Genomic DNA, 57671 nt, shown 5'->3' on the forward strand with positions numbered 1-57671 from the left:
GGGGCTCCCGGTCGCGGGAGCCCCCTTCGTGTGATACGATCGATGCGGGTCAGTTCTGGACCTGGGCCAGCAGCCAGTCGGTGGTCACGCTCTTGGGGCGCTCGAGGGCAAAACCAAGAGCGCGGCTCCAGACCAGGTTGCTGAGCACGCCGATGGCGCGGCTGACACCGAAGAGCACGGTGTAGTAGTCGTGTTCGGTCATGCCGTAGTGCACCAGCAGGCAGCCCGAATGGGCATCGACGTTGGGCCAGGGGTTCTTGGTCTTGCCGTGCTCGGTCAGCACGCGCGGGGCGATCTCGTAGATCATGCTGACCAGGCGGAAGAGCGGATCATCGGGCAGATTGTGCAGGGCGAATTCCCGCTGGGCCATGTAGCGCGGGTCGGTCTGCCGCAGTACCGCGTGGCCGAAGCCCGGAATGACCTGACCCGAATTCAGCGTATCCCAGAGGGCCTTTTCCAGCTGGGCTTCGGTGGGCACGTCGACGCCCATCCGGGCCTGCAGGTCGGTGACCCAGCGCAGCACTTCCTGGTTGGCAAGGCCGTGCAGCGGTCCGGCCAGTCCGGCGATTCCCGCCGCCAGAGAGAGGAAGGGATCGGTCAGGGCACTGCCCACCAGATGGGTGGTGTGCGCACTCACGTTGCCCGCTTCGTGATCGCTGTGGATGACCTGATAGAGACGCATCAGCATCTTGAAGTCCGGGTTGTCCAGCCCGATCATGTGGGCGAAGTTGCCGGCCCAGTCCAGGCTCGTGTCGGCCGTGATGTACTCGGAGTTCTTGTACTTGCGGCGGTAGATCCGCGCGGCCAGCTCGGGCAGCTGGGCGATGATGGTCATGGCGTCTTCGAAAGCCGGATCCCAGTACTCTTCCTTGCGCATGCCATCGTGGTAGCGCACGGCGAACTGGCTCTGGGTCTGCATGGCCGTGATGCCCGCGATGAACATCGTCATCGGATGGGTGTTCATGGGCAGGGCGTCAAGGACGGCCAGCACGTGGGCGGGCAGACCGGAACGGCGATGCAGCTCGGCGGTGACTTCGGCGGTTTCGGCCTGGGTGGGCAGCTTGCCCGTCATCAGCAGCCAGAGCAGCCCTTCGGGCAGGGGTTCGCGTCCGCCGGCCACCTTGGGCAGCTTCTCGCGGATCTCGGGGATGGAGTAGCCGCGGAACTTGATGCCTTCCATCGGGTCCAGCGCCGAAATGTCGGAGACCATGCACTTCACGGAGCGCATGCCACCGATGGCCTGGGAGATGGTGCATTCGCTGATCACTTTGTCCCCATGAACCGTGCGCAGCAGGTTCACGCGTTCACGCATCGGACCGATTTCTTCGGCCAGTCGGGCTTTAAGACTGAACATGACGTCTCCTCGTGTTGGCTTGCCAGCGTGTCACCGAATGTCAATCACCGGGGCCCTGTGTGAACGGGCGAAGGCAGTGAAGCGATGGCGCGTCAAATGTAGATATGAGGCCTTGGGCAAACAAGGCGCGCCCCTTGCGAACGGCGATGAAGAATGGTCCGGAGGGATTTTTTCCTTGCGGATCCGCCGCTGGTGAATCATTGCGCCCGACTTTTTGCTTGCAGTTGCCGGGAGCCAGTCCTACCATCATCGCGCCACAGTCCAATCGGCACCCTTTGCAATCGTCGCAGCCCGCTGACCGGCGCACCAGACACTCCATCTGCGGGGGTGGTGTCTGGAAGACTGTGTTGATCGGCCGCATCTCCGACCGCTTGAAGACGCGGCCCGGGCTGCCGATGACCGAACATCCCGACTGGACGCGCGCGATTGCCGGAACGCCGCATGGATACACCAACTGGAGCCCCAAGCATGAGAATCTCCCTGTGGATTGCCTTGACCTGTACCGGGTTCGCCTGCCAGAATGCACTGGCTCGCGAAGCCGAGACCGCAGCCTTCGTGCCCGGTGTGGTGCTGGTGCGTTTCGAGCACCCGGTGACACCCGATCAGGCGTCGCTGCTGCTGGATGCTGGCCTCTTCACGGTGGACCAACGGATCTACGACCGCCTGAGCATCTACCGGGTGAAGCTGTCGGAAGGGCTTGAGGTTCCGGAAGCTCTGGAACTGCTGGACCGGAACAAGAACCTGCGCTGGGCCCAGGCCGATCACCTCACCCACGAGCGCGACACCGTTCCCGACGATCCAATGTTCCCGTCCCAGTGGAACATGTCCATCATTTCGGCACCCCAGGCCTGGGATCTGGGCACCGGGGGCGTCGACGTCCTGGGGCGCCAGATCGTGACGGCGATCTGCGACGGGGGCATGGAAATGACCCACCCTGAGCTGAGCGGAAATCTCTGGGTCAACACGGGCGAAACGCCCGGCAATGGCGTGGACGATGACGGCAATGGCTACATCGACGACGTCAACGGCTGGGATGGCTACAACAACGACGGCAGCATTCCCACCAACGGGCACGGGACTCACGTCTCCGGCATTGCAGGGGCCAGCGGAAACAACGGGACCCAGGTCTGCGGCATCAACTGGAACAGCACGCTGATGCCCGTGGCCTGCAGCAGCAATTCCACCTCGATCGTCTCCACCGGTTACAATTATGTGGCCAACATGAAGGCCCTCTGGTTCAGCAGCCAGGGGGCGCAGGGTGCCAACATCGTGAGCACCAATTCCAGTTTCGGGGTGAATCAGGCCGACTGTCAATCCGGCAGCTACCCGATCTGGAACGATCTCTACGACGACATGGGTGCACTGGGCATTCTGTCGGCGGGCGCCACGGCCAATGCCAACTTCAATGTGGATGTGGTGGGAGATGTGCCCACCAGTTGCAGCAGCGACTGGCTGATCACGGTGACCAACACCACCTCGGTCGATGTCAAGTACAGCCAGGCGGGTTATGGTCTCACCACGATCGATCTTGGCGCTCCCGGCACCTCCGTGCTCTCCACGTATACAGGCGGATCCACGAGCACGCTCACCGGCACCTCGATGGCCACTCCCCATGTGACCGGCGCGATTTCCTATCTGCACAGCGTGGCCAGTGCCGACTTCGCCAATTATTACATGCTCTTTCCCGCGGAGGCCGCGCTGCTGATCAAGCAGTGGATCATGGACGGCACGGATCAGCTTGCCGCCCTCGACGGGATCACCGTCAGCGGCGGTCGCCTCAATCTGGCTGCATCCGCGGCTCTGGCGGCCGCTTTCAACAACGGCCCCTCACCGCTGATGGATCTGACGGCTCCGTCGCTTTCCTTCAGCCTGCCCGCCAATGCCTCCGAGACGGCCCAGCTGTCTCTCGCCAACGTTGGCGAGGAAGGCAGCTCACTGAACTGGAGCGTCACCATACGGGAGCCCGTGCAGGCCCTGCGCGACATGACCGGCTCGCTGCTCGAGGTGCCCCAGACCAGTTACTCCAGCACGGACACCCTGGTACTGGACCTCTCGGCCCTCAACGGCAGTGCGGACCAGGAGTGGATGGCCGCCGTGACACTGGAACTGCCGACCGGAGTCACCGTGATCTCCGCCTCCAACCTGGTCTCGGACGTGGAGGAGACCCGTTTCCTGTCCTGGGATGGCATCAACGGCGCCAGCGTGGTGCACTGGACAGACCAGGATGGCGGCTGGGGCAACATCTTTCCCAGCGAACACGCGCTGGGCCGGATTTTCCTGGATGCCAGCGGAGCCAGCGGCAGCATCGAGTTCACCTGGACCATCGAGGGCGATGTCTTCGGGGGCGAGCCGCACACGGTCACAGGCGGGTTCGGTCTGGACCCCAGCGGCCCCGGCATCTCGGTGGGCCAGCCACTTGACGGTGCCAACTGGCCCATCGGCAGTCAGCACAACATCACCTGGAACACGCACCTCGTGGATGGCCCGATCACGATCCGTCTCAGCCGCAACGCGGGCCTCGACTGGGAAACCCTGGCAAGTGACGAAAGCAACGACGGCAGTTATCCCTGGCTGGTCAGCGGTCCGCCGACCAGCGAGGCTCTGGTGGAGGTGAGTCTGCCCTCCGAGGCTCTGGCCGACGTGAGCGGAATGTTCCGGATCTCGCAGCCCCTGACCTGGCTCAGCATCAACCCCCAGTCGGGTGAACTGGCCGACGGCCTCAGCCAGGTGCTGGGACTGGACCTGGACACGGCCGATCTGTTTCCGGGCAGCTACTCCGCGGAGCTCTTCTTCCAGTCGAACTCGGGCAACCAGATACTTCCCGTGCAGCTGCTGGTGACGGCCGGAGGAGATCTGGAAGCCCCCCTGGTCCAGATTCTTTCCGGGGGCGGAATCATCCAGCTGAGCTGGCCCAGCGTACCCGGTGCCCTGAGCTACCGGGTGGAAGGCCGTCAGACGTCCGCGGACGCCTGGCACCCCGTGGAGACGGTTGACGGCACCAGCTGGCAGCAGCCATTGTCGTTGGGCATGAGCCAGTTCCGGGTGATCGCGCTTCAGTAAGCACGCGTTTCCCACTCGGGTTGCGCTTTGCCCGGAGTGAACGATTTGCCTGATTGCACGGCCGGACGATGGCGTCCGGCCGTTTTCATCCGGGCGTGCCCGGACAGTCACAGGACGCACCATGCATGCACCATCCCTGAGCCGCGGAATGTGGGTCCCGGCCAAGCTGGCGTCAGTTCTGCTGTCGCTGACCCTGAGTTCCAGTCCGGCACTGGCGAGCGACGGTCCGGACTGGACCCCGGGTGTGTTGCTGGTGGCCTTCAACGCACCGGTGGCGGACCTGGAAGACGCGAAACGCCTGCTGGCCGGCGCGCCCAATCCTGGCTCGGCCAGCCTCGATGCCCTGCTCTGCCCCTCGCTGGGCATCGCCCGTCTGCGCCTGGATACCACGGCCGAGGAGCCCCGGGCCCGGGATCAGTGGAGTGCCCACTCCGCCCTGCGCTGGGTCCAGCTCGATCATCGGGTGGACGCACGTGAGACATGGCCCGACGACGCGTCCTTTTCCTCGCAGTGGAATCTGTTCAATCCCACGGGGGCCGGTGACATCAGCGCTCCCCGTGCCTGGGATCTGGGCAGCGGTGGCAGCGATGCGCTGGGCAATCCGGTGGTGGTGGCGATCATCGATTCCGGGTTCGAACTGGATCACCCCGAGCTGCAGCCCAACCTCTGGACCAATCCCGGCGAGATTCCGGGCAATGGAGTGGACGACGATGGCAACGGACACATCGACGACATCCATGGCTGGAATGTCTACAATGACTCGCCCGACATTCCCGCCCACTATCACGGAACCCACGTGGCGGGCATCGTGGCGGCGCGGGGCAACAATGGCCAGCAGGTCTGCGGCATCAACTGGCAGAGTCAGCTGATGCTGGTGGCCGGCAGTTCCACCACGACGGCCACCGTGATCCTGGCCTACGACTATGTGATGCAGCAGAAACAGCTCTGGCAGGAGACCGGGGGAGCGCTGGGCGCCAACGTGGTGGTCACCAATTCCAGCTTCGGGGTCAATTTCGGAGACTGCTCCAGCGGGGAGTATCCGGCCTGGAATGAGCTGTACGACGCAATGGGCGCGCTGGGCATACTTTCCGCGGCGGCCACCATGAATGCCGGGGTCAATGTGGACGCCGTGGGTGACGTGCCCAGCACCTGCAGCAGCCCCTGGCTGGTGGCGGTGACCAATACCACGGCCATGGATCTGCGCAATTCGGGAGCGGCCTGGGGCGCCAGCAGCATCGATCTGGGCGCACCGGGCACCAACATTCTCAGCGCTGATCTGAACGGGGACATCCAGACACGCACGGGCACCTCGATGGCCACACCCCATGTGGCGGGAGCCATCGCCTGGCTGCACAGCGTGGCTCCGGCCGCCTGGGTCCAGCAGTATCAGGCTCAGCCGGCGGAGATGGCCCTGGCCCTCAAGCAGGTTCTGCTGGACTCGGTGGATCCGCTGCCCAGCCTCCTGGAGCAGACCGTGAGTGGAGGGCGACTCAACCTGGACCGGGCCGGACGCCAGCTCAACGGCATTCTGGAAACCCCGCAACTGCGGATCACGACGCTTCCGGGCAACCGGATCGGACTGGACTGGCCCGCAGTCAACGGTGCGCTGGCCTACCGGGTGGAAAGCTCCCCAGGGCTGGCAGGGGCCTGGCAACCGCTGCTGGAAACCGGGGAAACCGGCTGTGAGTTGCCGCTGGTACAGGGTCAACGGCGCTACCGGGTGGTGGCGCTGGATCACGAATGAGCAAGGACATCATGAAAACCCATCTGTTCAAGCTGGACCTGCTGGTCCGGGACGGCGCCCGCATGGCCACATTCTACGAGGCGCTGTTCGGGGTGCCCTTTCTGGCTCACGAAATGGCCGGGCATGTCTTCCGGGTGGGTCAGGTGCCCGGACTCTGCACCCTGCAGCTGGTGCCGGCGGCCCTGATGGATGTGCCGATCTCCGGTTTGAATCGCTTTCAGCTCAACCTGGAGCTGGATTCCGGCGCGGCCCTGCCCGAGGGACTGCTGGCCGCCGGAGGAGAGGTGGACGAGCCACCCCAGCGAGACGGCGATCGCCTGCTCTGGTCCGTGCGGGATCCCGAAGGCAACAGCCTGGTGATCCAGTGCCCCGATGCGGTGCCCGTGATCGAACTCTGACACACGGTCGACGAACCAACCTGAAACGATCAATGCCCGAGAGGGTGGAGTGTGCGCCATGCAACTGCCAATCCGTACCATGATCGACCAACTGACACCGACGCGTACCCTGCGCCTGCCGATCTGGATCTCGTGCGCGGGGGTCCCGATCCTCGTGCTGCACGCCATGCTGGGTGCCGACTGGCCCGGAGCCCTGCAGCGCCTGGCGCTGACTCTGATGCTGGCGGGGGCCACCCTGCTCTGCGGTGGGCTGGTGGGCTTCCTCTTCGGTTTTCCCCGCGCCCGGCCCAGCGAGTCACACGGCGAAGGGGCAGGCCCCCAGCGCTATCGGGCAAACACGAATCTGGAAGAAGTTTCGGACTGGTTGAGCAAGATCCTGCTGGGCGTGGGCCTCGTGCAGATCAACAAACTGGGCGGCCTGGCACACGCGATCGCCGCCCAGTCGGTCCAGGGCTTCGCTGGCGGGCCCGGTGACATCGTCTTCGTGGTGGCCCTGCTGGCCTACTACCTGATCTGCGGTTTCCTGCTGGGATTTCTGGCCACCCGGCTGGTACTGGCCACGGTCTTCGAAGCCGTGGATGACAGCCAGGAGCTGAGTGAGAAGATTGCTCTGTACGACAGAATCGAAGACCAGCTGCGTCCGGAAGAGCGCGCCGAGGTGATGAACCGGCGTCGCCATGCCGAGAGTCGGCTGGCAAGCATGCTCAGTTCCAAGGACAGTCCGCGGGGCGAGCTGGACCGTTCGGCGCGCGAGTACGAATCCCTGCGCCGCCTGTTGCCCACGGGCAGCGAACGCACCATGAAGATGTCGGAGGTGGTGGCCCGTGTGCGCTCGCTGGCGGGCTCGATGAATCCCAGCGTGGAATCGGTGAAGCGCATTTTCGGCAAGGGCGGCGACGGCGACCGGGTGGTGGCGCTGGCCCTGCTGGAAAGTCTGGGGTCGGGCGAGGCGGCCGACATCGTGGAACAGGCACTGGAACAGAGTCGCAGCTCCTTCGAGCAGTATCTGGCTCTGCGTGTGGCCCGCCAACTGGTGGACAGTCTGGATACCTTGCAGCGCCAGCGTTTGCTGGATCTGCTGCAGCGCCTGCGCGAAGGCAGAACCCAGGGTGTGGCGATCACCCCCGATTCGGATCGTTGGGAGCCCAGCGAGCGCCTGCTGGAACGCCTGGCGCGTGGCAACTGAGGGACCCGCGGACGCTCAGGGGTGGGGAATGCCGCCCAGCCCAAGGCCCAACTGGCGCTGGCTGAGAATCTCGTCCACCTGGATCACCACGCTCTCGAAACAGTCCGGGTCGCTCACCAGGTCGTTGCGATCGGCATTGATCACCAGCACGGGACAGAGAGTCCAGTGTGTCACCCAGTGCTCGTAGGCCAGGTTCAGGCGCAGCAGGTACTGGGGGTCGATGCGCTCCTCGAAGTGGCGCGCTCGGCGGCGGATGCGGGTGAGCAGTGTGTCCAGCGAAGCCTGCAGGTAAATCAGCAGGGTCGGCCGCGGCAAGCTGTGTTCCATGCCCGCGAACAGGCTCTGGTAGGTTGCCCAGTCCCGTTCATTGATGTGACCCAGCTCGTGCAGGTTGCGCGCGAAGATGTTCGCGTCTTCCCAGATGGTGCGGTCCTGGATCGCACTGCGTGACCCGGACTGCAGTTTCTGCAGGCTGCGGAAGCGATGCTGGAGGAAGTAGACCTGCAGGTGAAAGCCCCAGCGGTCCTTGTCGGCGTAAAAGTCTTCCAGGTAGGGGTTGTCCACCACGCTTTCGTAGTGGGCGTCCCAGTCGAAGCGCTCGGCCAGCAGGCCCGTCAGCGTGGTCTTGCCTGCGCCGATGTTGCCCGCGATGCCGATGAACTGCTGCATGGACCGGGTGCTCCGCTGGGTACCGTCGTGGGGGGTGACACGAAACCCGGCGGGCGCCGGGCAAGAACGGTCCAAGATAGGATGACCGGGGGACACGGTTGGCCCACGGGCGGCGATTCCCTAGATTGGGCCTCGCCCGGGCCGCAAGGCCTGATTGCCACCCTAGCTCAACTGGTAGAGCAACGGTTTTGTAAACCGTAGGTTGTGGGTTCAAGTCCCATGGGTGGCCCTTTCTCGCGACCGAACCACCCATGGCACTCCGCTCAGCGCTTCTCGCCCTTCTTGTTGCCCGTCGTGGCCTGCTTGACACTCTTCGAGCTTTTCTTGCGCTTCTGTGACTCATCCGGCTGGACCTGGGGTTTTGCCGGCTGCACCTGCTTGTCCGCGTCGGGCGCACTGGGTTTCGGGGCCGGTGCCACCTGGGGCTTGACTTGAGGCGTGACCTGGGGCGTGATCCGGGGAGTCACAGGCACTGGAGTCTTTCCGCCCTTGCCGGAGCTGTTGTCCCTGCCCGGCAGAAAGACGCCGCCGCTCGAGGAGCTTCCGCTCTTGCCGGAACTCTCGGGGCGAGTGGTCCAGACCCGGGGTTTGATCGCCGGCGGCGGATCGCTGGCACGCACTTCCTTCAGCACCTTGCGCAGATCCTGCTGCTGGAACACCGCATCCGCCGCGGGAGGCCATTGCTCGCGTGGCTGCTGGCCCCGGTCCACTTCCTGGACCAGACGCTGGCGCCAGTCCTGGCTCCAATGGCGCTGGCGGCGCCAGACTTCCTGATCGCGCCAGGGGGAGGTATCGTAATCCCAGCGGCTGCCACCCTGGATGTAGATGTACACAACCGGGGAATCCCACCACCAGTGTCTCGGGCCCCACCAGCCACAATGATGATGATGGTAGTGGCCGTAGTAGTAGGAGTTCACGCGCCAGTCGCACCAGCAGTGGTCCAGTGTGCAGGTGGGGTGCCAGCAGTTGCAGTAGTCGCACCAGTAGTCATAGTGAACCTCGTGCACCATGATCCCGGGGCGCGGGCCGTCTTCGTCCACATCCGTCGCGCTGTACGCCGCCGGACCGTCAATGGTCAGCTCGGCCACGGCCCAATTGTCCAGTTCCCGGGAATCGCGGGTCATCCGGAAATGGATGTCGGCCAGATCCAGCGGATCCGGGGCAAGAAATTCCTGACGGCTGGCCTTGATCCGGCGGTATTCGAGAGTATGCACGGCCACCAGTTGCTCACGGCCGGGCAGGGATCCCGCGATCACCGGCTCGATGCTGAAACTGTTGCCGGCCTGCACCTGGCCACGCCCGTCCTCGGGCTGGACAGGATAGAGCAGGCGCACCGTGCCGCGCGCATCCAGTGAATAGACATAGACGAAGCCGTCCCGCTCGGGAAGCAGGTGGATGCTGTAACGGCTGCCCGCATCCATGGCCATCTGGTCGGTCCAGATTTCCACGCGCGAATCGGGACCCCGACTGCTGGCGCGGGCATTCAGGACCAGGGCCAGCAGAAGGCCCGCGATCAACAGCAGAACCCAGGAGCGCTTCGAAGAGGACTCGTCATCGGGATCCGGCCTGCGCCGACGGCGTCCGTCCAGAGGGATTGGAACCAGCCGGGGCTGGGGACAAAGCTGCTTGAGCATGGGTCTTCCTTTCTGGCGGGGGAGTCTCCCGCCCGGCCCTGATACTCCGGGAACCGTTCGCCAGTTTCCTGAACCGGAACGGCAGTGCCAAGTCTTTCTTGCACTCCCTGCGTCATTCCGGCCTGTGCAAGCGACTCGCGACCCCGGATTCCCAATCGCACCGAGCGCGCAAGGCACTGGCGTTCGTTTCCTACCTTGGCCGGCGTCGTGATCCAGCAGGGGAGGCCTTCCGGCCGCAGCATGTTCCATATCGTCCTGTACCAGCCGGAAATTCCCCAGAACAGCGGGAACCTGATTCGCCTCTGTGCGGCCACCGGCTGCCAGTTGCACCTGATCCGTCCATTGGGTTTCCAGTTGGACGATGCCCGCATGAAACGCGCGGGTCTGGACTACTTCGAGCGCAGCTCCTTTCAGGTGCACGAGTCACTGGACCAGTTGCTGAATGCCCAGGACGAGAGTCGCTTCCGCTTCTTCACCACCCATTGCAGCACTCCATATACGCGCCACGACTACCGCGAAGGCGACTGGCTGGTCTTCGGACCAGAAAGCCGAGGCCTGCCTTCCCAGTTGCTGGAACTGTATCCGGAGCAATGCCTGACCATTCCCATGCCGGGCCGGACCCGCAGTCTGAACCTGGCCAACAGTGCGGCGATCGCCGTGTACGAGGGGCTGCGCCAGTGTGGCGCCTGGCCCGAATGAATCAAGAACGGACCCAGTCATGACCATTCTGGAACAGTTGCAGCGGATCCTCTGCGTGACGGCCGCCGGACTCTTCGACATGGACCCGGATCCGGCCGAGCTGGTCCTGGATCTGCCGCCCGACGCCAGTCTGGGGCATCTGGCCATGCCCTGTTTCGGGCTGGCCAAGCGCCTCAAGCAATCCCCCGTGCGCATCGCCGAAAGTCTGGCCGGGGCGCTGGCCGGGCAGCCGCTGCTGAAGGCCGCACGCGCCGCCGGTCCCTATCTCAATCTTGAACTGCAGACCGCGCCCTGGTTCCAGCAGGTGCTGCGCGACCAGCTGTCGGGCGATCCCGGGGTGTTCCTGCTGCCCGAAAACGAGCGGCGCCACGTGGTGGTGGAGTACAGTTGCCCCAACACCAACAAGCCCCAGCATCTTGGGCACGTGCGCAACAATGTGCTCGGTCTGTCGCTCAGCTTGCTGCTGGAAGCGGTGGGGCACCGTGTGACCCGCGTGAACCTGATCAACGACCGCGGTGTGCACATCTGCCAGTCGATGCTGGCCTGGCAGCGCTGGGGCAATGGCGAGACCCCGGAGTCGGCCGGTCTCAAGGGCGACCACCTGGTCGGACGTTACTACGTGCTCTTCGCGCGCAAGTTGGCCGAAGAACGTGCCGCCTGGTTCGCCGCCAACGGGCTGGACCCCGCCAACGAACAGGACCTGGCCCGTTTCGAGAAGGAAAGTCAGCTGATAGGCGAAACCCGCCAACTGCTGCGCGCCTGGGAAGCCGGAGATCCCGAGGTGCGCGAGCTCTGGCGCACCATGAATGCCTGGGTGCTCGCGGGCTTCGAACAGACCTACAACCGGATGGGCGTGCGCTTCGACCGCGTGTATTACGAGAGCAACACCTACCTGCTGGGCCGCGACCTGGTGCTGGCGGGCCTGGAGCGGGGCGTGTTCCAGCGAGCCGAGAACGGCGCCGTGATCTGCGAGCTGCCCGGAATCAGCAGCGAGCCCAAGGCCCTGCTGCGCGGCGATGGCACCAGCATCTACATCACCCAGGATCTGGGTACGGCCGTGGCACGCCAGGAGGAACTGGGCTTTGATGAAATGATCTACGTGGTGGCCAACGAGCAGGAACACCATTTCAAGGTGCTCTTCGGCATTCTGGGCAAGCTGGGCTACCCCTGGGCCGACCGCCTGGCGCACCTGGCCTACGGCATGGTCAACCTGCCCAGCGGCCGGATGAAGAGCCGGGAAGGCACCGTCGTGGATGCCGACGACCTGCTGGACGGTCTGGCCGAAGCCAGCCGTCGGATCATGGAGGAGAGCGAGCGCCGCTCCGACCTGGGCGAGGACGAGCGCCGCGCCGTGGCCGAAGCCCTGGCCGATGGCGCCCTCAAGTACTTCGTGCTGAAGGTGAATCCCAAGCTCAACATGGTCTACAATCCCGAAGAGAGCATCGACCTGGCCGGCAATACGGGCCCGTACCTGCAGTACGCCTGCGCGCGCATCAGCAGTCTGGTGCGCAAGAGCGGACTGGACCCGGCTGCCATCGACGACTTCCGGCCGTTGGGCGAACCGGAGGAGCTGGAGCTGCTCAAACAGCTGGCGCTCTGGCCCGCCCAGGTCAGACTGGCGGCCGCCCAGCGCAGCCCCGCGCGGCTGGCGGGGCGCGTCTACGAACTGGCGCGCGCCTTCTCCGGGTTCTTCAATGCCCATTCCGTGTTCGACCGGGTCGAGGATCCCGCACTGGCTGGCGCACGGGTGGCGCTGGTGGCCGCCACGGGCAGCGCCTTGCGTCAAGGACTGGCCCTGCTGGGCATGAGGACGCCCGAGCGGATCTGAGACAAAGGGAGGTGTGGTGAGACTGGTTTCCTGGAATGTGAACGGCCTGCGGTCCGTGCTGGGCAAAGGATTTCTGGACTGGCTGGCCGGCGAGCTGCCCGATGTGCTCTGCCTGCAGGAGACCCGCATCCACGTGCACCAGATTCCCGCCGAGGCCACGGCCCGGCTGGCGGAACTGGGCTACGCGGGAACCTGGTCCACCACCCAGCGCGCCGGATACAGTGGCACCGCCACTCTGGTTCGCGGGCTGGAATGGCAGGGTGCCGAAGGTCTGGGGCCGCTGGACTCCAGCCTGAGCCACTGGGACACGGAAGGCCGGGTGGTGGCCACCCAGGTGGGCGGTGTGCGCCTCTTCAATGTCTACTTTCCCAACGGCACCTCGGGGCCCGAGCGCCTGGCGTACAAGATGGCCTTCTATGCCGATTTCCAGCGTCTGGTCGAGTCCCTGCAGGCTCGCGGTGAATCGGTGGTGATCTGCGGTGACCTGAATACGTCGCACCGCGAGATCGATCTGGCCCGCCCCGCGGCCAATCGCGGCAACAGCGGTTTCCTGCCCGAAGAGTGTGCCTGGGTCGATGGATTCCTGGCCGGCAATGCGGGCGGTTTTCTCGACAGTTTTCGCGTGCTGCACCCGAAGCAGGAAGGCGCCTACAGCTGGTGGTCCTTCCGCGGCGGGGCCCGTTCACGCAACGTGGGCTGGCGCCTGGACTACTTCTTCATCAGTCAGGACCTGGCGCCCCGGTTGATCGACGCCACGATCCTGGACCATGTCACGGGCAGTGATCATTGTCCGGTTCTGCTGGAACTTGGGCCAGCGCGGGGCTGACATCCGCAACAGCCACGCCGGACCGTTCCCCTGCCTGATCATTGCTGCGGGAGAGCAAAAAAGCCCGGTCGCTGCAAGCGCCGGGCTGGAGCCATGTCCGGTGGGAAACTACTTGCGGATCTTTTCCGCCTGGATGCAGCAGGTGCAGACCTTGACCCGAACGCGTTCGCCGGTATCAAGACGGGCATGCACGGACTGCAGGTTGGGCAGGAAACGCCGACGGTTGTGGTTCTTGGCATGGGAAACGGTGTTTCCGCTCATCGGGCCTTTGCCACAGATCTCGCATACGCGGGCCATTGGGCACCCCTTTCCTATCCTCACGGCACGCTGGCCGATGCTGTACGGTTGTCAGAATCCGGGCTTGTCAGCCACGGCGCAGAAGCCGCACAACCTAACGAAGCCCCGACTGCATGTCAAGGAATCCAGTTCCGGAGCCGGGTGAAACCTGAACTCCGCGCTCAGGAAATCCGCTCAAGAGACGAACCCTGGCGACAACTGGCCAGGCCTGGCTGCGCCCCAGGTCCCGCGCGAGCAGACGACTGGCGCGCGCCGCAAGCCGTCTGGCCAGCGAATGGGGATCGGACCCGGCAGGCAGCTGCAGCCAGACACTGATCGTCGGACCCGTGTGCAGGCCCTCCAGCCGGGCACCGATGGCCTGCAGCTGGGGCCCCCAGATCGCCCGCAGTCTCCGCCCCAGACGCTGCTCCTCCCCGGACCGCGCCGTGCGAAACCCGCACTCTTCCCAATCGATCCTGCAACATGCCATGGTTGGTTCTCCCGCTGGACCCACCATGGGGAATCCGCCAGGATCGTGCCTGAAACTTTCAATGGAAATACTGGACTTGCAGCCATCGGGCGGGAGGAAATTCCGGGATACTGGAAGGATATGTGATATTGAGCGTTCCGTCGGCGGCTTCCGTCACACAGAGTCCCCCGTCACGGAAACAGTCGAGGTGTCTTCTTGGAACAGTTCTCGATCCAGGCCCGCAGCCATTCCTACCCCATCACCATTGCAGGCGGACAGCTCGAGCGTGTGCTTGACTGCCTGCGTGCCCTGCCCAGCCCGGCGATCGTCGTCTGTGATGACAACCTGCAACGCTGCCAGCCCCAGTGGATGAACGCCCTGCGCGAACAGGCGGGCCACAGCCACAGCATTTCGGCGGGCGAGGGCTCGAAGAATCTGGCCGGTCTCAACGCGATCCTTGACCGCATGCACCGGGCCGGGCTCGAGCGGGGCAGCCCGGTGGTGGCGTTCGGCGGAGGTGTGGTCGGCGATCTGGCCGGTCTTGCGGCGTCGCTCTGGAAACGGGGGGTGCCCGTGATCCAGATCCCCACCAGTCTGCTGGCGATGGTGGACAGCAGTGTGGGCGGCAAGACCGCGATCAATTTCAAGGGAGTGAAGAATCTGGTGGGCGCCTTCTGGCCGCCCCACGCGGTCTTCATCGACCCCGACCTGCTGCGGACCCTGCCCCGCGAAGAACGGATCTGTGGATTCGCCGAGATCTACAAGGCGGCCTGGCTCTCCAGCGACGACTGGGCCGCCGAACTGGAATCCCGCTGCGAAGCCCTGCTGGAGCTCGATCCCGAGGTGCTGCTGCCCGCGATCCGCAAGGCGGTGCATTTCAAGGCCCGCATCGTCGAAGAGGACGAGCACGACAAGGGAGGGCGGGCCCTGCTCAATCTGGGGCATACCTTCGGCCACGCGCTGGAGGCACTTTCGGGAGGCGAATTGCGCCACGGCCAGGCGGTCCTGCTGGGCCTGCGTGCCGCGGTGATCGCCTCGGGCGAGCTGAAAGTGTCCGACCGTGTGCTCAGCACACGCATGCTGCATCGGCTCGATCGCCTGCTTCGGCGCCTGGATCTGTCCATCCCCTCGAGCTGCCGCGATGCCGACGCGCTGGTGCGCCAGATGCGATCCGACAAGAAAGTCAAAGAGGGCGCACACACCCTGATCCTGCCGGTTCGCGTGGGTGAAGCCCGGCAGGTGAGTGTGCTCGATGAATCACAGCTGCATGTGGTCTGGAGCCGCATGCTGGAAGAAAGGGCCACCCGGTGAACGTGCACGTGATCAACGGCCCCAACCTGGACCGGTTGGGCAAGCGGGAACCAGAAGTCTACGGCCTGGAAAGCCTCGAACAGCTGCAGGCCTGGCTGGAGCGCCAGTGTCCTGCGGACCAGCTGACCTTCGTCCAGAGCTCGCACGAGGGAGCCCTGATCGATGCGCTCTTCGCGGCCGAGGACGAGAATGCCGACGGCGTGGTGCTGAATGCGGCCGGATACACCCACACCAGTGTCGCCCTGCGCGATGCGGTGAAGACGGTGAACACTCCGGTGATCGAAGTGCATCTGAGCAACATCCACGCCCGCGAGGAGTTCCGCCGTCGCACGCTGACCGGTGAAACGGCCAAGGGCGTGATCAGTGGCCTGGGCAAGTTCGGCTACCTGGCGGCCATCGAGTTTCTCAGGAGAGGCGAGTGACGCGCTTCGCCCGTCTCCCGGCCACCGGGCTGAGCCTGCTGCTGCTGGTGGCCACTCCGGCGCTCGCGGGTACCGACCTGTTGCAGCGCAGCCTGAGTGCGGCGGGCCTGGAAGCCACCGATCTGGGCTTCGGGCTGCTGCCCCAGCAGGAAGACAGCCTGGCTCTGGACATCGTAGGCCAGGTGCTGGCCGGCCGCCGCATCGATCACTGGGCCGATTCCCTGGGGCGCGCGCTGGAAGAACACCTGAGCCTCGAAGGCCTGGGCCGTGAGCTGGCGGCCACCGCGGCCCCCCTGTATCACCCTTTGACCAGTGACCAGAACGTGGCGCCCTTGCCCAGAAACGACACATCCGCGCGCGTGCAGCGTCGCCAGTGGAGCGAGTGGCTGGGCACGCTGGCGGCCAGGCGCTTCATCGACCCTGCGGATTGCGCCACGCTCGAAGAGGATCTGCTGTCACTGTCCGGCGAGGATGACGAACAGGCCGCCGAGGATGTGTTCACCCTGGACCAGCGTGAACGCGAAGCCCGTCTCGAACGCGACGCACTGGTGGCCCGCCTGTGTCGCGAAGTCCGTCAGCGGCGCCTGGAAGGCATGCAGGCCCTGCTGCCCTCGCTGGACAGCCTGGTGCTGGCGCTGCCGCGTCTCAAGGCGGCCTTCGAGAACGCCAAAGCCCGTTCCGGGGAGATTGACGGCACGGTGTGTTACCGGGATGAATGGCTGCTCGTGGGGGGCAGTGGTCCCAACATCTACCGGGGAGAGCTGCCGCCGATCGTGATCGATCTGGGGGGCGACGATCTCTATCTGTCCCCGGTGGCCGTGACCCATGGCGGAGTCTCGCTCTGCCTGGATCTGGGCGGCAACGATGTCTACAGGGCCGCCGAAGGCCCGGCCCTGGCGGTGGCCGGACTCTCCCTGCTGCTGGATCTGGACGGCGACGACCAGTATCTGGCCGGCGACAACAGTCTGGCCACGGGTCTGGGCGGACTCTCCATCCTGCTGGATCACGCGGGCAACGACCATTATCTGGGTGGCCAGGTGGGCCAGGGCGCGGGCATTCTGGGCTGGGGCATCCTGGTGGACAGCGCGGGCCGTGATCGCTACGAATGTACACTGTATGGCCAGGGCTACGGAGGCCCCGCGGGCATCGGCCTGCTGCTGGACGGAACCGGGGACGACAGCTACGAGGCGCGCCCCGCGGTCACCGACTTCATCCGCTACGAGGATCACAGTCTGAGCCTTTCCCAGGGCTTTGGCTACGGCATGCGTCCCGTGCTCTGTGGCGGCCTGGGGCTGCTGGTGGACGGCGGCGGACAGGACCATTACACCTGCGACATCTACGGACAGGGCGCTGCCTACTGGTACGCACTGGGTGCGCTGGTCGACCGCGGAGGCGGAGACACCTACACCTCCTGGCAGTACGCCCAGGGTGCGGGAATCCATCTTGCCGGGGGAGTGCTGCTGGACAATGGCGGCAGTGACTGCTACCGCAGCCATGGGGTGGCGCAGGGCTGCGGACACGACCTGGGCATCGGCTGGCTCGAGGATCACGCCGGAGAAGACTACTACCTCAGCGAAGGGCTCAGCCAGGGCGCCGGCAGCGCCAACGGGGCGGGAGTCCTGCTGGATCACACGGGCAATGACCTCTACGCCCTGCGCATCGGCAAGAACTCGCAGGGCTACGGCAACCCACGCCGCAACAGCGGCTCGCTGGGACTCTTCGCCGACGGCGGCGGGGATGACCATTATCTGGGCGCGGGAGCCCAGGACAGCCTCTGGCGCGGCAGCCTGCTGGGGTTCGGAGGCGATTTCAATCTTGACGCCACGCCCGGTGCGGCGTCCGCGGCTGCCACCCCAGCGGCTGAACCTGAGGCCCCGGTCCTGCTGGATCAGGAATTCGACTCGCTGGACACGGTGCAGCGTCTGCATGTGTGGGCCATCTGGTCCACGCGGGTCCGGCATCGCTGGCAGGCCGAGCGAGTCATCGTGCAGCGCCAGTTGCGCGAGCGGCGCGACGAGTATCTGCCCTGGCTGGCCGGTCAACTGGCGAGCGCGGAATCCTGGGAACGCCACGGCATCCGTGAGACACTGTTGACCTTCGGCGAGGACGCTTTGCCCTTCTACGCGGCCGTGCTGGACACGGCGGGCAGTTCCTCGCGCGGGCTGCTGCTCTGGGTGCTCTCCGACCTGCCCGACGTCGGGGATGGCGATCTGTTCCGGCCCCTGCTCCAACGCATTCTTCTGAACGAGGGCGGCAGCCGGGGGCTCTGCCTGATCAATCTGGCTCTGCGCGAGAAGGAACACGGCGGGCCCTCCTGCCGGGGGATTCTTGAGGCGGGTCTGGCCGAACCGGATCCTCGTGTGCGCGCGGCGGCAGCCTACGCACTGGGCAAGCTGCCGCCCGAGGACACCAGCCTGAACTCGCTGATCGCCGCGCTGGACGACCCCGTGCTGCACGTGCGCCAGGCCGCCCGACTCAGCCTGCTGGCCGACAGCACCCGGGTCCCCGAGCTGCTGGAGCAGAGCCTGGATGCACTGGACGCATCGGCTGAGTCCAATGCCCTGCTGGCACGCCGCCTGCTGGAACTGCTGTCACTCAAGGACCCTGACTCGGCCATGCGGCGAATCGAGGATGCCACACCGGCACCATGGCTTGAGGATGAACGGCGCCTCCAGCGCGGCGAACGGTCGCGCTGATGTCGCTGGCCCGCAACAGCATGCTGCTGGTCGTTGGACGCAGTGTGGCCAGCCTGGCCCGCCTGGTGGTGAACCTGCTGGTGGCGCGCCACTTCGGCGAAGCCCTGCAGCTCACGGCCGAGTACCAGAAGATCTGGCTCTACTTCAACACGCTGTTCCAGGTCTTTCTCTTCGGCATCCCCGCCAGCATGTACTACTTCCACCCGCGCCTCGAGGGCGAGGAACGGCGCAGCTTCGTCAACCAGAGTCACACGATCCTCTTTCTGCTGGGCGGAGTCTTCGCGCTCTGCCTCTTCGCGCTGGCGCCCGTGGCGGCCAGGTTCTATGGCGTGCCCAATCTGCCGCTGTACTACAGCTGGTTCGCGTTCTATGGCTGGACCATGGTCGCCAGCAGCCAACTGGAAGCCGCGCTCAACCTGGCGGGACGCTTCCAGCTGCTGGCCGCGCTGCTGATCGGCGAAGCCCTGCTGTTCTCAGTGGCCGTGCTCGCTCCGCTCAAGGCCGGGCTGGATCTGCATGGCACCGTGATCGCGATCACCGTGCTGGGCTGCCTGCGCTTCCTGGCCCTGCACGTCCTGCTGACGAAGCGCGCGCCCGAACTGGCCTGGAGCCGCTGGCGGCTGCCGCTGGCCGCCACGGGCCGGCAGCTGGCCTGGACCCTGCCGATCACCATGACCACGCTGGTGGCCTATCTGGCGGCCTTTCTGGACAAGAACATCGTTGCCACCTGGTTCAAGGAGGGCGGGGTCTACGCCGTGTACCAGATCGGGGCGATGGAAGTGCCTTTCGTGTCCGTGCTGGTGGGGTCGGTCACGGCGGTGATGCTGCCCCGGCTCTCGCGCCTGCAGCACGAAGGAAAGACCGGAGAAATCTGTGACCTGCTTGCGCGCAGCGTCGAGGGACTGGCCTGGATCGTGTTTCCGCTCTTCACCCTGCTGATGGTGGTGGCCGATCTGGTCTTCGTTGCCCTGCTGGGCGAGAGTTACCGCGCGTCGGCGGTGCCCTTCCGGCTGTATCTGCTGCTCTTCCCGCTGCGGATCATGTTCTACGGGCAGATTCTCAATACCCTGGGCAAGGCACGCTGGGTGTTCTGGAGCGCCCTGGGTGATCTGGCGCTGAACGCGGCTCTGTCCCTGTACCTTGTGCGCGTGATCGGCATGCCGGGCCCCGCCCTGGCCACCGTGCTGGCGACCTTCGTTGAAATCGGGATGTTCCTCTGGCTGCTGAAAGCCACCCTGGGCGAACCGCTGGGCCGGATCTTCCGCTGGCAGGGCCTGCGCCTGCCCACCCTCTTCGCCCTGCTGCCCGTGGCCGGAGCGCTGGCTGGCCGCTGGCTGGGAGGGGCCAACATCCTGCTGGCGCTCGTTCTGTCACTCATGGGCTATGGCCTGCTGCTGCTGCCCGTGCTGGCCCGTCCCGAGGCAAGACGCAGTCTGGGAACGCTGTTTCAGGGACTGAGGCGAGAAAAGTGACTCTGCCCCTGTGTGGGCGCCGGGAGTGCTGGACTGCCAGCACGCCCTTCGATAAGTTTGCCGCGTTCGTGCCGGCAGCCTGATTCAGGTGCCCGGCGGACGCCCCTGCCCGTGGGATCACGGGCAATTCAGCCGGAAAGGAGCCCCGGTATGGCAAAGGGTGATGAACGCCAGAAGGAAGACAAGAAGAAACCCGCCAAGTCCCTGAAGGAAAAGCGCGCGGAGAAGAAGAACAAGGGCGGCGACAAGCCCCTGGCCCCCGGCAAGGCCTGAACTCCCGGAGCGGGCAACGACCCGCCCGGACACACATGGGACCCGGGAGTCTGTCGGACTTGCGGTCCACTGAACGGAGTCCGTGATGAAATGGATCACCGCGCGGGGCTGGCGACACGCCGTGCCGCTGCTGGTGTTGTTGCTCTCCCAGCAGGCCTGCCTGAAGGTGGAGCAGATGGAGCTGCGGGTGCGCCCGCGTCCCGATGGCCGGGTGTCCGGCGAAGTGATCTACCGGGGACTCTATTCCTCGCTGGATGAAGATTCGCTGACACTGGAGGAAGAGTTCCAGCAACTGGTCAAGGAGTATCTGCAGGGCGACGCCCTCGCCAGTGACCTGCCCGGTTGGCGCATGCTCAAGCGAGAACTTTTCGAGGACCAGGGCGAACTCTGCGGTCGGTTGATCTTCGAAGGGGACAATGGCGAGGCCGTGGGTCTGTTCCAGGACAAGACCTGCGCCTGCGCCGGCTGGGTACTGGTGCCCCAGGATGGCGACCTGAACACGCTGATCAGCGGGGACGGCATCCGCACTCCCTACGGCATGCGCTGGAGTCTGGATCACCCCGAGCTGACCTGGGTCCAGCGCCTGGATGTGATCGAACGCGACGACCGCAGTCTGCTGCCGACCTGGCAGAAATGGCCCGGGCGCAAGGCCAAGGCCACGCCAGCGAAGCGCTGAGAGTGCCGTTGCAGCAATACCAAAGTCGAACAGGGCCTCGCGGGGCCCTGTTCTCGCTCCGCTTGAATCATGTCGGCAGCTCATCGGACCAGAGATCACGGCCCGGTCGCGCCGGCTGGCTCATGTCAGGCTCACGGCTGGTCAGGGAGTCACGTCGTTGTCCCTGCCGGAGATTTTGAAGATCGCCGGGCCGGGTCCGCTCACGGGCAGTGACAGGCACTGAATGGCGGCCAGCAGTTCCTGGATGTAGATCGGCTTGCCCAGCACTTTGTCCACACCCTGCATCCGAGCCAGCTGCAGGGTTTCCGATGAGTACAGACCTGAATAGAGGATTGTCTTGATCCGGGGCTGGATACTCTTGACCGCCTTGATCAACTGCAGGCCATCCATCCCGGGCAGCCGAAAATCCGACACGAGCAGATCATGGCTCCCGTTCCTGCAGGCGTCGAGAGCGGAAGCGGGATCCTGGTGTGCGTCAATCCTGTGGCCCTCCGAGCTGAGAAAGCGACCGAGACTCAGCAGACTTTGCCAATCATCATCAACCAGCAGAATATCCATCGTGCTCCCTCATGCGACCTACAGGATTGCTGCAGGTTTTGCAGCTTGCGTGCCAATCGTGGGCATCCTGCCTGTCGAGTCCAACCTGCTGATTATCATAGCTTTGAAGCATTGGTGCCTGGCGGGGCCGAACACAGAGCCATTGGAGGATCAGATCCAGCTCACAAGAATCTGAGGATTCTCAATAATCTGGGGAGTACCTTTGCCTTCCGAGACCAGCCCGGAGCAGTCCACTCGAGATGTTCCCTCCACATGTGAAACAGATTGAATCTCCTGGTGAGTCGAGCCGACCGGGGAAAGCGGGAAACGGATGTGCCAGTTGGAAGACAGACTGAAAAACTTCGAGACGCTGTCCGACAGGACGCAGCGCCTGAAGGAAGCCATCGAGATCTGCGAGCTGCTGAATGCGCAAAGCAGGCTTGCCGAGCTTGAACCCTATGTCAATGCGGCCCTCGAGCTGGCCACAGTCCTCGACGATCGACTGAGTCTGGCTCTGGCCTTCAAGTTCCAGTCACTGTTGCACTACAGTCGCTTGAGCATTGACCGGGCCCTGGAGTCCGCATTCAGGGCCGTCAAGATCCTGCAGGGGCTGGATGAGGCCGTCCTGCTGTCGAACATCCTCAACAACATCGGCGTGTATTACACCGCCCTGGGAATCCCGAAGCGGGGCCTGGAGTATTTCGAGCAGGCCATTGAACTGAACCCCCAAAACAGCAAAGCCATCAGCAACGCCGGCGAACGCCTGCGGGACATGGATCGGGTCCCGGAAGCCATCGCGCGCTTCATGCAGGCTCTGGAACTGGCGGACACTCTGGGCGACGAACTGCAAAGTGCCCATCTGTACAAGAACCTTGGGGAGGTACACTTTGCCGACGGCAACATCGACACGGCCGAAGAGCACTTCACCAGGGCGCTGCGAATGGGACGCCGCCTGAAGGACAAGGTATCCAGCGCTTTCGCTCTGATCGGCCTGAGCAGGGTCGCCCTCAGCAGAGATGCATCCATCGAGTCTCACGGCCATGCCCGGGAAGCCCTGGAACTGGCTGAGCAACTGGACAACAACGAGCTCAGGTGGTTCGGACTGTTGTCTCTGGCCGACAGCTGCCGGGCCATCGGCGATGACAAAGAACTGGCCTCCGTGCTCACGAGGAGCCTGCGTCTGCACGAGCAGCTGTATTCCGGGAGCATCACGCAGCGAATCGCCGAGTTGGAAGCGACCTACAGACTTGAGCGCAAGGAGCTGGAAACCAAACGGCTGTTCGAACAGCAGGCCCGGCTGGCCTCGATCGGCGTCATGGGCGCCGGGATCACCCACGAGATCAACCAGCCACTCAACGCCATCACGATCAATGCGGACGGCATGCTGTTCAAGGACGACCGGGAAAAAGTGCTGCCCAGGGAATACCGCGAGTCCGTCGAGCAGATCCATCAGGCGGCCATGCGCATCGATGAGATTGTCAAGCACATGCGCAGTTTCTGGTCCAGGCCCGACTACCTGAAACACGTGTCCTTCGACCTCAACGAGGGCATCGAGAACGCTCTGGGAATGATTCGCCGACAGGTGGCCAGCCATGGCATCGCGCTCGATACCAGCCTCTGCAAAGGCCCGGTTCCGGTGCTCGGTATCAGCATCCATCTGCAGCAGATCGTGATCAATCTCGTGATCAACGCGATGCACAGCCTGGACAACAAGCCATCCGGCGAGAAGCGGATCACGCTGACAACTTCCCGTGACCATGCGTGCGCGCGGCTCAGGGTTTGCGACACGGGAGAAGGTCTGCCCGCGGGAGTCGAGGACCGGATCTTCGATCCGTTCTATTCGACCAGACCGGCCGGTGAGGGCATGGGTCTGGGATTGGCCATCGTCAGAAGTTTCATCGAAGAGATGAAGGGCAGCATCGAATGCGCCAACCAGCCGGAGGGCGGGGCCATGTTCAGTATCACGCTGCCGATCGAGCGACGGGAGACGAGTCGATGAAGGTGCTTCTGATTGACGACGACCCCAGCAGCCTGCAGGCACTGGAGCGCTATCTGCGTGATCCCTTCGGCCACGAGGTGCTCACGGCCGCGAACTGCAGCGAAGGTCTGGCCGTGTTCGAGACGCAGGACATTTCCATTGTGCTCAGCGACATCCGCATGCAGGGCATGAGCGGCCTGGAGATGCTCAACAGAATCAAGGCGAGTGACAGGGGATGCGATACCGATGTGGTCCTGATGACGGGCTTTGGTGACCTGAACAGCTGCATCGCGGCCCTGCGGGCCGAAGCCAGCGATTACCTGCTCAAACCGATCTCCATCAAGGAACTGGACGACGTGCTCAAGCGGATTGCCAGGCGCAGGCAGATCCGCAGCGCAGCGACACGCACAGCTGCCCAAGGCACGGAGGAGAGCCGTTCATCCGGCGCGAAGATCGAAGACGGCGGCAGCGTGTTCCGCGATATTCTGCCCGGCCAGCTCGTCGGTTTCTACTCCGCCCCGATGCGCCACATTCAGCAGGTGTGCAGCAAACTCCACAACCAGCGGGATGTCCCTGTGCTCATCGAGGGCGAGACGGGTACGGGCAAGGAAGTGATCGCCAGGCTGATTCATGGTGGCGACCAGGAACACCGGCCCTTCGTCCCGGTCAACTGCTCGGCGATCGCGCCCTCACTGTTCGAGAGCGAGCTCTTCGGCTATGCGGAAGGTGCGTTCACGGGAGCCAAACGCAGCGGGGCGATCGGCAGGATCGAACAGGCCCAGGGCGGCACGCTGTTCCTGGACGAGATTGGCGAGATGCCCCTTGACATGCAGCCCAAACTGTTGCGCGTGATCCAGGAACGGGAGCTGAGGCGTGTGGGCAGTGACAGGATCGTGCAGCTTGACCTGCGGATCATCTGTGCCACCAACAGGTCACTGCTCACCCTGTCGAAGGAAGGGGCTTTCCGCAGCGATCTGTATTACAGGCTGAATACGGGTTACATCCATGTCCCGCCTCTGCGCGACCGTCTGCGGGACATCTTTCCGCTTGCCCGGCTGTTCCTCAGCCAGGCCAATGCCCGATACGGCAAACAATTCTCCGCCATCACACGCGAGGCGGTGCATCTCCTGGAGGAGTACCCATGGCCGGGCAACATCCGGGAACTGAAGAGCCAGATTGACCGCATCGTTCTGATGCACGAGAGTCGCTACCTGGATGCCGGCGATCTGGAGATTCTCAGTGCCGGGCGTGAAAGCGAGCTGAGTCAGAACAATCGGATCGTGCTTGAACTGCCCGATGAAGGCTATCCACTGGAAGACATGCAGGAAACAATCGCCCGCACGGTTCTCAAGCGAATGGATGGAAACATCACCAAGGCAGCCAAGTATCTGGACGTCGCCTGGGCGACCCTGAACCGAATGGCCGGAAAGAAGAAACACGGGGATTGACGGAGCCATCCGCGACCGGTATCCCGTGGGACAGAGCCCAGCGACAGCCGACTGGGCGGAACCAGCCCGATCAACCACCGCATCCCCTTGACCTTGCCAGCACCACCGGCCGCCCCGGCTCCACCGTCGTGTGTCGCACGTGACAGCCTGGAATCCGTGACTCGATCCTGAGATGCCACCGCGGAACCGGGCCGCCGACCGATGTGCGACGCAGCCCGGGTTCTGCCGTGGTCCACGCATGCCGCACATTCAATGAAAAAAGGGAAGTTGCCTGCATCGCTGCAGGCAACTTCCATGCTCTTGAGCGCCGCGGATCAAGAAACTCCGCTGCGGTGTCTATTCGCTGATCGCGGTCACACAGTAGAATTTCTTGCCGCCGGTTGCGGGAGTACTCCAGCTTTCACCGGCAAAGGAGCCTGTCAGATCCTCGGTGAATCCGGTATACGGATTGCTTGAGGAGTAGACCTTGTAGGAGGTGGCATCGGTCACAGGGTCCCAGGTCAACACCGTGTTGCCACCGAAAACGTGAATGCTCACGTTGACAGGAGCACCGAAAGGAGGGACATGGGTGAAGCTTGCCGTCACTTCCTCGGCCGAGCCCCATGCATAGTCGGCCACCACGCCCGCGGTGTAGAGCTGGCCTGCGCTCAGATTCTGGAACTGATAGGCATTCTCGCTCAAAGCGCTCACCTGGGGCGCCTCGTTCAAGCTGACGCTGTACGTCGCTTCATGCGTGCCGGTGAGCTGGTAGCTGGTGTAGGAATCCATGTACACCAGACCGGATTCCGCGAATCCGGGCCTGGATTCCACCGACATGTCATAGGTGCCCAGGGAGACCACGGCCGGGTCACCCGTGTAGGCGTCCAGACTGTAGAGGCCGCTTGCCAACAGGGCTCCGTCCTGATGGTACTCGATCAGGTCGTTGTCCAGATCGGCAACGAGCTTGAAGCTGAACCACTGATCCTGCGGATAGGCGAAAGTGAGTTCGTTGCCACCGATCATGATGTTGACGGTGCCATCCGCGCGGTAGAAGAGCTCGATCGCGAACATGGCTCCCCACACGCCTTCCCTGATGATTCCATGATGAGCACAGTGTCCGGATGGCACATACAGCGCGGCTTCGAATACGTACGTTCCAACGGTAGGATACGGCCAGCCAAAATCGCAGTAGATATCACCAGGGGTTCCGTCCACCGTATCGATCTTGAGGGACTTGGTTCCTTCGAATGCCTGATCCTCGGTGGTGAACGCATTGCTGTTCGGCCACAAGGGGGTATACCAGTATCTGATGTTGGCCGTCACATCCATGCCTGTCTGGAACTGCTCGTGGTCCTGGGAATAGGCATCCACGGGAAGCGGATGTTTCCAGCTGGCAGCTCCATCATCGGCTACCGCAAGCTGACGAACAGGATATGTGTTCGGCACCAATTCAATGGTCAGCGAGGTTGTCTGGTTCTGGAGAAACTCCACGTTGTCCTGAATCCAGATCTCGTGCCCCAGAGCCCACACACTGACCGTATATGTTCCGGCTGTCCAGATTTCGCCAGTGTAGCTGCTTTCCCAGACGTCGATCTGTGAGACACTGCTGTTGTCACCAACCTTGATCTTGATGCTGGACCAGTCGAATGTCTCGGGCTGATCCACGACAAAATCCAGGTGAATGTAGGCCGGAGTGCTCACACTCATGAATTCAATGTCCAGCTGAGTGGTTGCTTCTGCCACGACCACGACATCCTGTATCATCACGTCGTAGCAATTGCTCTGTGTTGCAAGGATGTCATAGGTTCCCGCCGGCAGGATCAGCTGGTAATTGTCGGCTCCCGTGCCATTCGTCACATATTGGGCACTGCCATCATCGGCGGTGATGGTCGCCAGCGTGAATGGATCCCAATTGTAGATCTGGGTCAGATTGCCTTCAATGAAGCCGGCATCGGGAATCTGCTCAAGACTGAAATCGTTGCCGGGAACGGTTGCGCCTTCCGGCACGACGATGCCGGTCAATGTCTGGCCAAGGTAGCCCGGCAGACTGGCGCTGATGTCGTATGTGCCCGCTCCGATCGGCAGTGAGTAGAATCCGTTGGCATCGGGATAGGTCCCGGTATTGGCAGTGAAGATGTGGACGTCCTCCACGGAACCAATACTGCCGTTGAGGGTCACCGTTCCCTCGATGTGACTCAGTTCAGGCAGCTCAAGAATGAACAGTTTTGGTAGCCAGTTGGTGTCAAGATACGAGCCCATCACCATGCTCTCATCGTCGGATATCCAGGAGATCATGTCAGCGAACTGATAATCCACAGGATGAACCACACCGAACATGTTCAGATAATCGTCGGCCTGCATGTAGCCCATTCCCGGCTTGTATACATGGGCCCACTGCCCTCCGTTCCAGAAATCTCTTGTTGTACCTACAACCATGCCGCCATTGCTTACATCCGTGGAGACGATGCTCATCCAGAAGCTTGGGTTTTCGGGCTGAACCACATCAAAGCTTGCTCCGTCATCAAACCACAATGAACCGAAGCTGTTCATGTACCCGGCCATGTAGAGTCCATTCTGGCTGAATGCCCAGATTTCCCCGTTGACCCAGTCAGGCGGTGATGCAACCGTTTCCCGAGTGATGTTCAGATTCTCGTCCACTGTCCACAGGGTGGGTATCCAGCCTCCATCGACATTCGCCAACCAGCCGGCGAACTGTGTGCCGTCCTCACTGACCGCGTTGATGCGTCCATCCCGGGTGTCGTCTTCGGGAAACAGGTCCAGGATCTGCCAGTCACCGGATCCATCCTGATACCACATCACAGGTGTCGTGTGAGAAGCAGAAATCCACTGCAGGCCACCCAGAAATGTACCTGCCGAGTTGCAGCTCCAGACATTGCTGAAGAACATGTCGCTGTTCTGGCCGTACGAAAGATGTGGCAGCTCGTGATATGTATTGTCCGCATCCCAGTAGCACGGCAGTTCGTGGCCCAGGTTGGCATCGATCTTTGAGCCGAAAATCCGTCCGTCATCGCTGATTGCGCCCGCTTCAGCGTTGGTGTCCACATTCACGACGCCTTCGATCTCGGTCCAGTACAGCACTCCAGCCCAGGGGTAATTGTATGCGGCGACTTTCAACCCATCGGAGGTGACGCCGGCAACACTTGCTCCTCCCAGGTCGAATGGAACCATTTCTCCCACTGGATATGCCAGCAGGCAGCCAGGTGCAAGCAACAGTCCCAGCAAGACAAGTGCATTTCGTTTCACGAATCGATCTCCTTTTTATGATCAACTTCTGTCAATTCTTCTGGTCCGACCATTCCGGTGGTCGCTGCAATCGGAGTCGCAAGGACCGAACGGATCATCTGCTGCTTGGCATGGATGGAACAGGGTCTGGATCGCACAGCCAACGATCCGCATCCGGATCTCACCCGTGGCTCCCCGAACCCGTTGGGTCAGTGTGCACGAGCCGCATTGCTGGATCTTGCCTGGCTGTTGCCCAGGACCAGACAACATCTGTGCCAACCACGGCCAACCGTGTGATTCTCAGCGATCTGGCTGTTTTGCAACATGTTTCGAGTATTGTTGTGGCGCGTCCGACTCGTAGAATTCTTGCATGTCCCAGATCTGTCATTAAAGAACTGAGTCACTATGAGATTGAACGGGCGTTCCCGGCCGGCTTGCGGCAGACCCGGATGGCCTCGCTGACCCTCCATCATGCCCGGATCCAGCGCGGATGGTTGAACCCGCTGTCCAGCAATCCATCGGGACGCCATGTCACGGCCGAAGCCGTTCCGGGGCGTGTCCTGTGCGCAGGCTGATCTGGATTTTCGATCGGGGAAGGCCGCCGTACGCTGCGGGGGAGGGCTCGGAGGTCTGGCCGCACTCTTCACGCGTCCGGCAGGACGCGCGCGAGGCCATGTCTGTGAACGTCCTGGAACCACACCCGAGCACGGTTCCTTCTGGCTGTGGCCTGAGCCCGCCTTGCCTGGATGGCCGGCCTCCGGGTGCGGCCGCCTCTCAGCCCGCGTAGAGCAGGCCGACGCCCGCCACGGACAGCAACACCCCCAACCAGACCCGCCCTGTCGACGGTTTGCCACCAAGCGTATTCAGCACCAGCACGAAGAGCACGCTCATGGCCAGGCTGGTCTGGGCCACCGCCGCCTGCGTGTGCTTGAAGGCCAGTTGCTGGAAGATGATGCCACCCACGGTGCCGATCAGCGCGGCCAGTGCCACGGCCAGCATCAGGCGCGGTGAGACACGGGTCGGCAGGTAGCGTTGGTGGCGCAGGGGCAGCAGCAGGCTCAGCAGCAGCGCACCGCCCAGCAGACGCAACCAGGCGCTGTCGGAGGCGGCCACATCGGCGCGCAGAAAGGCCAGCCGCGTGATCACGGCCCCGCCCGCCTGACAGAGGGCCGCGAGCAGCGCCCAGCCCAGTCCGGCCTTGAGCACACGGCCCGTGGCGGAATTCTTCTCCCCGGGTTGCACCAGCACCAGGGCCACCCCGCCCAGCACGGCGCCCATGCCCAGCAACTTCAGCGGCCCGGGCCATTCGCCCAGCCAGAGGCCGGCACCCAGCAGGGCCAGCAGGGGCGCGGTGGTCTCGGCCACCAGCACCGTGTTGCGTTCGCCCAGCCGGTTGAGCGCGTTGAAGAAGGCCGTGTCACCCAGACCGATGCCCAGCGCGCCACTGAGCAAAAGCAGTGCGGTAAGCTGTGAGGGCATCTCCAGAGGGGCGTGTCCGGCCAGCCAGAGGGCCGGTGTGATCACGGCCAGCGCGACCAGCCCTTTCCAGAGGTTGAGCTGCATGGGGGAGAGGCTGCCGCCCAGTCGGCGGAAGAGGATTGAGCCCAGGGCCCAGCAGGCCGCCGCCGCCAGTCCCGCCAGCAGACCCAGCCCGGAGCTGCCGTTCAGGATGCGCTCCGCTCAGATGCCGCCACCGGTGGCTCCTTCCTTCTTCTCCCACTTCAGGTCCTGGAGGAAGGAGCTCTTGACCCGGATCAGCAGGTAGTATCCCGGGTTGGCGCCGCGCGGATCCCAGGTGAAAAACCCTTCCCAGCAGTGCATATCGCGGTAGATCCGGATGGAACTGGAGGAAAAGCTGCGCTGCTCGATGTCGTAATACATGCTGGTGCTCAGTTTCCAGAACTGCGAGAAGCGCAATGAGCCCGAGGCGTTGAGGAAACTGCGGCGCTGGATGCTGTTGGGGTTCGAGCTGTCACGGCTCCAGCTCCATGAGAGCGACGATTCCCAGGGCACGCTGAGGTTGGTGCTGCCCCAGACGGGGTCGAAGCGTTCCGACTCGGTGGTGGTGAGTGCGTCGTCCTCCTCGTCTTCACGGGGCGTGCTGGGGGCGTCCCCACCCCGGACTCGCGTGCCCAGAGTGAGACTGGTGTTGGTCATCCGGGGAAGCCGCGGGTCCAGATCGTTGCCTCCCAGCCAGATCAGCCGGTTGATACGCTGGCCCGTGAGCGGGTCGGTCTTGTAGAAGGTATGGGTCGTGCTCAACGCCATGGTGAGCGTGCTCAGCGGACCCAGCTTGCCGCCCGTGTACTTCAGCGGGTCCAGGCTGTAGCTGGTGTTCAGGTCCGAGAGGCGGAAAGTCTCCTTGGTGAAGTCGTAGCCGCTGGAACTGCTCATGCTCAGCAGGTCCATGCGTACCACGTCGCCCGAATCGGCGGGGGCCAGCTTGCCCTGGAAGAGGTTGTCCAGACCAATGCCCAGCCGGCGTGTTTCGCGCGTGGGCGTGTTGCCGTAGAGCGAACCCTGAAAGCGGTCCAGGCGGGCGGTCAGCGTGGTGTTGCGCGCCTTCTCGGCGTCCGCGGGGGGGCCCAGTTCCGGCAGCGGGTGATAGCGGACTTCGTCCACATAGCCCCAGCCCGGCTTGCTGAAGTCCGGCGCCACGGTCAGGCTCAGGCTGGGTTTCACCACATGGCGCACGGCCTCGAGGCGCCCGATGTGCGTGCGTGCCACACCGTAGAGCGTGGTGGCCGTGGAGAGGCTGAAGTTGAAAGTGTGACGGGCGGCGAAACCGGGCACGGTCAGGGTGTCCAGTCCACCCCCGGGGCGGGCGCGCAGGGCCTTGCTCTCGTCCACCCAGTGCTCGCTCAGGGAAAAGCGCGGGGTCAGCGAAAAGTAGCCCAGCTTGCCGGGCATGGAAAGGCCCACCTTGTGCTCGGCCCCGTTGTCGCGCTGCAGGTCCGACCAACCCAGCGTGCTGCTGGTGAAACGACTCTGGGCGGTGGCCGAGTAACTAAGCACCGTATTCTTGAGCCAGCCTCCCGCACTGCCTTCGCGGCTGTCCTTGTACACGCCGGCCAGCGGATTCATGTTGGGAAAGCGCAGGCTGAAGTTGGGCAGGCGCCCGCTCATCACCTCGTTTTCCAGGTCCTGGCTGGCGTTGGCCGAGAGGCTGTAACTGATGCCGCTCTCGGGAAAGCGCCCGTTGAGGGTCAGGTTGCTGGTCAGGTTCTGCTGCAGGCGCGTGGCCAGATTGTTGGCGGCCGCGGTGTAGATCGAGCGGCTCGAGGCCAGGCGCACATCCCCGCGCAGACTGAGGTAGGGGTTCAATTGCTGGCTGTGACGCCAGAGCAGGTCCCAGGAGCGGGAATTGCTGGTGTTGCGCCGCGACCAGCCGGCGGACAGGGCTCCGCCATCGCTGCCGCGCAGGCGGTAGGGCGTGTAGTTGGTCAGCAGCAGGTCGGGACCCTTGTCGAAGTAGCTCATCTTCAGCTGGGTGTCCCAGTAATTGCTGGCGGCCCAGTACCAGCCCAGATTGCGCAGACCGCGGCCTTCCTGCGAGGTGTTGTTCCACGAGGGCACGATCAGCCCGGAAGAGCGCCCGCGCTTGAGGCTGAACAGGGCCATGGGGGCATACAGGGTGGGCACCTCGCCGAAGTGCAGCCAGACATCCTGGGCCACCACCTTGTCGCCCATGATCATTTTCAGGCGCTTGGCTTCCAGGTGAAAATGAGGGTGATCGGCGTCGCAGGTGGTGAAGAGCGCATCACCCACGTGCATTTCCTTGGGGGCCACTTTCACCAGCCGTCGCCCCCCGTAGCGGCTCTCGCCATCGGCGGTGCGCCCTTCCAGCACGGTGCCCGCCCGGGTCTTGATGTTCATGCTCATCCGGCGCCCCAGCAGTTCCTGACTGCCGTCGGTGAAGCGTGCCCAGTGGCCGCGGCTGGAATCGGGAACTGTGGCGTCGGGCGGGCGGATCACGCCGCGCGGGCTGCTGCCCCCGCCGCCCCCGACTCCGCGCCAGTCCGCCTTGCTGCTGTCGGCCACCCAGGCTTCCAGCCGGTCGTTGGGCCAGTCCAGCAGGATGCCGTCACCGGTCAGTTCCATGCTGAGAAACAGGATGCGCGCATCGCCTTCCAGCAGGGTCTGGCGCTGCTGGACTTCCAGGTGCAGGCTGTCGGCCTGGTAGCTGAAGATGGAATCGCGTTTGGCGCTGTAGCCGCTCTGGCCCAGATAGTCGCGTGCGTTGAGCGTGGATTGGGCCTGGAGCGTGGCACTCAGGCAGAGCAGGCCCAGCAGGACCAGCCGCCAGCCAGCGAACGGGTGGAACGGAAGTGAGGTGTGCTGTGCTGGTTTCCGGGAGGCTGTGTTCACCAGTTCTTCCATGCTTCCCGTCATCCGGCATCGTCTTCAGGGCCGGCGGGAATTTGCCACTTGAACGGCCAAGCTCAAAACGCCCCCGTGGATCCGGATTGCTCGGCAACAAGATCGAGTGATTGCTCCTGGGGAGCGCATGAATTATTCTTGTGGCTCGTCAATACTGATGAACCACAGGAGAATCCCCATGGCAACCGTTCCCAGCCGCGAAGTGTCCATCGCCACCCTGCAGGCCGCCATTACCGCCGCGGACGCATTGGGCTACGACAATGTCTGCATCGGAGAAGACAACGGTGATATCGTTGTGGGCAAGGACGTGGGACCCAGTGGAGGGCCCAGAGAGCTGGAAGGCGACGTCATCTCGAAAGTTGGAGACTCCATTTCAATCAGCTGATCGACGGAGCCGATTGCGAGAGCTGAATCACTTCTTGGGTGGATTCAAGGTGGAGAATGCTCTTCTCACTCGGATCAAGCTGAGCAATTCTGTTTTGACCAACCGCAAGGATACGAGCAGAGACAATCCGGCCACTGTTGCCATCCACATCAACTGCTCAAGGTTCGGTTGCTGGAACAACATCACGCAGATGGTCAAGATCGTCAGCAAGAAGAAGTTTGAGTACGGTATTGGACCCAAAAATGATCTGAGAAGATTTCGTGTCATGATTATCAGCAGAGGAAGAATGAGTAGCAATTTTTGGTTCAAGACAATCATTGCCAACATTGCTGACAAATCAATGAAAGCGGTGATCAGATACATTTTTGGATATGTATTTTCCGGTTCCATTGTGACTTTGCCATCTGTTTTTTCATCCTCGAAACTGTAACAGTTCTTGTCAAGGATCGGTATGAATCCCATGATGAATACGACTGACAGGATCAGAAAGAACACGGACAGTTTTGGGAAAAACAACATCAACCAGAGCATGGTGAATCCGGAAAACTTCAAGATGTTGAGCACCATCCATCCGTAAAATGTGATACGCCAGCGCCACCATCGGGAGATCCCAACGGTTTTGCAGATTGCCGTCAAGATCGTGAGGATGAAAAAGTCTGTTCGTTTGCCCATCCATGGCAGGAGAAACAAAGGGGCCAGGATCCACAGTGAATAGTCCAGATTGATGAAACAAAGGACGAGAACGAACGAGAGTGCCAATTCAATTGCATCTATCACATTCTGGGAAACTGGATTGAACATATTGAATCCCGATTGTGTTCACCGGCATGCAGATCTGGCCCACAGCATGGAGCCAGAATCACTGCCTAATATATCCAATGATCCTTGCCACGCATAGTCCTGGATACCCCACGAACCATCTGAATTCGTGTGGACCCGATGGAACGGATCCATCGAAACTGGATCGGCTCAGCAGTCTTGAATGCCATAGCACCCAGCTTGAATCGCACGATCCTGCAGTCGCTCACTGGATTTGAGTCACCCATTCAGGACATTCGGGACCCATCCCAGACGCTTGACCAACGGACTGCACCCAGGCCGCCATCGCGGCCGCGGACGCATTGGGCTGTGACAAGGTCTGCATCGGCGAAGACAACGGCGACATCGTGGTGGGCAAGGACGTGGGGACCGGACCAGGAGGGATTCTGCAAGAGAGTGTGTGGAGTCGCACCCGATTCTTCCCGCTGAGGGTCAGACTCATTCCCTGACCCACCGTCCTGCCCATCGACACTCCGGGAACCGCGGACCCCGCGGCTCACCACTCGATGGATTCAGGAGTCCGCTCAACGGGCCCGCGACGGCGCTCCCGGATCGTGCTTCGTCCACAATGCGCGCACCGCGTCGCTGACCAACAGCAGGGTCATCGCCAGCAGCAGCGCCGCCAGCAGGGCGGGTACGGGGCGGCCGGCGCTCCAGAAACTCTGGATCTGCAGCACCAGGCTGCTGAGGCAGACGGCCAGCATGAAAATCAGGGGCAGGCGCACGAACCAGGCCGTGTCTCCTGAACGGGCCAGCCAGATCGCCACGGTCAGCAGGGCCAGGGCCGCCAGCAACTGGTTGGCCGTGCCGAAGAGCGGCCAGATGCCCATGCCCGCCGGACTGAAGAGCAGCAGCGCACCCCCGGCCACCGTGATGCCCGTGGCCACCTGGCGGTTCTGCAGCAGGGGAGTGTGCGGAGCGATGTCGCGCGCCAGTTCCTCCCAGAGGAAGCGCGCCAGCCTAGTGGCAGTGTCCAGGCTTGTCAGCGCGAAGGCCGCCACCGTGAGACTGATGAACGAGGTGCCCGCCTCGAAGGGCAGCCCCAGCCTCACCATGAATCCGGCCAGCGCCTGACTGAACACGGGAATCGCATCGCCGGTGGCCAACCCGGCCAGCCGCTCGGGCCCCAGACTCGATGCGGCCGCGATCAGTGCCAGCACGGCCAGCAGGCTTTCCACCAGCATCGAGCCGTAGGCCACGGGGCGGGCGTGGCTCTCGCGGTCCAGCTGTCTCACGGTGGTGCCGGATGCCACCAGGCTGTGGAACCCGCTGATCGCGCCACAGGCCACGGTCACGAAGAGCAGGGGGAACAGCGCGCCGATGCTGGGCGCGCTCAGCCCGGTGAACGCGGGCACACGGAACTCGGGCCCCACCAGCAGCACTCCGGCCACTCCCAGCCCCATCATGGCGTACAGCAGAAAACTGTTGAGGTAGTCGCGGGGCTGCAGCAGCCAGTGCACGGGTGTCACGCTGGCGATCCAGATGTAGGCCAGAATCAGCCAGCGCCAGACCGTGGTCGCCCGGGCCGGGTCCAGTCCGATGCGGGCCGGATCCAGGGGCCAGGCCAGTCCCAGCCAGAGACAGAGGAACAGGGCCACCACACCCAGCAGGGTCGCGGGCAGCAGCGGCATGCGCAACGGGCCGATCAGCAGTCCGAAACCGACGGCCAGCACAATGAAGAGCAGCGAGCTGCCCGCCGAGGCCGGCACCAGCACGAAGGTGCGGGCCACGATCAGGGTGAACACGGCGATCACCAGCAGCAGGGTCAGCCAGGCAAAGCCCAGAAACAGCAGTTTGCCACGCCGCCCCAGATAGTCCTCGATGAGCGTGCCGATGCCCGCCCCGCCGTGACGCAGACTGGCCATCAGGCTGGTGAAGTCGTGCACGGCACCCAGGAAGATCGCACCCAGCAGAATCCAGACCCAGACCGCGACCCAGCCGAACACGCTGGCCAGCACGGGCCCCACGATCGGGCTGGCACCCGCGATCGAGGCGAAGTGATGTCCCATCAGCACCGGGGGCGCAGCGGGCACGAAATCGACTCCATCGCGACGGGCATGCGCGGGTGTGGCACGGGAGTCGTCCAGCCCGAAGTGGCGGGCCAGCCAGCCACCGTAGAAACGATAGGCCAGTGCCAGGGCGGCCAGGCTCAAGAGCAGCAGGGTACGTCCGTTCACGGGCGGTCCTGGATTTGATCAGTGGGACAGGGGGAGAACAGCGGCACAAGCTAGCAGGACCGGAGGCGGCGAGCCAGCAAAATCCTCCCCGGACGGATCCACCGTGCCATGAGAGACTCCCCCGGTCGCGCGCGCGACCGGGGGAGTTCAGGAAAGCGATCGGTGTGAGCCTGGCGGCTATTTCACCAGCATCATCTTGCGGGTCAGGCTGCCGCTGGTCGTATCCAGGCGGTAGAAGTAGAGCCCGCTGGGCAGTGCGCTGCCATCGAAGCGTGCCTGGTGCTGGCCGGCTCCGAGGGGCTGGTCGATCAGGGTGCTCACCAGACGTCCGGCGATGTCGTACACGCGCAGCTGCACCGGACCGGCCTGGGCCAGGCTGAATCCGATGGTCGTGCGGGGGTTGAAGGGGTTGGGGTACGCGTCGGCCAGCTCAAGCGAGACCGGGCGCACCGCGGGAGTTTCCACGTCGGTCGTCACCGGCTGGATCGAGACGGTCAGGCCCGTGGTGATCCAGCTTCCCGTGCCGTCGAAGTTCACTTCAAGTCCTTCAGTCCCGCCGGGGCCTTCCACGCCGACCGAGATGCTGCCCAGGGATTCATCGTCCATGTCGATGTAATGGAAAAGGATCTCGCCGTCGGGGAAGAGCACGACCTGGAAGGTGTAAGGTCCGCCCGTGACATGGTGCGGATAGTCGGTCCACTGGAACACGGCCATATCGACGCCATCGCCGAAGTCCGTCTGGACGTAGACGGCACCATCCGACTCCTCAGGGTCCAGATCGTCCCAGAGCGGGAAGATCGCGTTGTCCACATTGCCGGTGGTCGGAATCGCCTGGTTGTTGTAGTCCGTGCTGTTGGTTTCGTCAAAGCTCAGCCACCCGTTGCTGCAGACGCGCAGCGCGGTGTACTCACTGCCGAAGAAGGGGAAGGGGAAGGGCAGAGTCACGGCGGTCTGGCTGTCGTCACTGGGCAGATCCAGCGCGGTGCCCGTCTCCGTGATCAGCTCCCAGACGTGGCTGGGACCCGTGGCGTCCAGGGAATTGGTCCAGGCGTAGCCATCTCCGCTGCCCCGGGTCGGGCGAGCGTGCGGCGCCAGCAAGCGCACGGCCTGATGGCTGCCCAGCGGAATGCCGCTGCCGTTGTAGAGCAACTGCAGGCCGACGCTGCCATCGCCGTTCTCGAGGCCCACGGTGGCGTTGGCCAGCAGGGATTCGGCCATCTCACCGTACTGGAACACGATGTCACCGCTGCGATACAGGATCACCTGGAAGGAGACGTGCTCGCTTTCAATGTCGATGTGCGAAATGTAATCCCACTGGAAGATCGCGCGGTCGTTGGCCGTATCGTCCCAGAAGTAGATCGCGCCATCTTCCGAGGGCGGGTAGAGGTCTTCCCAGAAGGGGAAGATCGCGTTGTCCGGGTCGCCGGCGGTCGGAATGCTCTGGTTGCTGTATTCGGCTTCGCTGTTCACGTCAAACCCAAGCCAGCCATTGGAGCACACGAGCACATTGACGTAATCGATGCCGAAGTAGGGGAAGCCCCAGGGCAGGATCACGGTTTCGGTATCGTCGTCGCCCGTGATCTGGAGGTTGGTCTCACTGGAAATGTCCACCCATTCCCAGGCGGGTCCGTTGACGGCGTCGGAATGGGCCCAGCTGTAACCGGTGGCGTCGTCGACGCCGGAGGTGGCACGCGGAGCGTTGAAGCGGATGCAGGTTTCGTCGGCAAGATTGACGCCATCGCCGTTGAGGTTGCATTGCATGCCCACGCTGCCATCGGCGTTCTCGATGCCCACGGTGGCGCTCTCGAGGTCATTCTCGTCCAGGTTGGCATACTGCAGGAGGATGTCGCCGCCTTCCATCAGAATCACCTGGAAACTCAGCGGCACATCTCCGCTGTAGGCCATCACATCCTCGTAGGACACGATCACCCGCCCCAGCCAGTCCTCATTGAGATAGGTGATCGTGCCACCGGCACTGGGATCCAGGTCGTCCCAGAAGGGCGCGATCAGATTGTCGGGAGTGCCGCTGCTGGGCAGGGCGGTGTTGCTGAGGTCGTCCATGTCCGCGGCGGCGAAGCCCAGGATGCCGTTGGAGCCGACATAGAGCTGGGAGTAGAGAGTTCCGTAGAACAGGAAATCGAAGGGCAGATCGATGGGCGTTTCCGTATAGGCGTCATCGCCCAACACGATCTCGGTGCCCTCGGCGGTGTCCTGCCAGCTGTAGGACGGTCCGTCCGGATGGTCCGAGCTGCGCCAGCTGTAGCCGAAGGCGTCAGGGCCACCCGCCACGGGCGTCGGGCCGAAGTCGCAGGCATCGAAGGTCACGGTCAGTTCGTACTCACCGCTGTAGGTGGAATACCCATCCACGACGATGTAATAGGTCCCGGGATCCAGGCAGCAGACCAAGCTGGACTGCAGGTCCTCGAGATCGCAGTTGTCATCGTTGCCGGCCACCTGCTCCAGGTTGGGGCTGAAGATTCCCAGGCGTGTGTCATAATCGAAGGTGTCGCTGCAGAGGCCTGCGTAGACCTGGGTCTGGGTGTCCAGAGTGAACACGTACCAGGCGTCGTTGGCGGCAAAATCCCCGGTGTAGTCGCAGCCATTTCCGGTCTCGCCCCAGGGCATGTCGGCCAGGTAGTTCGACCTGGAAGAGGTGTCGTCCTGGTCGGAAAAGTTCGCCCCGATGGACGTGTCGGGAATCGGCAGGGCCGTTGCGGGCGAGTTGCCGGCCGTACGATCCGATTCGACCCAGGGGGTGGCTTCCAGACCGTGGTTGAACTGGCGTGCCAGATCCGTGGGGATCGGCTGACCCAGTTCCTTGAACAGCCGGTAGGCCCGCCGGGGCTCCAGCTCAGGCCAGAAGGAGTCAAGATCCTGTTTGTCCCGGCCGGGGAAGGGGCCCAGCACCACGGGTTGCCCCGTTGGCTGCTGAACGTGGGTCTTCCCGTGCACGCCCTGATGCGTGTTCCGGTCGTGCGGGTCCGTGGTGGACGCCGTGCTGGTCACAAGGCTTCCGGCCTCGACGACCGGTTTGTGTCCGTCGGCCGATACACCGGCCGCGAGAACACCCAGACAGATGAACGCGGAGAAACTTTTCATGGGAACCTTTCCGGACAGTTCACCGCAGTACCGGGGAACGCCCTGGACAATGAATGACACGTGATGTGCTGTGTTGGTGATGTCGGTCGCTGCCGGACCGAAGGATTGCAACAGTATCGACAAAGTTTTCCACCGGATCCATACATGCTGCGCCCCGCCTGCGAATTTGCCCGCGACCCGTATGAAATGGGAAGGTGCATTGATTGAAATTCAATCTTGAGGCACGTTTCGCCGATCGAACTCGAATGTCTTCTGTTATAGTGCTGCGGGCCGATACGGTGTCGAGGTCCTGGACCTGACCGCATGCCGATACGCTTTGTCGCACCCGGGGAACCGGACGCGACCGGACGGGCGCCCGGTTGCCCGCCACAGATGCCTGGAAAGGAACGCTCAATGCCGGGCAAGCTGCTCGACAATCTGGATGTGGGAATGGTGCTGAGCCATGACTTGCTGAATGGGCAGGGGCATCTCTTGCTGCCCGCCGGTTCCGTCCTGACGGCGCAGCACCTGCGGATTCTCAAGCAATGGCACATCGAGGTGGTGTACGTCGAGGCCAGCGAATCGGGACATCCACCCTGGTGCGATGTGTCCCTCGACGGGCTGTCGCTGGAGATGCATCGTGCCAATGAAGCCCGCCTGAGCGGGCTCTTCGAGTTCTGCGAGCGGGAGCACGCGTTCACTTCCAGGCTGTTCTACATCCTGCTGGACCGACTGGATCGCCTGTCCGTCCTGGGCGAGAACGACGCATGAAGAAAACACCTCCACCATTGGACAGGATCATTCGGTCAGTGACCCAGTTGGCCAGTCTGCCCGCCCTGCACCTGCGGATTCTGGAGGTGCTGAACAATGCGGACTCGAATCTTGTGGAGCTGGACACCCTGATCAGCCGTGATCCAAGTCTGACCGCCCGCCTTCTGCGCCGCAGCAACAGTTCCTATTACGGGCGTGGGGGCACCGTGTCCACCGTGCACCACGCGCTGACCGTGCTGGGGTTTGAACACGCCCGTGACATCGTGCTGAGCGCATCGGTGCTCAGTGTGTTCGAGAAGTTGCCCCAGTCCCTGATCAGCATGAAGGGCTTCTGGGAGCACTCGGTATTGGTGGGGCTGCTGGCACGCGAAATCGGCATCCTCAATCAGCTTGACAACGCCGAAGAACTGAACACGGCGGGGCTGTTGCACGATGTGGGCCGGCTGGTGATGATCCAGACCTTGCCCGTCGAGTATCACAAACTGCTGCTCTACGCCAAGGCGGCGGGCAAGCCATTGGTGCTGGTCGAGCATCAGCATCTGGGCTACACCCACGGCCAGGTCGGCGGCGCGCTCTTCAGCGAATGGGGGCTGCCCTTCAGCATCTGTCAGGCGGCCGCGCACCATCACCTTCCCTCCGCGATCCAAAGCAACCGCGAACTGGTGGAAATCGTCCAGCTGGCCGACGTGCTGGCCCATGGCCTGCAGATCGGCAACAGCGGCGCGTTTCACGTGCCACCCTTCGACCCCGACACCGCCCTGCGTCTGCTGCCACCGGATTCGATCAAACAGGTGCTGCTGACCGCCGAAACCGCCGTCGAGGACATCATGGTGGCCTTGTTCGCGGAGTGAGTCCGGAAGCACGGGTGCAGGTTGTGGACGGGGTGTCCTGCCCGCATGCAGGACCGAGCAGCAGGATGCGGGCGCCATCCGGAAAAACGAAAAGGCCCTTGCCGCAACAGCAAGGGCCTCACTCTTCCGGACCGGAATCCAGTGGGCGATACGGGACTCGAACCTGTGACCTCTGGTATGTGACACCAGCGCTCTAACCAGCTGAGCTAATCGCCCGTGAAGGAAGCGCTGAAGGTAGTGCGGCTCCGGCAGGAAGTCAAGACTTGCGTCAGACAGGTCAAAACTCCTGTAGCGGCCGCACCCCGGAACCCGCCGGTGCGGTGGCCCGTTGTATTTCCTACTTTCACGGGCGACTTGGCGGGCGCCAGCGTTCATCCTCCAGATCCTCGGGGGGCGCGGTCCCCGCAAACCTGCTTCGGGCCAGCGGGCCCGGGCTTCATCCAACCAGACAGGAGTTCCGGCTATGTCAATTCGCGTCGGCATCAATGGCTTCGGGCGCATCGGACGATTGGTTTTCCGGCGGGCCCTGGCCCAGGGCGGTTTCACCATCGTCGGCATCAACGACCTCACCGATGCCAGGACTCTGGCCCACCTGCTCAAGTATGATTCGGCCCATGGCCGCTTCGATGGCAAGGTCGAGGTGGAAGGCGACGCCCTCATCGTGAACGGCGAGCGCATTCCGGTCAGTGCCCACAAGGATCCGGCCCAGATTCCCTGGGGCCAGCTCGGCGCCACCATCGTGGTGGAAGCAACGGGCGTGTTCGCCGACAACGCCGCCCTGGACAAGCACATCCAGGCGGGTGCGAAGAAGGTGGTGCTGACCGTTCCCCCCAAGGATGCCATCGACGGCATGGTGGTCATGGGCGTCAACGACGACACCCTCAAGCCCGAGTTCACCAAGGTGAGCAACGCCTCGTGCACCACCAACTGTCTGGCCCCCGTGGCCAAGGTGCTGCACGACAGTTTCGGCCTCGAGCGCGGTCTGATGACCACCGTGCACGCCTACACCAATGACCAGCGCACACTGGATCTGCCCCACAAGGATCTGCGTCGTGCGCGCACGGCCGCCCAGAACATCATTCCCACCACCACCGGCGCCGCCCGTGCCGTGGGCAAGATCATTCCCGCCCTCAACGGCAAGCTGGACGGCATGGCCATCCGCGTGCCCGTGCAGGACGGCAGCATGGTGGACCTGGTCTGCCAGCTCAGCCGGCCCGCCACGGTGCAGGAGATCAATGCGGCCATGAAGGCCGCCGCCGAGGGCCCCATGAAAGGTGTGCTGGAATACACCGAAGATCCCATCGTGAGCAGCGACATCATCGGCAACCCGCACAGCAGCGTGTTCGATTCGCTCTGCACCACCGTGATGGGCGGCACCTTCGTGAAGGTGATTTCCTGGTACGACAACGAATGGGGTTACAGCTGCCGGGTCGTCGACCTGGTCAAGCGCCTGGCCCAGTAAGCACCGAGTCGATTGGCGGGGGGCACGGGCCCCCCGCGCTCATTCATGCCTCGCCCGCCGGCTGCCGACGGAGGCTCGCGGAGCGTCCCGGTGATCCAATCCGTCCCACTGGAAAGAACTCCCCATGGCCAAGAAAAGCATTCGTGACCTGGAGGTCCGCGGCCGCCGCGTGCTCTGCCGGGTCGATTTCAACGTGCCCCTCGACAGTGCCGGGCACGTCACCGATTCCCTGCGCATCCGCGCCGCCTTGCCCACCATCGAGCACCTGCTCAAGGGCGGCGCACGCCTGATTCTGATGAGCCATCTGGGTCGGCCCAAGGGCGGCCCGGCCCCCGAGTTCAGCCTGCGCCCCGTGCAGCAGGAACTGGCGAAGCTGCTGGGCCAGCCGGTGGCCTTCAGCGCGGACTGCATCGGAACCGAAGCCGAAGCGGCCGCCCACGCCCTCAAGGATGGCGAGGTGCTGCTGCTCGAGAACCTGCGCTTCCACGCGGGCGAGGAGAAGAATGCGCCCGACTTCGTGACGGCCCTGGCCCGGCTGGGCGAACTCTACGTGAACGACGCCTTCGGCACGGCCCACCGCGCGCACGCCTCCACCGAGGGGGTGGCCCGTGCGCTGGGCAATGCCACCGGTGGGTTCCTGATGGAGAAGGAGCTGCGGTTCCTGAATGATGAGCTGGCAGATCCGACACGTCCGCTGGTGGCCGTGCTGGGCGGTGCCAAGGTCAGTGGCAAGATCGACGTGATCGAAAACCTGATCGCCAAGGTCGACAGCATCGTGGTGGGAGGTGGCATGATGTTCACCTTCTACAAGGCGATGGGACTGGACATCGGGTCCAGCCTGCTGGAAGAAGATCGCGTTCAGATGGCCCGGGATCTGATGGAACGTTGCCGGGCCGCGGGCGTTGAACTGCTGTTGCCCGTGGATGTGCTGGTGGCCGACCGCTTCGCGCCCGACGCCGGGACCCAGGTGGTGGACCGCGAACGGATTCCCGCCGGCTGGATCGGAGTGGACATCGGCCCGCGCAGCATCGAGGCCATTCGCGCCCTGCTGGGCAAGGCCAACACGGTGGTCTGGAACGGCCCGATGGGAGTCTTCGAGATGGAACCCTTCTCCCACGGCACCCTGGCGGTGGCCCGCGCGCTGGTCCAGCGCACGGCCGCCGGTGCGATCACCATCGTCGGCGGAGGAGACAGCGCGGCAGCCGTGGCCGCTGCCGGTCTGGAAGACGGCTTCAGCCATGTCAGCACGGGCGGCGGTGCCAGCCTGGAACTGCTCGAGGGCAAGCTGCTGCCCGGCGTGGAAGCCCTGGACGAAGCCTGAAGCCGATCGATGTGAGCGCGCTCACATCGCGGCCCCTGCGCAGATCACCCCGCGGCCCCGGGCGGAACCGCTTCTTGAGACCCGTCGGCTGGAGCCCGTGGATGGTTGCGGCCCAAAGAATTCTGCCTGGATCCGCGTGCGGATCAAATTCCCAGCAAAGTCCCCACGGGGAGGGGAAGGAGGGCGGCCACCGTTTTGCGGTGGCCGCTATTTTTTTGTCCCGACGCGCAATCACGGCCCCTGCGAATCGTTCGATCCCGAACTCAGAGCCTGTTCATCGGCAAAGACCGGGTTCGCTGCCGAAGACTCTGATCCCTGCTTAACATTAAAATTTTCAATAGGTTGAGATTTTACTTGCCTTTCCGGCCGGGTCTTGGCTGTTTGCCGTCCCACAGGGGAGGCACTGCCTCGCCCGACACGCAGCCCCTGCCTCCCGATGGTCCGCCCGGCGGATCGTTCCCGACCTTCCGCCTGGCGGTTCGCACTGTGCCATCCGTTCACTGGATCGTGTGAGCCATTCTGGGGAGGAAGACCGATGGAACCTTTGTCACTCGCTTCGCGCCATACCGTGCGCGGCATTCTGTTGTACATCCTGATCTGGCTGGTGCTGCTGCTGGCGCTCAACCGGCCCGCCGCCGCCATCTGCGGACCCGTGGACCCACTGGGCTGTGTGCCCGAAATGGAGCCCAATGATGACTGGGGCATGGCCATGGCCCTGCCCATGGGACTGCCCGTCTACGGCGAACAGAGTCCTCAGGGCGACAGCGACTGGTTCGAGCTGGTGATTCCGCCCATGCAGGATTTCAGCGTCGAGCTGCAGATGGATTTTCTCAACCTGAGCTTGCGGCTCTGGGGCATCCAGGCTGGGCCGCCCGTGCTGCTTCAGGAAGTCGATGAGGGTGCGTTCTGCCAGGGCGAAGTTCTCAACTGGGGCTTTGACCCCTGCCTGGAGGTTGGCCCCATCTCCACCCTGATGCTGGAGGTGTCGCAGGTGGCGGCACTGGATCAGGGCAACTACCGACTGGTGGTGATGCCCGGAGTGCCCACGTCGGTTCCCTTGGGCGACTGCCGCAATTTTGCGTTGCCCGTGGACACCAACCCCTACAGCGACAGTCAGGACACGGCCACGGGCTTCCGTGACCGGGGCTTCGGCAGCGCGCCCGATGTCTGGTATCAGCTCTCGCTGGAGCACGCCGGGCTGCTGGTGGCCAACACCTGCGCGGCCGCCACGGATTTTGACACGGTGATCCGCGTGGTGGCCGCCGATGGCAGCACCGTGCTGGCCAGCAATGATGACAGCCCTGCCTGCACCAACGGAGGAGGACGGAGCTGGGTCAGCACGTGCCTTGGATCCGGAACATATTACGTCGTCGTGGAAGGCGCGGGCGGAGCCAGCGGCATCGAATCGGTCCGGATCACCACCACGCCCACCGGCAGCAACGCGCGTCTGATCGCGGGCGACTGGGGCACGGCCGCCGAGCCCTGGCATCGCTGGTTCTCGCGGGAGAACTCCGTGCTCTGGTTGCTTGCCGACGACCCCTGCGGCACGATCCAGGAGGTGAGTTTCCTGGCCCGCGAACCCGGTGGCAGCTGGCTGCCGCTGGGCACGGACACCGACGGCAGCGAGACACGCATGGCCACCGCACCCGATGGGGAAACCGGGGATGGCTGGCGCCTGGCCTTCAACCCGGATCAGCTGCCGATTCCACCCGTGGGAGGCGAGGTGGAGTTCCAGGCGCAGGTCACTTTCGCGGACGGCAGCCTGCAGAGCGTGGAATGCAGCAGCAGCTACGTGCCCGCCCTGGATCCGGCCAGCCTCGTGCCCGACATCGCACGGTACCAGACCGTGCATGACAACACCCTGCTGGTTTCCTTCGAATCCCTGCTGCCCTGGGAGTACGTCGAACTGCGCTGGTCCCTGTGCACCAAGCAGGACGAGTGGTCACGCAGTGTGCCGCCAGAATGGCAGCGCCCGGTGAGTGACAGCCATTGTTCGCCCACGGCCGCGGCGGCCTGTCTGGAATGGCTGGACGCCACCTACGGCACCAATGTGACCTGCGGACTGAGTGGTGAAGATCTTGTGCGCGCGCTGGGCGAGACCTGCAATACCAATGTGGGCGGCCCGGGCACGGCACACTCCGACTTCTTCAATGGCCTGCAGAACTGGATCGATGACTGCGGCGGGGGCTACACCGTGCACCGCGACGACGGCAGTGTGGCCGGCATGCAGGACCAGGGCGAGAGTCAGGGCCAGGATGTGATCACGACTCTCGAGTGGGATGGCGGAGGAGCCCACAGCGTGACGCTGAGCTCGATCCACAACGACCCCAACGAGGACGGCACGATCACGATGGACTTCATGGACCCCTGGACGGGCAACACCCAGTACGGGGATTTCAACCCCGCCACCGGCACCTTCAGCGGCTACGGCGACACGGAAGCCAGCGGCACCATCGGTCCGGTGTACTACGTCTGCCCGGTGGAGAACGGACCCGGCGACGGCGGCGACGGCAGTGGCGGCAGCGGCTGGGGTCCCTTCCCGACCCACACGCCCTTTCCCATTCCCATGCCCGACGGACGCTGGTTCCTGAAGCTGACCGTGGTCACCCAGAGCGGGCATGCTCTGGATCTGTTCTCGATCGTCGAGCGCCAGCAGGCCGAGAGCCCGGTGGTGCGCCTGCATGTCTCACCCGCGCAGGACCTGCTGCAGCTCTCCTGGCTGCCCGTGCGGGATGCGCTGGCCTACGAAGTCTACCAACTGGATGAGCCATGGGGCGGTGGCACCTTGCTCACCCGCACCACCCAGACCAGTCTGGATCTGGCCCTGGAGGCGGCACCCTCGCGTGCCTTCTACCGGGTGGTGACGGTGTACGCCCACTGAGTGAATGCTGTGAGACGGCAGGGGGGCAAAAGGGCGCCCCGGTTCGCGTCATGCGGGCCGGGGCGCTTTCGTGCGCGGGATCAGGCCTCCGCTTCGCGCCGGGGCGGCAGCGGCAGGCGGTGGATGATGACCAGGGGCAACAGGAGACTGGCCGCGCCCAGCAGCCAGGCAAAGCCCGCGCCGTGGCGCCAGTAGAAGGTGCAGGCCAGCAGGGGACCCAGCGTGCGGGCCAGTGCGCCCAGACTGCGGAAGACACCCAGCACGCGGCCCTGCTCGTGGGGCGGGCTGAACAGTGAGGCCAGCGTGGTGAGACAGGGCATGACCATGGCCGATCCGCTGGAGAGCAGGAACAGGCCAACCAGCAACCATGGCAGGCTGTAGGCCGCTGCGATCAGCAGCATGCCCGGAATCAGGATCAGCAGTCCCGCCAGTGCCATCCGGGCTTCGCCGATGGCAGACGCCCGCCGCCGCACGAACCCACCCTGGACGGCGGCCAGCACCACTCCGATGTAGACGAAGAGCAGGCCGTTCTGGCCCGGGCCGAAACCCAGGCGCTCGGCGGCCAGGAAGGTGAGGGTGAACTCGGCTCCGGAAAAGGCCAGAATGAAGACGAAGTAGGCCAGGTTGTTGGCGTTGGCCCCCGGGTAGGGCAGTGGTGAAAACAGCCGGAAGAGATTCAGGCTGCGTCTCACGGCATCGGGATTGCGCTGGCCGGGCCGCAGGGTTTCGGGCAGGCGGCGCTGGATCTGCACCAGGTTCACCAGAGCCAGCAGGAAAGCCAGCAGGGCCGGGGCGGAGAAGGGATTCAGTCCGGGCACCCCGGGCAGCAGCAGGTCCAGCCGGATCAGCGCGGTCAGCCCGCCCAGTGCCGGACCCACGATCATGCCCACACCGAAGGCGATGCCGATGATCGCCATGCCCCGGCTGCGGGACTTCTCCCCGGAGATGTCGGCCACCGCGGCGGTCACGGTGGTGATGTTGCTGCCCATCAGGCCGCCCAGCAGGCGAGCCAGCACCAGCAACCAGAAACTGTGGGCGAAGACCCAGAGCAGGTAGGACAGCGCGATGCCACAGACCGAGAACAGAATCACCGGCCGGCGCCCCCAGCGGTCGGAGAGTGTACCGGCCAGCGGAGCCGCCACGAACTGCAGCAGCGAATAGAGAAAACTGAGAAAGCCCCCGAAGAGCACGATGCGCGCGGTGGTGCCCCCGCCTGCGCCCAGCATGGCGCCGATCCGGTCCAGCTGATGCAGCACGGAGCCCAGCAGGCCGCTGCTGCCTTCGAGACTGATGTAGTACTCGAGCAGCGCCGGGAAGAGCGGAAAGATGATCGAGAAGCCCACCAGGTCCAGAAACAGGGTCAGAAACAGCACACCCATCGTGCGCCGTGACGACCCGTCGTCGTGAGTCACCGTGTGCCTCCAGGCAGCAAGCGGGCCAGCGCACTTTCGGCGTGGTTGACCTGGGTTTCGAGGTGTTCCAGTGCGCCCTGCCAGAATTCCCGGCGGCGCACGTCCATGCCCAGATGCTTCCGGGACAGATCTTCCACGGTCATCCGCCCGGTGTCCATCAACAGACCGCTGTACGCCGCGAAGAACCCCTCGCCCAGCCGTTCGCGCTGGTTGAGCACGGTCAGGCTGTAGAGGAAGCCGAAGAGGTAGGGGAAGTTGTAGAAGCTGGTGCCGGTCATGGAGAAGTGCAGCTTGTTGGCCCAGAACATCGGGTCGCCTTCGCTGGTGGCCGCGCCGTACCACTGGGTCCAGTGCTTGAGCATCAGCTCGCTGAACTGGTCGGGCAGCAGCGGACCTTCGCTGCGGCGCTCGTAGAATTCATTCTCGAAGGTGAAGCGCATCGGAATGTTCAGCAGCATGCTGCCGCAACTGGAGAGCACGGGCCACTGGGCCTCGAAGATCGCGCGCGGGTCGCTGGCTCCCGCCAGGGTGTGCGCGCCCAGCACGTTCTCGGCGAAGATGCTGGCGGTTTCGGCCAGGCTCATGGGGTAACCCTGCTGCACCACGGGCAGGTCGCGCATCACGTGGCCGTGGAAGGCGTGTCCCAGTTCGTGCGCCAGGGTGCGCAGGTTCTGGCCGCCCCCGCTCCAGGTCATGAACACACGTTGGGTACGGCTGCGCAGGAAGCGCGTACAATAGGCGCCCGTGCGCTTGCCCGGCTGGTTGCGGCCTTCGATGAACCCCTGATCCTGCATGGAGCGGGCAAAGCGGGCCATCTCGGGCGATACGGTGCCGTAGGCTTCCACCACCTGGTCCATGGCGTCTTCGAAGCTCAGCAAGTTGGAATCGGTGCGCAGGGCAGCGGGCAGCGGAGCAGCCAGATCCCAGGGCGCCAGTTGCTCCAGCTCGAGGGCATTGGCCATCAGCGCGAGGGCGCGACGGGCCAGCGGGCGGGCATCCTCGGCGGCCAGGATCAGGTTGTGCAGGGTTTCCGGCTGCATCCGGTTGACGTGCAGGGCCGGCTGCAGAAAGTGCACCGGACGGCCCTTGCCACGGCGGGCGTACATCTCATGGCGCCAGCCCGCAATGGAATTGAGGATCGAGGCCGCCGTCTCGCGATGCACCTGCCAGCCCGAATTGATCGCGCGAAAGGCCTCCTCGCGCTGGGCGCGCTCGGGGTTCTGCAACTGGCCCGCGGCCTGGGCCAGCCCCAGCTGGCGCCCGCCCAGGGGCACGGTCATGCTGGCGGCCAGCGTGGTGTACAGGCTGCCCCAGGCGGTGTGCCCGTCGAGGCTCAGCGAGCTCTCGAGGGTTTCTTCCTCGGGACTCAGCAACTGATCACGCAGCTTGCGGCTCTGGGTCAGGTAAAAGCGCGACTCGGCGGCCAGTGGGTCCTGCAGGTAGACCTCCAGCAACTCGTCGGAAGCGCGCAGGGTGAACTGGTTCAACGGTTCCAGGGCCTGGGCCAGGCGGGAATTCTCGCTGCGCAGGCGGGCCTGCACTCCGCGGGCCAGGGCGTTGGAGCTCTCGACCGACAGCAGACAGCCCAGCCAGGTGCCCATGTTGGCCGCGATCAGCCCCGCTTCCCGCGACAGCCGGTTCAGTTCGCGCGCGGCGGCCACCAGCAGGGTCTGGCGCTGGGTGTCGCCGTCGGTGATCGACTCCAGCAGCGGGCCCATCTTCGTCGAGAGGGTTTCGATCTGGCCATGAAGTTCCAGAAACCGGCGGTGGTCTTCGAGAAATTCGGGGCTGTCCAGCGCCGGGTATTCGCAGGCGATGTTCCAGGCCGGGCCGTTGGGAGTGGACGAGGGGGCCGATGTGCTGTGCGGAACTGATTTCATGGTCTGTCCTTATGAGGGAGGGCAGCGGCGCCGCCCGGATGGTCGGCCAATATAGGGATCGCGCCCAGTTACACCGGGAATTCCATACCTTGGCGGCCCGCTTTGGCGCAAGCCGCGGAAACGCCCGGGGGGCGGGTTTCGCCGCTGGCAGCGCCCAGTCCAGAAGGAGAGCAGATGAAGATCATCCGTGCCCGGGCGATGGGCATGTGTTTCGGGGTCAAGGATGCCCTGGAAGCCGTGGATACCCTGCCCAATCCCGACGAAGTCAGCATTCACGGCGAGCTGGTGCACAACGATGTGGCCCTGCAGCAGATCCGTGCCCGCGGGGTGACCATGACCGGCGAGGAAGAACGGTCGACCCTGAGCGACCGACCCTGGCTGCTGATCTCGGCCCACGGCATCAGCGACCCGGAACGCGAGCGTCTGCTGAACGCGGGCAAGCAGCTCATCGACACCACCTGCCCGCTGGTCAAGAAAGTGCACAAGGCGGCCATCGAGCTGCACCGCGACGGGTATCATGTGCTGGTCATCGGCCAGCCACGCCACGTGGAAGTGCGCGGCATCACCGGCAGCCTGCCCGACAACTACACCGTGGTCGAGCGCGTCGAGGATGTGACCCAGTACCCGTACACGCGCCTGGGTGTGATCTGCCAGAGCACGACCGCACCAAGCAAGTCCGAGATCATGCTGGCCGAGATCCGGCGCTGCAACCCCGACGCCGACATCCGCCACATCAACACCATCTGCCGCCCCACCCGCCTGCGCCAGGAAGCGGTGGACGAGTTGCTGGACCAGGTGGAAGCGCTGGTGGTGGTGGGTGGCAGCAATTCCAACAACACGCGCGAGCAGGCCCGTCTGGCCCTGGCCCGCGGCATTCCCGCCGTGCATGTCCAGACCGCCGACCAACTGGATCCCCAGTGGTTCCGGCCTTTCCAGGTCGTGGGACTGAGCGCGGGTACCAGCACCCTGGACAGCACCATCGAGGAAGTCTACGAACGCATGCTGGCCATCGCCGATGAGCTCGTGCACGCGTGAGCGAGTGTGAGTCTCGGGTGACTCACACTCGCTCATGTTGAACCGGCGCCCCGCGCCAGAAAGAGTCCGCTTGCCATGCCCCATTCGCTGGACCCCGCCATTCAGGACTTCATCCGTCAGGATGTGCTGAACCGCTTCCTGGCCTATGTGAAGATCTGGACCACCTCCGATCCTGACAGCAAGGAGACTCCGTCCACGGCGCGTCAGTTCGACCTGCTGCGCCTGCTGGAAAGCCAGTGCCGCGAACTGGGCCTGAAGGATGTGCATCTGGCGCCCTCGGGTACCTTGTACGCCACCCTGCCCGCTAGCCCGGGCTGCGAACGGGCCGAAGCCTTCGGGCTGGTCTCCCACGTGGACACCTCGCCCGACCAGAGCGGCGAGAACGTGCGCCCCGTGTGCCACGAGAACTGGCAGGGCGAACCGATTCGCTTCAGCGCGGACGAAGCCCTGCGGCTGGCCGTGGAAGACTGCCCCGAGCTGGCAATGTTCCGTGGCGACACCATCATCACCTCCAGCGGCGACACCCTGCTGGGCGCGGACGACAAGGCCGGCGTGGCCGAGATCATGTGTGCGGCCGCCACCTTCCAGCGCTTTCCCAAGCTGCCCCACGGCGAATTGCGCCTGTGTTTCACCACGGACGAGGAAGTCAGCCGCGGCACCGAAGGAGTCGACCTGGACCGCCTGCCCACGGCGTGTTACACCATGGATGGCGGGCTGATGGGCGAGCTCGAGAACGAGTGCTTTGACGCCTGGCAGCTCAGGGCCACCTTCCGTGGCGTGGCCGTGCATCCCGGCAGCGCCAAGGGCGTGATGGTGCACGCCGGCATGGCCGCCGCCCGCCTGCTGGCCGCCCTGCCCGAAGCCGAGTGCCCCGAGCGCACCGCGGGCCGCGAGGGCTTCTACTATCTGGTGCATCTGGACGCCGGCCACGAAGAGGCCAGCCTGGTGCTGCTGCTGCGCGATTTCGAACCGGAACTGAACGCCGCACGTCGGCGATTCATCGAAGACTGGGTGAGCGCCGCCCGCCGCGCGGAACCGCGCCTGCAGGTGACTCTGGACTGGCAGCACCAGTACCAGAACATGCGCGAGAAGCTGGCCCAGCACCCCCACATCACCGAGCGCGCGGCCACCGCCATCGCCGACGCGGGGGTGACGCTGATCGCCAAGGAAATCCGCGGCGGTACCGACGGCAGCAACCTGACCGCCGCGGGCCACCCCACCCCCAACATCTTCACCGGGGGCATGCTCTATCACTCCAGGCGCGAATGGGTGCCGCTGAAGGCACTCTGCAAGGCCAGCGAGGTCATCGTGCATCTGGCCCGACGCTGGACCGAGGTGGAAGGACGCCCCGCATGAACCGCCCGAGTACACACTTCGCACTGCTGGCTCTGACGCTCTTGCCCCTGAGCGGGCAGTGCCTTGTGATTCACCCCTCACAGATCGACTTCGGCCTCAGCGAGACCGATGACTCCACCGCGGCCAGCGCCTGGCTGGTGAACGACCAGGAAGAGCCCCTGCTGCCCAGTCTGCTGGGCGACAGCGGCGACGCGATCCGCATTGGCGGAGAGCTGAGCGAGATTGCCCCCGGCGACAGCCTGCAACTGGAGCTCTGGTTTCAGCCCGAGCAGAATCTGGACTACGCGGGCAGCCTGGTCCTGGGTGGCAGCGAAGGCGCGGCCCTGCTGGAATACACGGGCGCAGGCGACTTTCCGGGTACCACCTGGGACGACACGGCCGGCCTCAGTGGCCAGGCCCTGCTGGATGTGCTGCGCGCACGCGTGCGCCAGCACAGCGTGCTCAGTTACACCACGGCCCGCACGCACATGTTCTCGACCATCGACAATGTCAACGGGCAGGTGGAGTGCGTCTACACCGGCACTCTGGTCACCACCTCGGGGATTCCTCCCGCGACCACGATGAATACCGAGCACAGCTGGCCCCAGAGCCGCTTCGAGGATCCGGACACGGCCACCACCGACCTGCACCATCTCTATCCCACCATGGCCACGGTGAACAGTTCGCGCAGCAATCTGCCCTTCGGCAACGTGGTCTACCCGGATGCGGGCTGGCCCCAGGGCGGCAGCTGGCTGGGCGAGGACGAGAATTTCATCCAGGTCTTCGAACCGCGCGACGAGCACAAGGGCGATGTGGCACGTTCGCTGCTCTACTTCGCGATCCACTACACCAACTGGTATGACTTTCTGACCTACATGGAGCCCACACTGCGCCAGTGGGCCGTGCAGGACCCGGTGAGCAACAAGGAGCGCGCGCGCAACACGGCCATCGAGGCCGTGCAGGGCAACCGCAACCCGCTGGTGGACCAGCCCGCCCTGATCGACCGGATCTACAGTTTCAGCGGCAGCGCCGACTTTCCCAACAACAGCAACCTGCAGTTCTGGCCCGCGGCCCTCGATCTGGGCGTGGAAACCGATGTCAACGAGACCTTCGCCTCGCTCGTGCTGCACAATGGAGGCAGCACGTCCGTGAGCCTCTGGGCCCTGGCCGCCACTCCGGCGCTGCTGGACTTCGACGGCTTTCCTGCGAGCCTGGCCCCCGGCGAGAGCCGTCTCTGGAGCCTGCGCCTCAGTGCGGACGCCGAACCGGGCGAGTACGACATCACGGTCAACTTCCGCAGCACGGCGGGCAACCGCAGTTTCCCGGTGCGCGTGACCCTGGCCGGCAGCGCCGTGCCCGATGCCGAGCCGCTTCCCGCACTGTTCACCCTGCACCCCGCGACGCCCAATCCCTTCAATCCGAGCACGCGCCTGAGCTTCAGCCTGCGGGAAGCGGCCTCGCTCTCGCTGGAACTGGTGGACATTTCCGGGCGCCGCGTGCGCCAGTGGAGCCTGCCCGGTCTGGGCGCCGGCGAGCACGAGCTGAGCTGGGACGGACTGGCCGACAGCGGCATGCCCGCAGCCAGTGGAGTCTATCTGCTCAGTCTGCGTGAGTCGCGAGGACGCGCGCAGCAGGTACAGCGTCTCCTGCTGCTGCGCTGAGGCCAGACACACGCGCGCGGCCTTGTACTTTCGCCCGCGCCAAGGAGGATCGATGCGCTTTTGCCTGCTGCTGTGGCTTGTGCCCCTGATCGCCGGGGCCGACCTGCGCCCCTTGTATCTCGACGGCTTCGGCGACGACTGGCTGGACAACCCGGACACGGCCAGCGATCCCGCCGGTGATGGAGGTGGCATCGATCTGCTGGAGCTGGGCATCGTCAACGATTCACGCCAGTTGATGCTGACGATCGCCTTGGGGCAGGAGATTCTGCAGCAGCAGGACAACGGGCTGGTGCTCTATCTGGACACCGACAGCGACTCGCAGACTGGTTTCCCGGCCGAAGGCCTGGGGTGCGAGCTGGTCTGGAACTTCGCCTCGCGCACGGGTACCGTGTACAATCAGGGGCAGAGCCAGACCGTGGGATTCGCCCAGCTGGGCCTGCGCATTCTGCCCAGCCACGCCAGCGACCGGTTCGAATTCGCCATGGCCCTGGACGCGGCCCCGCTGGGTCAGCCGCTCTTCGGCGACTCGGTCGTGCACGCGGTGCTGCGCGACACGACCCCCGGAGGAGACCGCCTGCCCGATTCGGGCTCCCTTGAGCTGCCGCTCGCCGGCGGCAGCGTTCCCGACCCGGAGCTGATCTCGCTGGAACGGGAACGCCCGCAGGACCTGCGCCTGCTGGCCTGGAACACGCTCTTCGGTTCGCTGTTCACCCCGGCCAACCAGGGCGCCTACGCACGCATCCTGGGTGCGCTCTCCGCCGACGTGATCGCGTTTCAGGAAATCTGGGACCAGGACGCCGCCACCACGGCCGCCACCCTGGACCAGCTGGACCCGCGTGACACCCCCTGGCAGGCCGCCAAGCTGACTTCGGGCAATGTGCTGGCCAGCCGCTTTCCCATCACGGCCAGCTGGCTCGTCAACCCCGACTACCGCAACACGGCCCACCTGCTGCAGACCGCCGACGCCCTGGGCACACCCCTGCTGGTGATCAACATCCATCTGCGCTGCTGCTCGGCCAATGCCCAGCGCCAGGAAGAGGCCGATTCGATCATCGCCTTCCTGCGCCACGTGCAACAGGGCGATTACCCGCAGATTGCCGCCAACACGCCCGTCGTGCTGTGTGGCGACTTCAACCTGGTGGGCGATCACCAGCAACTGCTGACCCTGCTCAACGGCGAGATCCAGGACACGGCCCAGTACGGACCCGCCAACCCGCCCGACTGGGACGGCAGCCCGCTGACCGACCTGCGCAGCTACCAGCTTGGCCGCCGCGACGCCTGGACCTGGTACGACGAGGGCGGCGCGGCCCCCTATTCGCCCGGCCGCCTGGACTACATCCTGTACACCGACAGCGTACTCGAGACGGGCCACCACGGCCTGCTCTGGACTCCCGTGATCCCCGCCGACAGCCTGAGCGCCTGGGGCCTGCAGGCCCTGGACACGCCCACCGCCAGCGATCACATTCCACGCTTCGTGGACCTGCGCCCGCCCACCCAGACCGGCCTGGGCGAGTCCGGCCCCGCCACTCGCCCCTCCGGGCTGGCTCTGGGACACAGCACGCCCAATCCCTTCAACCCCAGCACCATTGTGCAATGGAGCCAACAACGCGGCCAGCACATCCGTCTGGACGCCTGGTCCCTCGACGGCCGCCTGGTCGCCAGCCTGCTGGAGGGCTTCAGTCCTTCGGGTGAGCACAGCCTCACCTTTGACGGCAGCCAGCTGGCCAGCGGGTGTTACCTGCTCAGCCTGCGCGGGGAAGATGAAGTGGATGTGGGGCGGGTGTTGTTGGTGAAGTAGCTGGTAGTCAAACCAAGCGAAAGCAATTAGAATATTACCCAAAGTCAAATTTCATGTACACTTCGTTCCTCTATCTTGACTCCGACCTCTGATTCTTTTATAATAGGCCCCGGTGGCCGAATTCGGCCTTGCTCTTTGACCTTCCTAAGCTGGGCAGGTGAAACAAACGTTTCACGCTTATGAACGCGGGAAACCGCGACCGCATTGCGGTTCCGAACCCCTGCCGTACAGGCTGGCAGCGCTGTCGTGATGCGATGGACGCAACCGGTCATGCGGACACGGTTCAGAAACTCATTATGCACTTGTAGACCCCTGCCTGATCGCCCAGCTGGTGCTAGCGGACACGCCAATCATGGCGGTCAGTTACTCATCTAAAAGGAGGTCAAAATGAAATCCATTTTGCCCGAGGCCATTGAACGGCTTCAAGGTCTTAAGAGAGCACAGGGATCTACTGCAGAGTTCCAGCAGGAACTGAACGAAATCATCCATATGCTGGTTGAATTCGACTCAGTTCAGAGAATGGGAGAGACTTGCCAAGAGCGAAAGATCATTTTAAAGCTGGTCGAGAAAATTGCATGGTATATGCTTTTGCGACAAAGCGAAATTGGTGGTCTCGTATCCGAGCTAGTCAAAAAACTCTAGTGCATAGTGAATTCTAAATGAACATCGGGCTTGCAATAAAAAGTGTCAGAGTACGCAGTTCGTTTAGCCAGGAAGAATTGGCAAATGCAACCGGAGTAAGCACATCGTACATCTCTCTTGTGGAGCGGAACAAACGTGATCCAAGTCTGGGATTTTTAAAGCGTATAGCAGATGCGTTAGAAGTCCCATTACCAATTTTATTTTTGCTAGCAGAACAAAATGAAGCAGGTGAATCACGCTCTGCAGGTCGCTCCGTGGTTATCGAAGAGTTACTGCGACTTGCATTTTATAGTAGATAGTTGAGTAATGCCATATAATGTAAAGTCCATCAAATCACTAGCAAAGTTGCTTGATGTTGATGTTGAAGAGTTAGTTCGAATCGAGCAAAATCCAGAAAAATATTATGAGCCATTTGAAAAGAAAAGGGGAGAAAAATCAAGGTCAATTGACAATCCAACAGGCGAACTTGCAGCATTACAGATTAGAATCAAAAAGTTTTTGCTATGCGATGTGGATGTGTTCAGGCCTATTGCCACTGGAGGAGTTAAGGGGCATTCAACCAAAACCTCAGCGCTTTTGCATACTAACAAAGATTGCGTCGCGACTGTAGATGTAAAATCTTTCTTTCCTTGTGTAACAAATAATAAAGTCTATAAGGTTTTTTGCAATCTGGGTTACTCGCCGCCTGTGTCTCGAATGCTTACAAGAATTACCACTTATAAAGGCCATCTTCCACAAGGAAGTGCAACAAGTACGATTATTGCAAACTTGGCGCTATATAATTTTGATGAATATTTGTATAACCAATCTTTAAGGCTAGGGTGTGATTGCATTCGATTTGTTGATGACATCATCATCTCCGGTAGCTATGGCAAAGTCACGGAACTTGTAAGTTTGGTTTTCCCTGCTCTCCATAGAATGAGATTTTCCGTGCATAGAGCCAAAAAACTCAAAATCATGAAAAGCAATAAAAGACAGGAAGTTCTTGGATTAACCGTAAATAGAGCAGTCGGCGTCACAAAAAGTTATGTTGAAGAAGTCAGAACACAAATTGCATGTGTAGAAAAGTGTTCAGTCACAAGCTGCGTGTACTTAAAGCTGGTTGGAAAAATTCAATACATAGGAACTACTAAGCCAATTATTGCAGGGAACTTGATGCGCAAACTTCGAAACAGTCTAATGAGACCAGAGAAGGAGTGTTTGGCGAGTATTGAACAATAGCACCTAGAAACCTGTCGGACTTGTGGGCCATGATGGATCAAGCTCATGCGAAACGAGCAAGTCGACTATTCTGGCTGCTTGGAATGATGTGACTAGCAAGAAACGAGGCGAAAAAGTGGGCATGCTGGCCGCGGGTATGTGGACGCAACACAACACAAGCATATCAGGCCGACAGACGCCGAGAGGAACCTGCAGCGATGAATCCTTCACAGCCAACACCCATCGACGCCTACATCGCCGACGCACCCGAGGCCGTCCGGGAGATCCTGCAGCAGATCCGCCAGACCATCCGCCGGGAGGCGCCCGCCGCCGAGGAAGTGATCAGCTATGGCATGCCCGCCTTCCGCGGCAACGGCATGCTGGTGTACTTCGCGGCCTTCAAGG

At 63.5% G+C, this 57671-nt stretch carries 42 protein-coding genes and 2 tRNA genes (1 of these 44 only partly in view); 29 read left to right on the top strand and 15 right to left on the bottom strand.

The window, feature by feature from the left end; translation table 11 throughout:
• Nucleotides 1-49: 49 nt before the first annotated feature.
• Nucleotides 50-1354: a citrate (Si)-synthase, eukaryotic gene (locus H6678_12045; protein ID MCB9474532.1), complete on the bottom strand. Its 1305-nt coding sequence runs from the start codon at nt 1352-1354 to the stop codon at nt 50-52.
• Nucleotides 1355-1822: 468 nt separating this feature from the next.
• On the opposite strand from H6678_12045, the gene H6678_12050 reads away from it, so the two are divergent.
• The 4 genes from H6678_12050 to H6678_12065 all read left to right on the top strand — a co-directional run bounded on the left by H6678_12050 (nt 1823) and on the right by H6678_12065 (nt 7742).
• Complete coding sequence (locus H6678_12050; GenBank protein MCB9474533.1) at nt 1823-4414, top strand: S8 family serine peptidase; 2592 nt, start codon at nt 1823-1825, stop codon at nt 4412-4414.
• Nucleotides 4415-4535: 121 nt separating this feature from the next.
• A complete protein-coding gene (locus tag H6678_12055) occupies nt 4536-6158 on the top strand; it encodes a S8 family serine peptidase (protein ID MCB9474534.1) in 1623 nt (540 codons plus the stop codon).
• Nucleotides 6155-6556 (top strand): hypothetical protein, encoded by a 402-nt coding sequence (locus H6678_12060; protein MCB9474535.1) that lies wholly within the window; start codon nt 6155-6157, stop codon nt 6554-6556. The genes H6678_12055 and H6678_12060 overlap by 4 nt, the downstream gene beginning before the upstream one ends.
• A gap of 58 nt (nt 6557-6614) precedes the next feature.
• Nucleotides 6615-7742: a hypothetical protein gene (locus tag H6678_12065; GenBank protein ID MCB9474536.1), complete on the top strand. Its 1128-nt coding sequence runs from the start codon at nt 6615-6617 to the stop codon at nt 7740-7742.
• A gap of 15 nt (nt 7743-7757) precedes the next feature.
• On the opposite strand, the gene H6678_12070 is transcribed toward H6678_12065, so the two are convergent.
• Complete coding sequence (locus H6678_12070) at nt 7758-8411, bottom strand: deoxynucleoside kinase (protein MCB9474537.1); 654 nt, start codon at nt 8409-8411, stop codon at nt 7758-7760.
• A 156-nt stretch (nt 8412-8567) separates the two neighbouring features.
• Between H6678_12070 and H6678_12075 the strand changes: the two genes are divergently transcribed.
• Nucleotides 8568-8640 (top strand) — tRNA-Thr (locus H6678_12075).
• Nucleotides 8641-8674: 34 nt separating this feature from the next.
• Here the strand turns inward: H6678_12075 and H6678_12080 are convergent.
• Nucleotides 8675-10045 (bottom strand): hypothetical protein, encoded by a 1371-nt coding sequence (locus H6678_12080; GenBank protein MCB9474538.1) that lies wholly within the window; start codon nt 10043-10045, stop codon nt 8675-8677.
• 240 nt (nt 10046-10285) lie between these two features.
• On the opposite strand from H6678_12080, the gene H6678_12085 reads away from it, so the two are divergent.
• From H6678_12085 to xth, 3 genes are read left to right on the top strand one after another with little or no spacing between them, the layout of a single operon-like run.
• Nucleotides 10286-10744, top strand: coding sequence for a tRNA (cytidine(34)-2'-O)-methyltransferase (locus H6678_12085; protein MCB9474539.1), 459 nt, complete (start codon nt 10286-10288; stop codon nt 10742-10744).
• Between the two features lie 19 nt (nt 10745-10763).
• Nucleotides 10764-12572, top strand: coding sequence for an arginine--tRNA ligase (argS, locus tag H6678_12090; protein MCB9474540.1), 1809 nt, complete (start codon nt 10764-10766; stop codon nt 12570-12572).
• Between the two features lie 16 nt (nt 12573-12588).
• Nucleotides 12589-13398 (top strand): exodeoxyribonuclease III, encoded by an 810-nt coding sequence (gene xth / locus H6678_12095; GenBank protein ID MCB9474541.1) that lies wholly within the window; start codon nt 12589-12591, stop codon nt 13396-13398.
• A 108-nt stretch (nt 13399-13506) separates the two neighbouring features.
• On the opposite strand, the gene H6678_12100 is transcribed toward xth, so the two are convergent.
• Nucleotides 13507-13695, bottom strand: coding sequence for a 50S ribosomal protein L28 (locus H6678_12100; GenBank protein MCB9474542.1), 189 nt, complete (start codon nt 13693-13695; stop codon nt 13507-13509).
• A 94-nt stretch (nt 13696-13789) separates the two neighbouring features.
• Nucleotides 13790-14164 carry a hypothetical protein gene (locus H6678_12105; protein ID MCB9474543.1) on the bottom strand — a complete coding sequence of 125 codons (375 nt, stop codon included), beginning with the start codon at nt 14162-14164 and terminating at the stop codon, nt 13790-13792.
• 195 nt (nt 14165-14359) lie between these two features.
• On the opposite strand from H6678_12105, the gene aroB reads away from it, so the two are divergent.
• The 5 genes from aroB to H6678_12130 all read left to right on the top strand — a co-directional run bounded on the left by aroB (nt 14360) and on the right by H6678_12130 (nt 20993).
• The gene (aroB, locus tag H6678_12110) at nt 14360-15454 is read left to right on the top strand and encodes a 3-dehydroquinate synthase (GenBank protein ID MCB9474544.1); all 1095 of its coding nucleotides are present in this window, start codon (nt 14360-14362) and stop codon (nt 15452-15454) included.
• Nucleotides 15451-15876, top strand: a complete 426-nt coding sequence (locus H6678_12115; GenBank protein MCB9474545.1) for a 3-dehydroquinate dehydratase — start codon at nt 15451-15453, stop codon at nt 15874-15876. Before aroB ends, H6678_12115 begins: the two co-directional genes overlap by 4 nt.
• Nucleotides 15873-18572 (top strand): HEAT repeat domain-containing protein, encoded by a 2700-nt coding sequence (locus tag H6678_12120; protein ID MCB9474546.1) that lies wholly within the window; start codon nt 15873-15875, stop codon nt 18570-18572. Before H6678_12115 ends, H6678_12120 begins: the two co-directional genes overlap by 4 nt.
• The gene (locus tag H6678_12125) at nt 18572-20044 is read left to right on the top strand and encodes an oligosaccharide flippase family protein (protein ID MCB9474547.1); all 1473 of its coding nucleotides are present in this window, start codon (nt 18572-18574) and stop codon (nt 20042-20044) included. Before H6678_12120 ends, H6678_12125 begins: the two co-directional genes overlap by 1 nt.
• Nucleotides 20045-20402: 358 nt before the next feature.
• Nucleotides 20403-20993, top strand: a complete 591-nt coding sequence (locus tag H6678_12130; protein MCB9474548.1) for a hypothetical protein — start codon at nt 20403-20405, stop codon at nt 20991-20993.
• Nucleotides 20994-21134: 141 nt separating this feature from the next.
• Here the strand turns inward: H6678_12130 and H6678_12135 are convergent, their stop codons facing one another.
• Complete coding sequence (locus H6678_12135) at nt 21135-21551, bottom strand: response regulator (protein MCB9474549.1); 417 nt, start codon at nt 21549-21551, stop codon at nt 21135-21137.
• Nucleotides 21552-21870: 319 nt separating this feature from the next.
• On the opposite strand from H6678_12135, the gene H6678_12140 reads away from it, so the two are divergent.
• A complete protein-coding gene (locus H6678_12140; protein MCB9474550.1) occupies nt 21871-23529 on the top strand; it encodes a tetratricopeptide repeat protein in 1659 nt (552 codons plus the stop codon).
• Complete coding sequence (locus H6678_12145; protein MCB9474551.1) at nt 23526-24956, top strand: sigma-54-dependent Fis family transcriptional regulator; 1431 nt, start codon at nt 23526-23528, stop codon at nt 24954-24956. The genes H6678_12140 and H6678_12145 overlap by 4 nt, the downstream gene beginning before the upstream one ends.
• A 336-nt stretch (nt 24957-25292) precedes the next feature.
• Here H6678_12145 and H6678_12150 read toward each other — a convergent pair whose 3' ends face one another.
• The 3 genes from H6678_12150 to H6678_12160 all read right to left on the bottom strand — a co-directional run bounded on the left by H6678_12150 (nt 25293) and on the right by H6678_12160 (nt 32546).
• Nucleotides 25293-28199, bottom strand: a complete 2907-nt coding sequence (locus H6678_12150; protein MCB9474552.1) for a carboxypeptidase regulatory-like domain-containing protein — start codon at nt 28197-28199, stop codon at nt 25293-25295.
• Between the two features lie 753 nt (nt 28200-28952).
• Nucleotides 28953-29741, bottom strand: coding sequence for an EamA family transporter (locus H6678_12155; protein MCB9474553.1), 789 nt, complete (start codon nt 29739-29741; stop codon nt 28953-28955).
• Between the two features lie 117 nt (nt 29742-29858).
• Nucleotides 29859-32546, bottom strand: coding sequence for a hypothetical protein (locus H6678_12160; protein ID MCB9474554.1), 2688 nt, complete (start codon nt 32544-32546; stop codon nt 29859-29861).
• A 190-nt stretch (nt 32547-32736) separates the two neighbouring features.
• On the opposite strand from H6678_12160, the gene H6678_12165 reads away from it, so the two are divergent.
• The gene (locus H6678_12165; GenBank protein MCB9474555.1) at nt 32737-32943 is read left to right on the top strand and encodes a hypothetical protein; all 207 of its coding nucleotides are present in this window, start codon (nt 32737-32739) and stop codon (nt 32941-32943) included.
• 27 nt (nt 32944-32970) lie between these two features.
• On the opposite strand, the gene H6678_12170 is transcribed toward H6678_12165, so the two are convergent.
• The 3 genes from H6678_12170 to H6678_12180 all read right to left on the bottom strand — a co-directional run bounded on the left by H6678_12170 (nt 32971) and on the right by H6678_12180 (nt 39038).
• Entirely contained in the window at nt 32971-33744 is a 774-nt protein-coding gene (locus tag H6678_12170; GenBank protein MCB9474556.1) for a hypothetical protein, read from the bottom strand.
• Between the two features lie 542 nt (nt 33745-34286).
• Complete coding sequence (locus H6678_12175; GenBank protein MCB9474557.1) at nt 34287-35939, bottom strand: carbon starvation protein A; 1653 nt, start codon at nt 35937-35939, stop codon at nt 34287-34289.
• Between the two features lie 177 nt (nt 35940-36116).
• Nucleotides 36117-39038 (bottom strand): T9SS type A sorting domain-containing protein, encoded by a 2922-nt coding sequence (locus H6678_12180; GenBank protein MCB9474558.1) that lies wholly within the window; start codon nt 39036-39038, stop codon nt 36117-36119.
• A gap of 393 nt (nt 39039-39431) precedes the next feature.
• Here H6678_12180 and H6678_12185 point away from each other — a divergent pair, with 393 nt between their 5' ends.
• Both H6678_12185 and H6678_12190 read left to right on the top strand, forming a co-directional pair.
• Complete coding sequence (locus H6678_12185; protein MCB9474559.1) at nt 39432-39788, top strand: hypothetical protein; 357 nt, start codon at nt 39432-39434, stop codon at nt 39786-39788.
• Between the two features lie 38 nt (nt 39789-39826).
• Complete coding sequence (locus tag H6678_12190) at nt 39827-40639, top strand: HDOD domain-containing protein (protein MCB9474560.1); 813 nt, start codon at nt 39827-39829, stop codon at nt 40637-40639.
• A 142-nt stretch (nt 40640-40781) separates the two neighbouring features.
• Here H6678_12190 and H6678_12195 read toward each other — a convergent pair.
• A tRNA-Val gene (locus H6678_12195) sits at nt 40782-40855 on the bottom strand.
• Nucleotides 40856-41102: 247 nt separating this feature from the next.
• On the opposite strand from H6678_12195, the gene gap reads away from it, so the two are divergent.
• The 3 genes from gap to H6678_12210 all read left to right on the top strand — a co-directional run bounded on the left by gap (nt 41103) and on the right by H6678_12210 (nt 46303).
• Nucleotides 41103-42101, top strand: a complete 999-nt coding sequence (gene gap, locus H6678_12200; protein MCB9474561.1) for a type I glyceraldehyde-3-phosphate dehydrogenase — start codon at nt 41103-41105, stop codon at nt 42099-42101.
• Nucleotides 42102-42225: 124 nt separating this feature from the next.
• Nucleotides 42226-43422: a phosphoglycerate kinase gene (locus tag H6678_12205; GenBank protein MCB9474562.1), complete on the top strand. Its 1197-nt coding sequence runs from the start codon at nt 42226-42228 to the stop codon at nt 43420-43422.
• 535 nt (nt 43423-43957) lie between these two features.
• Nucleotides 43958-46303 (top strand): hypothetical protein, encoded by a 2346-nt coding sequence (locus H6678_12210; GenBank protein MCB9474563.1) that lies wholly within the window; start codon nt 43958-43960, stop codon nt 46301-46303.
• 80 nt (nt 46304-46383) lie between these two features.
• On the opposite strand, the gene H6678_12215 is transcribed toward H6678_12210, so the two are convergent.
• Both H6678_12215 and H6678_12220 read right to left on the bottom strand, forming a co-directional pair.
• Entirely contained in the window at nt 46384-47715 is a 1332-nt protein-coding gene (locus tag H6678_12215; protein MCB9474564.1) for an MFS transporter, read from the bottom strand.
• Nucleotides 47712-49595: a M3 family oligoendopeptidase gene (locus tag H6678_12220; GenBank protein ID MCB9474565.1), complete on the bottom strand. Its 1884-nt coding sequence runs from the start codon at nt 49593-49595 to the stop codon at nt 47712-47714. Before H6678_12220 ends, H6678_12215 begins: the two co-directional genes overlap by 4 nt.
• A gap of 174 nt (nt 49596-49769) precedes the next feature.
• Here H6678_12220 and ispH point away from each other — a divergent pair, with 174 nt between their 5' ends.
• From ispH to H6678_12260, 8 genes are all read left to right on the top strand, one after another.
• Nucleotides 49770-50630 carry a 4-hydroxy-3-methylbut-2-enyl diphosphate reductase gene (gene ispH / locus H6678_12225; GenBank protein MCB9474566.1) on the top strand — a complete coding sequence of 287 codons (861 nt, stop codon included), beginning with the start codon at nt 49770-49772 and terminating at the stop codon, nt 50628-50630.
• Nucleotides 50631-50705: 75 nt separating this feature from the next.
• On the top strand, nt 50706-51986 hold the full coding sequence (pepT, locus tag H6678_12230; protein ID MCB9474567.1) for a peptidase T: 1281 nt from the start codon (nt 50706-50708) through the stop codon (nt 51984-51986).
• Nucleotides 51983-53626, top strand: a complete 1644-nt coding sequence (locus H6678_12235) for an endonuclease (protein ID MCB9474568.1) — start codon at nt 51983-51985, stop codon at nt 53624-53626. The genes pepT and H6678_12235 overlap by 4 nt, the downstream gene beginning before the upstream one ends.
• Nucleotides 53627-53678: 52 nt before the next feature.
• A complete protein-coding gene (locus tag H6678_12240; GenBank protein ID MCB9474569.1) occupies nt 53679-55424 on the top strand; it encodes an endonuclease/exonuclease/phosphatase family protein in 1746 nt (581 codons plus the stop codon).
• A gap of 387 nt (nt 55425-55811) precedes the next feature.
• Nucleotides 55812-56066, top strand: coding sequence for a hypothetical protein (locus tag H6678_12245; protein ID MCB9474570.1), 255 nt, complete (start codon nt 55812-55814; stop codon nt 56064-56066).
• 17 nt (nt 56067-56083) lie between these two features.
• Nucleotides 56084-56365, top strand: coding sequence for a helix-turn-helix transcriptional regulator (locus tag H6678_12250; GenBank protein MCB9474571.1), 282 nt, complete (start codon nt 56084-56086; stop codon nt 56363-56365).
• A gap of 7 nt (nt 56366-56372) precedes the next feature.
• On the top strand, nt 56373-57287 hold the full coding sequence (locus H6678_12255; protein ID MCB9474572.1) for an RNA-directed DNA polymerase: 915 nt from the start codon (nt 56373-56375) through the stop codon (nt 57285-57287).
• Nucleotides 57288-57484: 197 nt separating this feature from the next.
• Nucleotides 57485-57671: the 5' end (the start) of a DUF1801 domain-containing protein gene (locus tag H6678_12260; GenBank protein MCB9474573.1), read on the top strand. The gene runs 203 nt beyond the window's last position; the window shows 187 of its 390 coding nt (coding positions 1-187); it begins with the start codon at nt 57485-57487; its stop codon lies off the right edge, out of view.

This window comes from Candidatus Delongbacteria bacterium (assembly GCA_020634015.1).
Lineage (GTDB): Bacteria > CAIWAD01 > CAIWAD01 > CAIWAD01 > CAIWAD01 > JACKCN01.

Coding starts and splice junctions, on each gene's coding strand:
- H6678_12045 (MCB9474532.1), bottom strand. CDS start 1,354: ATGTTCAGTCTTAAAGCCCGACTGGCCGAAGAAATCGGTCCGATGCGT.
- H6678_12050 (MCB9474533.1), top strand. CDS start 1,823: ATGAGAATCTCCCTGTGGATTGCCTTGACCTGTACCGGGTTCGCCTGC.
- H6678_12055 (MCB9474534.1), top strand. CDS start 4,536: ATGCATGCACCATCCCTGAGCCGCGGAATGTGGGTCCCGGCCAAGCTG.
- H6678_12060 (MCB9474535.1), top strand. CDS start 6,155: ATGAGCAAGGACATCATGAAAACCCATCTGTTCAAGCTGGACCTGCTG.
- H6678_12065 (MCB9474536.1), top strand. CDS start 6,615: ATGCAACTGCCAATCCGTACCATGATCGACCAACTGACACCGACGCGT.
- H6678_12070 (MCB9474537.1), bottom strand. CDS start 8,411: ATGCAGCAGTTCATCGGCATCGCGGGCAACATCGGCGCAGGCAAGACC.
- H6678_12080 (MCB9474538.1), bottom strand. CDS start 10,045: ATGCTCAAGCAGCTTTGTCCCCAGCCCCGGCTGGTTCCAATCCCTCTG.
- H6678_12085 (MCB9474539.1), top strand. CDS start 10,286: ATGTTCCATATCGTCCTGTACCAGCCGGAAATTCCCCAGAACAGCGGG.
- argS (MCB9474540.1), top strand. CDS start 10,764: ATGACCATTCTGGAACAGTTGCAGCGGATCCTCTGCGTGACGGCCGCC.
- H6678_12100 (MCB9474542.1), bottom strand. CDS start 13,695: ATGGCCCGCGTATGCGAGATCTGTGGCAAAGGCCCGATGAGCGGAAAC.
- H6678_12105 (MCB9474543.1), bottom strand. CDS start 14,164: ATGGCATGTTGCAGGATCGATTGGGAAGAGTGCGGGTTTCGCACGGCG.
- H6678_12125 (MCB9474547.1), top strand. CDS start 18,572: ATGTCGCTGGCCCGCAACAGCATGCTGCTGGTCGTTGGACGCAGTGTG.
- H6678_12130 (MCB9474548.1), top strand. CDS start 20,403: ATGAAATGGATCACCGCGCGGGGCTGGCGACACGCCGTGCCGCTGCTG.
- H6678_12135 (MCB9474549.1), bottom strand. CDS start 21,551: ATGGATATTCTGCTGGTTGATGATGATTGGCAAAGTCTGCTGAGTCTC.
- H6678_12145 (MCB9474551.1), top strand. CDS start 23,526: ATGAAGGTGCTTCTGATTGACGACGACCCCAGCAGCCTGCAGGCACTG.
- H6678_12155 (MCB9474553.1), bottom strand. CDS start 29,741: ATGCAGCTCAACCTCTGGAAAGGGCTGGTCGCGCTGGCCGTGATCACA.
- H6678_12165 (MCB9474555.1), top strand. CDS start 32,737: ATGGCAACCGTTCCCAGCCGCGAAGTGTCCATCGCCACCCTGCAGGCC.
- H6678_12170 (MCB9474556.1), bottom strand. CDS start 33,744: ATGTTCAATCCAGTTTCCCAGAATGTGATAGATGCAATTGAATTGGCA.
- H6678_12180 (MCB9474558.1), bottom strand. CDS start 39,038: ATGAAAAGTTTCTCCGCGTTCATCTGTCTGGGTGTTCTCGCGGCCGGT.
- H6678_12185 (MCB9474559.1), top strand. CDS start 39,432: ATGCCGGGCAAGCTGCTCGACAATCTGGATGTGGGAATGGTGCTGAGC.
- gap (MCB9474561.1), top strand. CDS start 41,103: ATGTCAATTCGCGTCGGCATCAATGGCTTCGGGCGCATCGGACGATTG.
- H6678_12205 (MCB9474562.1), top strand. CDS start 42,226: ATGGCCAAGAAAAGCATTCGTGACCTGGAGGTCCGCGGCCGCCGCGTG.
- H6678_12210 (MCB9474563.1), top strand. CDS start 43,958: ATGGAACCTTTGTCACTCGCTTCGCGCCATACCGTGCGCGGCATTCTG.
- H6678_12220 (MCB9474565.1), bottom strand. CDS start 49,595: ATGAAATCAGTTCCGCACAGCACATCGGCCCCCTCGTCCACTCCCAAC.
- ispH (MCB9474566.1), top strand. CDS start 49,770: ATGAAGATCATCCGTGCCCGGGCGATGGGCATGTGTTTCGGGGTCAAG.
- pepT (MCB9474567.1), top strand. CDS start 50,706: ATGCCCCATTCGCTGGACCCCGCCATTCAGGACTTCATCCGTCAGGAT.
- H6678_12235 (MCB9474568.1), top strand. CDS start 51,983: ATGAACCGCCCGAGTACACACTTCGCACTGCTGGCTCTGACGCTCTTG.
- H6678_12240 (MCB9474569.1), top strand. CDS start 53,679: ATGCGCTTTTGCCTGCTGCTGTGGCTTGTGCCCCTGATCGCCGGGGCC.
- H6678_12245 (MCB9474570.1), top strand. CDS start 55,812: ATGAAATCCATTTTGCCCGAGGCCATTGAACGGCTTCAAGGTCTTAAG.
- H6678_12250 (MCB9474571.1), top strand. CDS start 56,084: ATGAACATCGGGCTTGCAATAAAAAGTGTCAGAGTACGCAGTTCGTTT.
- H6678_12255 (MCB9474572.1), top strand. CDS start 56,373: ATGCCATATAATGTAAAGTCCATCAAATCACTAGCAAAGTTGCTTGAT.